General features: G+C 40.9%; 45 protein-coding genes, 1 tRNA gene and 1 pseudogene (2 of these 47 running past the window's edge). 25 read left to right on the plus strand and 22 right to left on the minus strand.

The features are described 5' to 3' along the window. Positions 1–4,555: the 3' end of a DUF2341 domain-containing protein gene (locus ABJF11_RS13400; protein WP_348120383.1), read on the plus strand. The gene continues 9,251 nt to the left of window position 1, outside the view; the window shows 4,555 of its 13,806 coding nt (coding positions 9,252–13,806); the start codon falls outside the window, past its left edge; it ends in the stop codon at positions 4,553–4,555. A 38-nt stretch (positions 4,556–4,593) separates the two neighbouring features. Here ABJF11_RS13400 and ABJF11_RS13405 read toward each other — a convergent pair whose 3' ends face one another. Further along, entirely contained in the window at positions 4,594–5,169 is a 576-nt protein-coding gene (locus ABJF11_RS13405; RefSeq protein WP_348120384.1) for a uracil-DNA glycosylase family protein, read from the minus strand. 305 nt (positions 5,170–5,474) lie between these two features. Between ABJF11_RS13405 and ABJF11_RS13410 the strand changes: the two genes are divergently transcribed. Beyond that, on the plus strand, positions 5,475–6,779 hold the full coding sequence (locus ABJF11_RS13410) for a PAS domain-containing protein (RefSeq protein ID WP_348120385.1): 1,305 nt from the start codon (positions 5,475–5,477) through the stop codon (positions 6,777–6,779). Here the strand turns inward: ABJF11_RS13410 and ABJF11_RS13415 are convergent. Next, on the minus strand, positions 6,776–7,681 hold the full coding sequence (locus ABJF11_RS13415) for a zinc-dependent peptidase (RefSeq protein WP_348120386.1): 906 nt from the start codon (positions 7,679–7,681) through the stop codon (positions 6,776–6,778). The two genes, ABJF11_RS13410 and ABJF11_RS13415, sit on opposite strands and share 4 nt — an antisense overlap. An 89-nt stretch (positions 7,682–7,770) precedes the next feature. On the opposite strand from ABJF11_RS13415, the gene ABJF11_RS13420 reads away from it, so the two are divergent. Genes ABJF11_RS13420 through ABJF11_RS13430 form a run of 3 tightly spaced genes read left to right on the plus strand, consistent with a single transcriptional unit; the run spans position 7,771 to position 10,502 of the window. After that, positions 7,771–8,700, plus strand: a complete 930-nt coding sequence (locus ABJF11_RS13420) for a hypothetical protein (protein ID WP_348120387.1) — start codon at positions 7,771–7,773, stop codon at positions 8,698–8,700. Continuing rightward, complete coding sequence (locus ABJF11_RS13425) at positions 8,697–9,455, plus strand: hypothetical protein (RefSeq protein ID WP_348120388.1); 759 nt, start codon at positions 8,697–8,699, stop codon at positions 9,453–9,455. The genes ABJF11_RS13420 and ABJF11_RS13425 overlap by 4 nt, the downstream gene beginning before the upstream one ends. Before the next feature lie 12 nt (positions 9,456–9,467). Next, positions 9,468–10,502 (plus strand): ChbG/HpnK family deacetylase, encoded by a 1,035-nt coding sequence (locus ABJF11_RS13430; protein WP_348120389.1) that lies wholly within the window; start codon positions 9,468–9,470, stop codon positions 10,500–10,502. Positions 10,503–10,507: 5 nt separating this feature from the next. On the opposite strand, the gene ABJF11_RS13435 is transcribed toward ABJF11_RS13430, so the two are convergent. Next, positions 10,508–10,891, minus strand: a complete 384-nt coding sequence (locus ABJF11_RS13435; RefSeq protein ID WP_348120390.1) for a hypothetical protein — start codon at positions 10,889–10,891, stop codon at positions 10,508–10,510. A 446-nt stretch (positions 10,892–11,337) separates the two neighbouring features. Here ABJF11_RS13435 and ABJF11_RS13440 point away from each other — a divergent pair, with 446 nt between their 5' ends. From ABJF11_RS13440 to ABJF11_RS13455, 4 genes are all read left to right on the plus strand, one after another. Beyond that, a complete protein-coding gene (locus ABJF11_RS13440; RefSeq protein ID WP_348120391.1) occupies positions 11,338–11,907 on the plus strand; it encodes a hypothetical protein in 570 nt (189 codons plus the stop codon). A gap of 399 nt (positions 11,908–12,306) precedes the next feature. Further along, positions 12,307–14,076 carry an arsenical pump-driving ATPase gene (gene arsA, locus ABJF11_RS13445; protein WP_348120392.1) on the plus strand — a complete coding sequence of 590 codons (1,770 nt, stop codon included), beginning with the start codon at positions 12,307–12,309 and terminating at the stop codon, positions 14,074–14,076. Positions 14,077–14,089: 13 nt separating this feature from the next. Next, positions 14,090–14,845 carry a class I SAM-dependent methyltransferase gene (locus tag ABJF11_RS13450; RefSeq protein ID WP_348120393.1) on the plus strand — a complete coding sequence of 252 codons (756 nt, stop codon included), beginning with the start codon at positions 14,090–14,092 and terminating at the stop codon, positions 14,843–14,845. Positions 14,846–15,072: 227 nt separating this feature from the next. Beyond that, the gene (locus ABJF11_RS13455; RefSeq protein WP_348120394.1) at positions 15,073–16,347 is read left to right on the plus strand and encodes a TonB family protein; all 1,275 of its coding nucleotides are present in this window, start codon (positions 15,073–15,075) and stop codon (positions 16,345–16,347) included. Between the two features lie 134 nt (positions 16,348–16,481). On the opposite strand, the gene ABJF11_RS13460 is transcribed toward ABJF11_RS13455, so the two are convergent. Then, positions 16,482–17,249, minus strand: a complete 768-nt coding sequence (locus ABJF11_RS13460) for a patatin-like phospholipase family protein (protein ID WP_348120395.1) — start codon at positions 17,247–17,249, stop codon at positions 16,482–16,484. Between the two features lie 633 nt (positions 17,250–17,882). Between ABJF11_RS13460 and ABJF11_RS13465 the strand changes: the two genes are divergently transcribed. From ABJF11_RS13465 to ABJF11_RS13515, 11 genes are all read left to right on the plus strand, one after another. Then, positions 17,883–18,290 carry a hypothetical protein gene (locus ABJF11_RS13465; RefSeq protein ID WP_348120396.1) on the plus strand — a complete coding sequence of 136 codons (408 nt, stop codon included), beginning with the start codon at positions 17,883–17,885 and terminating at the stop codon, positions 18,288–18,290. 156 nt (positions 18,291–18,446) lie between these two features. Continuing rightward, positions 18,447–19,220 (plus strand): hypothetical protein, encoded by a 774-nt coding sequence (locus tag ABJF11_RS13470; RefSeq protein WP_348120397.1) that lies wholly within the window; start codon positions 18,447–18,449, stop codon positions 19,218–19,220. 336 nt (positions 19,221–19,556) lie between these two features. Continuing rightward, positions 19,557–20,003 (plus strand): hypothetical protein, encoded by a 447-nt coding sequence (locus tag ABJF11_RS13475; RefSeq protein ID WP_348120398.1) that lies wholly within the window; start codon positions 19,557–19,559, stop codon positions 20,001–20,003. Between the two features lie 159 nt (positions 20,004–20,162). Then, on the plus strand, positions 20,163–20,795 hold the full coding sequence (locus tag ABJF11_RS13480) for a hypothetical protein (RefSeq protein WP_348120399.1): 633 nt from the start codon (positions 20,163–20,165) through the stop codon (positions 20,793–20,795). Positions 20,796–21,032: 237 nt separating this feature from the next. Then, the gene (locus tag ABJF11_RS13485) at positions 21,033–21,674 is read left to right on the plus strand and encodes a hypothetical protein (RefSeq protein WP_348120400.1); all 642 of its coding nucleotides are present in this window, start codon (positions 21,033–21,035) and stop codon (positions 21,672–21,674) included. A 189-nt stretch (positions 21,675–21,863) separates the two neighbouring features. Continuing rightward, positions 21,864–22,793: a DUF5694 domain-containing protein gene (locus ABJF11_RS13490; protein ID WP_348120401.1), complete on the plus strand. Its 930-nt coding sequence runs from the start codon at positions 21,864–21,866 to the stop codon at positions 22,791–22,793. A gap of 205 nt (positions 22,794–22,998) precedes the next feature. Next, a complete protein-coding gene (locus ABJF11_RS13495; protein WP_348120402.1) occupies positions 22,999–23,442 on the plus strand; it encodes a hypothetical protein in 444 nt (147 codons plus the stop codon). A 240-nt stretch (positions 23,443–23,682) separates the two neighbouring features. After that, a complete protein-coding gene (locus ABJF11_RS13500; protein WP_348120403.1) occupies positions 23,683–24,693 on the plus strand; it encodes an AraC family transcriptional regulator ligand-binding domain-containing protein in 1,011 nt (336 codons plus the stop codon). A 126-nt stretch (positions 24,694–24,819) separates the two neighbouring features. Further along, positions 24,820–25,377, plus strand: a complete 558-nt coding sequence (locus ABJF11_RS13505; RefSeq protein WP_348120404.1) for a hypothetical protein — start codon at positions 24,820–24,822, stop codon at positions 25,375–25,377. A 45-nt stretch (positions 25,378–25,422) separates the two neighbouring features. Beyond that, the gene (locus ABJF11_RS13510) at positions 25,423–25,779 is read left to right on the plus strand and encodes a hypothetical protein (protein ID WP_348120405.1); all 357 of its coding nucleotides are present in this window, start codon (positions 25,423–25,425) and stop codon (positions 25,777–25,779) included. Between the two features lie 351 nt (positions 25,780–26,130). Beyond that, positions 26,131–26,922, plus strand: a complete 792-nt coding sequence (locus tag ABJF11_RS13515; protein ID WP_348120406.1) for a GNAT family N-acetyltransferase — start codon at positions 26,131–26,133, stop codon at positions 26,920–26,922. Between the two features lie 182 nt (positions 26,923–27,104). On the opposite strand, the gene ABJF11_RS13520 is transcribed toward ABJF11_RS13515, so the two are convergent. The 8 genes from ABJF11_RS13520 to ABJF11_RS13555 form a co-directional block, all read right to left on the minus strand. Then, positions 27,105–27,560, minus strand: a complete 456-nt coding sequence (locus tag ABJF11_RS13520) for a hypothetical protein (protein WP_348120407.1) — start codon at positions 27,558–27,560, stop codon at positions 27,105–27,107. Between the two features lie 1,395 nt (positions 27,561–28,955). Then, positions 28,956–30,650: a DUF5597 domain-containing protein gene (locus ABJF11_RS13525; protein WP_348120408.1), complete on the minus strand. Its 1,695-nt coding sequence runs from the start codon at positions 30,648–30,650 to the stop codon at positions 28,956–28,958. A 1-nt stretch (position 30,651) separates the two neighbouring features. Further along, on the minus strand, positions 30,652–32,556 hold the full coding sequence (locus ABJF11_RS13530; RefSeq protein ID WP_348120409.1) for a hypothetical protein: 1,905 nt from the start codon (positions 32,554–32,556) through the stop codon (positions 30,652–30,654). Between the two features lie 27 nt (positions 32,557–32,583). After that, positions 32,584–34,296 carry a RagB/SusD family nutrient uptake outer membrane protein gene (locus ABJF11_RS13535; RefSeq protein ID WP_348120410.1) on the minus strand — a complete coding sequence of 571 codons (1,713 nt, stop codon included), beginning with the start codon at positions 34,294–34,296 and terminating at the stop codon, positions 32,584–32,586. Between the two features lie 10 nt (positions 34,297–34,306). After that, complete coding sequence (locus ABJF11_RS13540; RefSeq protein WP_348120411.1) at positions 34,307–37,675, minus strand: TonB-dependent receptor; 3,369 nt, start codon at positions 37,673–37,675, stop codon at positions 34,307–34,309. A 127-nt stretch (positions 37,676–37,802) separates the two neighbouring features. Beyond that, a complete protein-coding gene (locus ABJF11_RS13545) occupies positions 37,803–38,831 on the minus strand; it encodes a FecR domain-containing protein (protein ID WP_348120412.1) in 1,029 nt (342 codons plus the stop codon). Positions 38,832–38,884: 53 nt separating this feature from the next. Continuing rightward, positions 38,885–39,871 (minus strand): PKD domain-containing protein, encoded by a 987-nt coding sequence (locus tag ABJF11_RS13550; RefSeq protein WP_348120413.1) that lies wholly within the window; start codon positions 39,869–39,871, stop codon positions 38,885–38,887. Between the two features lie 212 nt (positions 39,872–40,083). Next, a complete protein-coding gene (locus ABJF11_RS13555) occupies positions 40,084–40,674 on the minus strand; it encodes a sigma-70 family RNA polymerase sigma factor (protein WP_348120414.1) in 591 nt (196 codons plus the stop codon). A gap of 381 nt (positions 40,675–41,055) precedes the next feature. Between ABJF11_RS13555 and ABJF11_RS13560 the strand changes: the two genes are divergently transcribed. Next, positions 41,056–41,196 carry a hypothetical protein gene (locus tag ABJF11_RS13560; protein ID WP_348120415.1) on the plus strand — a complete coding sequence of 47 codons (141 nt, stop codon included), beginning with the start codon at positions 41,056–41,058 and terminating at the stop codon, positions 41,194–41,196. A 199-nt stretch (positions 41,197–41,395) separates the two neighbouring features. On the opposite strand, the gene ABJF11_RS13565 is transcribed toward ABJF11_RS13560, so the two are convergent. After that, complete coding sequence (locus ABJF11_RS13565) at positions 41,396–43,639, minus strand: T9SS type A sorting domain-containing protein (RefSeq protein WP_348120416.1); 2,244 nt, start codon at positions 43,637–43,639, stop codon at positions 41,396–41,398. 685 nt (positions 43,640–44,324) lie between these two features. Here ABJF11_RS13565 and ABJF11_RS13570 point away from each other — a divergent pair. Next, positions 44,325–44,789, plus strand: coding sequence for a hypothetical protein (locus ABJF11_RS13570; protein ID WP_348120417.1), 465 nt, complete (start codon positions 44,325–44,327; stop codon positions 44,787–44,789). Positions 44,790–45,152: 363 nt separating this feature from the next. Here the strand turns inward: ABJF11_RS13570 and ABJF11_RS13575 are convergent. Beyond that, positions 45,153–45,226, minus strand: a tRNA-Ile gene (locus tag ABJF11_RS13575). Positions 45,227–45,316: 90 nt separating this feature from the next. Between ABJF11_RS13575 and ABJF11_RS13580 the strand changes: the two genes are divergently transcribed. Together ABJF11_RS13580 and ABJF11_RS13585 are read left to right on the plus strand one after the other, a co-directional pair. Beyond that, positions 45,317–45,934 carry an HAD family phosphatase gene (locus ABJF11_RS13580; protein WP_348120418.1) on the plus strand — a complete coding sequence of 206 codons (618 nt, stop codon included), beginning with the start codon at positions 45,317–45,319 and terminating at the stop codon, positions 45,932–45,934. 85 nt (positions 45,935–46,019) lie between these two features. Further along, positions 46,020–46,790 (plus strand): annotated as a pseudogene (locus tag ABJF11_RS13585) (site-2 protease family protein); the annotation flags it as partial. 395 nt (positions 46,791–47,185) lie between these two features. Here ABJF11_RS13585 and bshB1 read toward each other — a convergent pair. The 6 genes from bshB1 to ABJF11_RS13615 all read right to left on the minus strand — a co-directional run bounded on the left by bshB1 (position 47,186) and on the right by ABJF11_RS13615 (position 54,578). Continuing rightward, positions 47,186–47,902 carry a bacillithiol biosynthesis deacetylase BshB1 gene (bshB1, locus tag ABJF11_RS13590; RefSeq protein ID WP_348120419.1) on the minus strand — a complete coding sequence of 239 codons (717 nt, stop codon included), beginning with the start codon at positions 47,900–47,902 and terminating at the stop codon, positions 47,186–47,188. Between the two features lie 87 nt (positions 47,903–47,989). After that, entirely contained in the window at positions 47,990–49,015 is a 1,026-nt protein-coding gene (locus ABJF11_RS13595) for a M23 family metallopeptidase (RefSeq protein WP_348120420.1), read from the minus strand. Positions 49,016–49,020: 5 nt separating this feature from the next. Continuing rightward, the gene (gene trxB, locus ABJF11_RS13600) at positions 49,021–49,971 is read right to left on the minus strand and encodes a thioredoxin-disulfide reductase (protein ID WP_348120421.1); all 951 of its coding nucleotides are present in this window, start codon (positions 49,969–49,971) and stop codon (positions 49,021–49,023) included. A gap of 227 nt (positions 49,972–50,198) precedes the next feature. Next, the gene (gene pnp, locus ABJF11_RS13605; RefSeq protein WP_348120422.1) at positions 50,199–52,346 is read right to left on the minus strand and encodes a polyribonucleotide nucleotidyltransferase; all 2,148 of its coding nucleotides are present in this window, start codon (positions 52,344–52,346) and stop codon (positions 50,199–50,201) included. Positions 52,347–52,464: 118 nt separating this feature from the next. Continuing rightward, entirely contained in the window at positions 52,465–52,740 is a 276-nt protein-coding gene (gene rpsO / locus ABJF11_RS13610; protein WP_348120423.1) for a 30S ribosomal protein S15, read from the minus strand. Between the two features lie 83 nt (positions 52,741–52,823). Further along, positions 52,824–54,578, minus strand: coding sequence for an LptF/LptG family permease (locus tag ABJF11_RS13615; protein WP_348120424.1), 1,755 nt, complete (start codon positions 54,576–54,578; stop codon positions 52,824–52,826). Between the two features lie 252 nt (positions 54,579–54,830). On the opposite strand from ABJF11_RS13615, the gene dinB reads away from it, so the two are divergent. After that, entirely contained in the window at positions 54,831–55,916 is a 1,086-nt protein-coding gene (gene dinB / locus ABJF11_RS13620) for a DNA polymerase IV (RefSeq protein ID WP_348120425.1), read from the plus strand. 1 nt (position 55,917) lies between these two features. Here dinB and ABJF11_RS13625 read toward each other — a convergent pair whose 3' ends face one another. Continuing rightward, positions 55,918–56,652 carry an NTP transferase domain-containing protein gene (locus ABJF11_RS13625; protein ID WP_348120426.1) on the minus strand — a complete coding sequence of 245 codons (735 nt, stop codon included), beginning with the start codon at positions 56,650–56,652 and terminating at the stop codon, positions 55,918–55,920. Between the two features lie 78 nt (positions 56,653–56,730). Then, a protein-coding gene (locus tag ABJF11_RS13630; protein WP_348120427.1) for a CDP-alcohol phosphatidyltransferase family protein crosses the window boundary here: on the minus strand, positions 56,731–57,671 show its 3' portion. Its footprint extends 13 nt past the window's final position; only the last 941 of its 954 coding nucleotides appear in the window; the start codon falls outside the window, past its right edge; it ends in the stop codon at positions 56,731–56,733.

A 57,671-nucleotide genomic window follows, 5' to 3' on the forward strand; every position in this document is an offset into this window, starting at 1 on the left:
TACAGCGCTGACCAGTGACAACAACTATTCGGTGATGTCTCTGAACAACAACTTCAGTATTGCAAGTCGATACACTGGGGAGTCCGTCAGCGATTTCGAAGGAAACCTATCTGAATTTGTCATTTACAAAAAACCACTAAACACGGCTCAACAACTCATCGTGGAAAACTACCTTTCGTCTAAGTTTGGAATAGCAGTATCAAACGATCTATATGCTTACGACGGTACTTATGGCTATGATGTAGTAGGAATAGGCCAAGAGGCTGATGGGCATCATTTGCAATCTATGTCGGATAGTCTACTGATGATCAGTGGAGCCAGCGATTTGCAGGACGGCGAGTACGTTTTTGCTGGTCATGACAACAGCTCCAAGTCTGCATGGACCACCAATGAGGCTCCCAACAGTGGATCCAATGTGCGAAGAATTGCAAGAGAATGGAGGACAGATCTTACTGGCGCTCCTGGCACCATCATCATCAAAGTGGACACCACTCAGCTCCCCGCTCCTCCCAATGGCTATGATAGATATGTAGTATGGACTGACGCTGATGGAGATTTCAGAACCGGCTCTACTGCCTATCAATTGGAATACTCGCCTGTGTTTGGCTTTCACGTGACTGACCCGATCGGTATATCTGATGGAACCTTCATCGCATTGGGTGTCGGGCAAACGGTAATTCAATTCGCTTTGGCTGCTTCTGACGGGGACGAAGCCACAGCCAATCCGACTATTGATGTTGGCTTGAATTTCTCTATGGGTGCAGACGTAACGGTCAACTATGCGGCCACCGGCGGATCCGCCACAGGGGGCAATGTAGATTATCTTTTGACATCAGGCACCCTGACCATTGCCGAAGGGCAAACCAGTGCAACTATCATCCCGGGCATCATCAACGATGTATTGGCAGAGACCGATGAGACCATAGTGATAACACTCACTACCCCATCTTCTAACGTATCGCTGGGAAGTATATCAGAGCACACTTATACTATCCATGACAATGACAATACACGAAACATTCAGTTTACTGATAATCCCGCCACCGATTCACAATCTGAAGCCACCACACCCAAGACTATTCAGGTCGAGGTAGATGTCGTAGATACGATGAACCCAACGACCATTGACCTGAATATTGTAAGTGTGGGGAATGCGGCCACACCCATCGACGACTTTACGCTATCTACGACCACAGTGACGATTCCGGCAAATATGTCCTCGGCCACTTTCGATATCAATGTAGTGAATGACACCTTCTATGAAGACACAGAAATTATCACTATCGATCTGACCAATCCAAGTATCGGTGCACAATTGGGTACAAGAGATCGATATTCCTACAGTATCACCAATGATGGAGATATCCAAGGGGTCGTAGCCTTTGCCGAAACAGCCTCGTTCTCCAGTGAGAGCAGTGGAACCGCCACCCTTGGGGTCACACTGGACGCCACAGCACTAACCGATGTAACAGTGGACTATGCAGTGACCGCAAGCAGTGCAACTGACGGTGATGATTACACCCTGGCAGATGGTACATTGACGATATCTGCAGGCGACATGAGTGACAATATCCTGGTGACAGTAGTTGACGATATCTTAGCTGAAGCTGCCGAAACAATCACCGTGACCATCTCTAGTCCTACAAATGCTACTTTAGGTACAAATACTATACACACACTCACCATCACGGATAATGATGCTAGCGGTGGAACCGGGCCTGGAGGTGTAGGGGATTCAAATAGTAACCTGATTTGGCTACGCGGAGATAACTTCTCAACAGGTGTCTGGTTTGATATGTCAGGAAATGGCTATCACCTAAATGGTGGTGTCACTCCATCCTCTACGGCAAGTAATGCCAGCTTTAATAATCAAGCTACGGTTGGATTCAATGGCAGCCAATATCTCAATGGCGCTGCAGTCAGTAACTCGGTAAACGACTATGACATTTTCTTTGTATTGCTATCTGATGGCACTACCACTGATCAGGTGCTCTATCATTCTGATGGAGTAGATGATATCATCGCAGGTTTTGAAAACAGCAATGGTGCATTCTTGGATCAAAATGGCTGGGCAGGAAGTGAAATCACTGCCGCTGGCACGTCCATCATTCAGTTTAACCTGGAAAGTGGCTCAAGTCAGGCCAGCGTGGCGGTAAATGATGGCACTCCTGCCGCTGCAACATACACCCCTACCAGCATAGGCAGTCCCGGTACACTGGGAGCATTGTCGAATGGAACTGCAGGATTTGCGGGTGATATGGCTGAAATTCTGGTATACAACTATTCTCTCAACGATGCTCAAAGAAATATTGTACTCAACTACAACTCTACCAGATACAGTGTAGGTATCGGTGCTTTGGATTTATACCTTTATGATGACGGTACCGCCGGGCGTACTTTCTATTACAATCTGATCGGGATAGGCCGCGAGGATGGTAGCAATATTCATGTACTGGCTACAGCAGAAGACTACCTCACAATAAAAAATCCAAATGATCTCGGAGACGGTGATTATCTACTGTTGGCTAACGATGGAGGCAATGATACCAACTGGGTATCCAGTGAGGCTCCTAATGGTAGCACAACAAGAATTGCTAGAGAATGGAGAGTAGACGAAACCAATGACGTGGGAACTATCACATTTGAAATAGATACCACAGCACTGTCTTCTCCGCCAGAAGATGGATTGACCTGGTCTTTATTAGTTGATTCGGACGGTGATTTCTCTACCACAGATGCTACCTACCCCCTCACCTCGGTAAGCGGAGATATAGTAGGAGTCGATGGACTCGACCTGAATGATGGAGACTATTTCACTATTGCTTTGGTGAAATTTGAAACTTCTGGAGCCAGCAATGATTTTAATAATCCTATCGCCTGGACTACAAACGTGGTACCCTCAGCCGGAACGGACGCAATCATCAATGATGGCCACAGCATGAGTATGTCTGATGATGCGGTGGTAGGGTCGTTGACCCTGGAAGGAACTGGATCGCTTGATTTAAATGGCATGACACTGGAGTTTACCGGTGATTGTATCACACTAAATGGGTCAGGTGCAGTAGACGTATCCACTGCGGGTAGCACCATAGGATATGTAAACCCAAATGTGATCGAGCAGTGTGTAACCGGGATGACCTACAACAATCTGTACACTTACGGCATCTCAGGATCTACCAAATATCTGACAGGTGATCTGGTGGTCAACGGTGAAATGAACCTCACCAGTCCAGCAGGAACTGATGCATTTTTTGATGTTCAGGAATTAGGTACCTCCAATGATTTTGATATCGCTGTGGCTGGTGATTGGATTTCACAAATCACATTTATTGCCAGATCAGGGACAGTAACTTTTGATGGCACCAGCGATCAGGCGATCAGCACTAGTGGTGGAGAGACGTTCAACAATCTTACTATCAATAATTCGGGTGGCAACGTCAACTTAGGTTCTGAACTGACGACTACAGGCGCGCTCACACTGACTCAAGGCAATATCGATCTCGATATCAACGATCTAAACATCACCTCGACAGCCTCTATCGTCGGTGGAGACATAAACGCATACATCATCGCTGACGGTGTAGGTGTACTTCGACATGCCATCACTGCACTGAGCACGACGTACACTTTCCCGATCGGGGATGTAGATGACTACGCTCCGTTCTCGTTTACCCTAAATCAAGGTACGCTCAGCTCATCGAACGTCACTATCAATCTGCGTGACACAAAGCATACGAACATAGTGGAAGACGACTATATCACCCGCTACTGGTCACTAAACAATGAAGGAATCACTGGTTCGCTCAACTATGATGTGGCCTACAACTATCAGCAAGTGGATGTAGTAGGTACCGAATCGTTGCTGAAGGCAAGAAAATTCTCAGCGTCTGGAGATGCACGAGGAGGCAGCGTGGTGGTAGCATCCAATATGCTTTCCTACTTAGGACACAGTTCGTTTTCAGATCATACAGGTGAATCAGAGCCTGCACCGCTACCAGTAGAGCTGGTAAGCTTTGATGGGATGATCGATGAATCAGGCATCACGCTGAGCTGGTCCACCGCTTCGGAGCTCAACAATGACTACTTCGAGCTAGAAAGATCTGCCGACGGAATATCCTTCGAGGTGATCGCTAGAATAGAGGGCAATGGCACGACAAGCGAGCATCATGACTACGAATATCTGGACACTGAGCCTTACTTCGGTGTGTCATACTACAGAATAGTGCAGGTGGACTACGACGGAGACTACTCCATCTACAACCCTATTTCACTAAATAATGAGCAGTATAGAACTGGCCTTGAACTCATCCTCTACCCCAACCCTACAGAAGAATACAATATCAATGTAAGGATAAGCAGTGGGGACGAAAACTCACCCATAGCCTTGACCGTCTACGATACCATGGGTCAGCTAGTACACTCAGAAAGGCTAGAAGCGAATCTGGGTAATACAAGTCATCACATTCGTGCAAACGGTAGACTCGATAAGGGTGTCTATCATGTAATCATCCAGCAGGGCAACAACCAAGAAACACAAAGACTTATTGTCAAGTAAACTCGAAAGTATGTAGAGGCAGTCGGCTTCTACATACTTTATTTTTTTAGAATTGACGAAACTCTGGCGCTGAGTGCTGGCAAGACCTCCTGATCAAACCAAGGATTTTTGGCCCTCCAGATATTGTTTCTAGGCGATGGATGTGGCAGCACAAAAAAGTCTGGTAAGTACGAATCAAAATTTCTAACTGTATCGGTGAGAGTCTTCTGAGCTCTATCTCCCAAATAATATTGCTGCGCATACTGCCCTATGAGTAGCGTAAGCCTGACTTCTGATAGTTCTTGCAAAAGTCTTGTATGCCACTGTGGAGCACACTCAGGACGAGGCGGCAAGTCTCCGGATTTCCCTTTACCAGGATAACAAAAACCCATCGGAATCAATGCCAGGAGAGCTGGATCATAAAACTCCTGATTGCTTACTTGCAACCACGTGCGTAAATTTTCTCCGCTTTTGTCGTCCCAAGGTACCCCTGTGCGATGTACAACTGATCCTGGTGCCTGCCCGATCACTACAATTTTGCTCTGTGGTGCGGCGGCAAAAATCGGTCGTGGACCGAATTCCAAATGCTCTGCACAGGTGGTACAGGCGCTGATCTCTTGGAATAGGTTTTTCATGAATGGAAAACAGACATAATCATAGAATAGTTTATAGGACATAAATTAATCATAATATGATGAAAGTGAAATGCGATGCAGGATTGCGTCAGGGACAGAACGGCCTGTTTGAGCTCCTGCATGCCATGCAGAGCGAGTAGTGAAGGCCCGACCGAACTGACCGGGTAACGGGCAGGATCGGTGACGCCCAAATGAAGCTAACAATAAAAGTAGGTTGGCCGACGAAAACCATGATTTTACTTCATTTTCCGAACCTTAGATTAAGAATATCTGTTAAATTGAGTTGATACCGGCTAACTCCAATTATGGAAATTTTTCAAAGAAAGAAAAAGAAAACAGTAACAACTGAAAAACGGCTCTATCGGCTGGCTGTAGCCACGGTCATAGGATTGATATTCTTCAATCAGCTACTCATCCAGTATATTATGAATCAGCAATGGAATGACGCCAAGACGATCAGTATGGCAGGAAGGCAGCGGCTGCTATGCCACCAGATCGTAAATATAATGGTGGAAGAACCAGAGGCGACAACCAGCAATCAGGAGCTACAAAAGCTGACAGCGGAGTGGAATATAGCTCACCATGCGCTGCAAAAAGGTGATAAAGAGCTAGGGATAGACAAACTGGATGGCAAGGAAGTAATAGATTTATTTGAGTTGGCCAATCCCTACCAGTTTAAAATCTACGACCAAGCCACCGGTAAATATGAGGTGGGGGATGTAAAGGAGCTAGAGGCGAGTGCAGAAATATTCAGCAACGCCATGGAGCAAATCGTAAATAAATGTGAGGCACATTCACAAAGTAAAATAACAGCCGTCGTGATTGCCGAAGTGATCCTGGCACTGGTCACGCTGATGGTGTTGCTCTTCGAAATTCGATATATTTTCATGCCCACTTTCACTCGCCTCAACAAGCAGCAGCTGATGCTCAAACGGGAGAATAAAAATCTGAAAAAAACACAGGATTTGCTGCAAGCAATCCAGGACAGCAGCTCGCTGGCGATCCTGGTGGTGGATACAGAGTTCAGAATCATCTCTTTGAACAAAAAGGCGATCCGCAATTTTCGGTTTGTACAAAACGAGAGCATACGAGTAGGTATGCCGGTGATCCACTACATCCCGATGCATATCAGGCCGGATTTTATCAGCCATCTGGAGCAAGTACTCTCAGGTAAAAGCACGGTAGCTGAATACTGCATTGTAAATGCCAAGCAAAAGACACGGTGGTATGAAATAGAATTTCACCCGATGAAAGAGGACGGGAAGCACATCAACGGTGTGGCATTCTCGGTAAAAGATATCACTAGAAATAAGGAATACGAGATCGACCTGGAGCAGCAGAACGAAAGATTGAAAAAAATAGCATTTGTGCAGGCTCATGAGCTACGGGGGCCAGTGACTTCGATGCTCGGCCTTCTAGATTTGATCACTCAAACGCAGGAATCAAATAACGGCAAGGGTGAGCCGATAGATGAAACCTATGTCGCACACTTCAAAAAACTATCGGGCAAGGTGGATAAGATCATCCGGGACATCGTAATGGAAAGTCAGATCGACTATGAAGAAAAAAAGCAATCAACCATAAATGGCCACGCAAAAAACAAGGCTTAGATCCGGACGTTGGGGTCGATAGGATTCTGACGTAGCAGTCTGGTGGTGACGGCAAACAGATCCGGATGATAGTCCAAAAGCAGCTTAGGTTGCTCGAAGAACACTTCGATAAGCACAGCGAAAAACTCCTGATAGTGAACAGCAGCATATGGCCTAAAAATGGTCTCTGTCCCCGCTATGATCTTATTGGACTCCTCGACAGTGTAGTCGTTGAACAGCTGAATATCGTCCCAATCAAAATATCCATACTCTTCGTTTTTGATCATATTTTCTAGTCTGAGGGCGTGGGCCATCTCATGCAGACCTACATTGCGCCCGTTGTCCGTGTGGACGTACCCCTCCACAAAATCCCTCCAGCTGAGCATAATCAGTCCAGACTTGTGTACCTCTCCAGCGTTGAACTGCTTCATGCCTTCAGAATAGTAATAATCAGGATGTACATGGATGTCTTCAAAGTGCTTGAAGTAGACACCAGGCAATCCAAAAGTGAGCTGCACGGCGGAAGCCGAAATGAGCGTTTTCATCTGTGGGGTGACTTCTTTGAGCTCACCTGCAGCGATAAAAGTCTTGGAATCCATAAACTTCTGCACACGTTTTTCAAAGAGCCTTTTGTTTTTGGAGTTCAGCGTGTGATAGTAGTAAAAAGTGCCATCCAGGATCTGCTTGTAGTCTGGTTTGAGATTGCGAATAATCAGATAGCGATTGATATGGTGGCGAAATAGATAGTTGAGTACAATTTTGGTGCTCAGGTAGGTAGAGTACAAAAACCCACTTATGATGTATAACAAAGCCAACACAAGTCCCACCACAATAACAAATGCCACAATTCCCATCGTGCGAAGATAATCTGCCAGAATCAATTGCCCCAAAAATACCAGAGAATAGATAATCAGTGTTGGCATGTATCTAACACCAGCTAGTATACTTCTGTGAAGAATTCTTAAATCAGTAAAAAATTATCTAAATTAACACCACCACCAACTTAATAACCTTGACTCGACCTGTAAAAACGCTACTCTACGTAGTCACTCTCCTAATTGTGATGCAGGTGGCCTACGGCCAACCTTCCGAACATACCCTGTTTGATCGTGACGAACTCCAATGGGGCATGGGGCTCAAGCTACAGGCCAATTTTGCACCTAAGTATGACAAAAGATCAGATTTTAGACTGAGTCTCTCCTTCGGACTGTCTAGAAAAATCGGCGACTATCTGATGCCCTCCTACCAGCTATCTGCTACTGTATACAAGGGCGGACTGGGTAATTCCATCTCATGGTTTGAAAGAAATAAGCTGCAATTAGACATAGTCAATAACTTCACCCTGACGGGTGGATACAAGCATGATGGTAGATATAAAGAGCTGATCACCTTCAATACGCTGACGGCCAATCCCCTACTCAACCCTTTCAGATACTCGCTATCTATGGGCACCAACCTGATTTTTAACCCTAGCCGAAAAGACAAATTTCAATACATTGGCTTTCTGGCCGGATCGGTCTATGAGTATCAGCTGCTGTACTACAACGACGGTCCGATATTTAACACCATCGGCCTGGGCGACGGATACGATCGCTACTGGACAGGTGGCGCCTACTTCAGCTATGGCTATGTGACCTCTGAGGTACGCATCAATCTGGGTTTTGACAAGTTTACCGGCTACTCACGTGATGCCTATGAACTATCCACCCTGCTGGGGCTGGACTATGTGAGCTACAAAGACGAAATGCAAAACACCTTCAACACGGGAGCCTGGCGACTGGAAGTATTGGAAAAGGGTGGCTTTGGGTTCTCTGTTACCTACAAGGATCAGTACGACATCCAGCACATGATCCACAAGAAGGGCAACTATGCCTATCACCCATCGATGCTCAAACCGCATTTTCTGTATGGCATACTCTACTCTAACCGACACACGTTTTGAAAAGAATCCTAATCCTTTGGCTGATTGCACTTGTCGGTACCTCATGTACCTATGAGCTCTATGACAAGGCCGAGTACACCGAACTCAACTTCCCGGAGCGGCCCTCTCTCGGTCCTCTCCCGAATCTCGGCGAAGTCTATTTGATGACCACTTTTCGTTCCAGCAAAGTGCTGAGCCGTGTGATCGACGAAGACACGGTATATGATGACATCAGCATCCCGATCTACACAACGGCACCCAGCAAAGACACGATTCAATCGGCCTACCTGATCTTCAACAAGCAAACAGAGAAAGTGTGCTATAAGGTGACCGTGGGCAACGAACCACCAGGCCACCTACTCTACTATCAGCGAGAGCACAGTGGCTGTGACCTATTCGGTAAATATTCTATCCTGGAGGATCGTACACTTGGATTGAACCTGATGAATGATGAATCCATGGCGTTTCATATCTCCTGCAAAATGACCTCCTCCTTGTCGGAAATCACGCAGGTATCGTTTGATGTCATCGATTACAAAAATGGTCTATCAGAGACGCAAGGGTCTACCGCCCCTCCTATCTCGTTTGATCAGGTATTTCATACCCAGATGGATTTTGTACGTACCGATCTCAGCTATGTCTACCTGACAGAAAGTGACGAAACCATAAAACGCAGCAGCATAGAGCTACAACCCAGCGATCGACTCACGGTACAGACCAAAAAGGGTAAAATTCGCCGGGTAATAGTCAAAGGATATGCCTTTTATTTGAAATAAAAACCCAATAAAATGTCTAAAAATCTAATCATCACTGCAGACGACTACACCGCACATCCGGTGATCGATGAGGGCACAGAGCAAGCCATAGACCTCGGCCTCGTCAATACAGTCGCGACCTTCACCAACATGCCAGATAGCCCAGCTAAGATCAAGTCTCTCTGGGACAAATACAAAAGCAAGGGTCTCCGCATCGGCGTGCATCTGAGCGTAACCGCCGGTGCTGCCATCACGGGCAACAAAGCTCGGGCGATCACTGATCCCGACAGCCCACCGGGCAAATTTCTTTTTTGTGGACCTGGTGAAGTGCCACTGGATCGGTTTTTCACCAATCTAAATGTACTGGAAGACGAGCTCTACGCTCAAATGAAAGTGCTCAAAGATCTGGGCATCACGATCGACCATATCTCTTGTCATCATGGCATCCTATTTCTTTATCGTGACCTGTTCAAAATCGTGACAGATCTGGCCTGTGATCCTACGCTGATGACCGATGGTCGGCCGATCCCTCTCCGTTCGCTGATGCTCACCTCTAAGCTGGAACTACCAGGCTATGAAGAGAGCTCGATGGAGTCTACAGGTGAAATGACGGCACTGAAGCTACTGTCCAACAATGGCCTCACCGCGATGAAAGGCACGCTAACGAGCAGTAAGAAAATCTGTGATAAGATCCTACAACTACGTGAGAGTGATATTCATGCCCCTGACTTGATGATAGATACTTATTACAAAAGGGCCCATAAGTACAATTTGAAGAGGATAATCAAAAAATTGCCCAAGGTGAAATTTGATCCCAACCGTCGTCACTACATAGAAAATCATCCTTTCAAAAAGGATGGCCTATTCAAAATCTATGAGCTGGTGGTACATCTGGCCTCGCGGGGCATCGAAAACAGCGATCCACCAGCGCCCAATGGCGTGGACAGCGGCTACTTCAAAGGACGTAGCAAGGAGCTAGACATACTACGAGATGGCCTCCTGCGACATATGGACAGGTTTGATGTATCATTTGGCTACTACGAAGACTGTGGCAAGGATGTGGGGTGATTGCTTTAGACCACCAATTCGTAACTTTCTTCGAGCTGGTTATGAGACCGTACCACTTTAGAATCGAACGAAAATAACTTGAGCATCAGGCGTGCGGCTCCTCTAATCACCGGATTGTGTGAGATGACAACGACCGTTGAGATGTGATTGGAATTCAGCTTGAGCGATTTCGACCATTGATTTTTGGCGGCAATCTCAAACCCTTCCATTTCGATACAATCCCAGATGAGCGTGTGTTTGACTGGATTTTGTTCCATCAACTCATTCCAGTGCTGGCAGGCTTCTATGGAAGCGGCCTCAGTAAATCGTCCTTTAAATTTGAATTGCAAACAATGGCCATCACCTCTTCTGACGGATTCGATGTCCACATGATTGGTACTAAATGACATAATTAATTTCTCTTTTAGGTAAAATGCTGGTTACTAAGATAAATAGACCGATCTACTCAAGACCGAAAATTAGATGAACCAATCAGTTTAGCCGTTCAAAGGAAATATTCACTCGATTAGACGTATCGCCTTATTGGCAAATCGAAGGCCGCACTTATAGTGAAAATCATTTAGCATCATATTCTGAATGAATTAATATAAATTCGAATTGTATAGACACATACAATAGACACTGCACTAACAGAATTTGTTTTTGAAAGCTCTGGCAATTAAATCGCAAACAAGATCAACAGCGTAACAAAACCGATGCATGAAAATAATATCATCGGTAACTCAACAGTATCGACGCTTGCAAAGTCAGTTACTATTAATAAATTTAAGCCTCGGCTTGGCTTTTTGCGATAGAATCCTTACTCAATATAGCCAGCTCTAATCGACAAGACCCTATGAAGAATTTAATCATGATATTTATCTGCGTGGCACTTTCTGGCAGCGCTATCGGCCAAACCTTGACCGTGGAATACATTGACAATTGGATAAAGCTTTGCGAACCCGAACTCGATCTGTCTAAAAAGGAGATGTTATATTTAATTGAAGGTGTGCCCTATGACAAGCCTAAGGAAGAATTAAGCGAGTTCGACACCAGCAATAAATATTTCAGCCTTGATTATCTTAATTCAGATAGTGCAGCCTCTGTATGCCTTAAACCAAATCACATTGTCGTATTTATTCAAAATGCCCAGACAGAAAACTTGAAGCAAAGAAAAAAGGATCTTGAAAATGCGCAAAACAGGTTCAAAGATCAATATACTTTTCATTCACATCACGTAATGACTGAGGCTAAAGACCCGGCTTTATTTATAAATGATATCAGGGTTCATCATGCAGAAGCAAAAAAGAAATTAAGTGAGTTAAAGGCTAAAGAAGTTCAGCATCTTGTATCGGTCAAACATGCCCCCGCTATTTACTATGGCCAAAATGCTGAGAATGGATTGGTCAAAATATGGACAAAGTAAAGCCCACAACATTACCCTTGAATGGATGAGGCTCAATTGGCCAGACAATTAAAGCGTAGATTGGAAACTGCCATTTCCGATAGTCATCGAGATGGTAAGTTAAAATGAGCGAGACTAAGAGATGGAGGAATATAAGAAGTAGCAGAGATCAACAATAGTTTACTGACAGCGATTTCTATATAGTTTCAGGAGTTTGAATATTTCGATAAAAATGACACCAGTAGGCCTGATCCATGCGCCATACAGTTGTGCTTTATTAGAAGCAAACATTCAAATCAGATAATTTATCAAAATATCAGAAAGTATAAAAAACAAATAACTAGCTCCTTAATAATTATAAACTCATAAGCTACTTGCAAAGAGCTATTGAATCAAATACTTTTAAATACAATTAACCCCATGGCTGATTCAACATCATATTTGTTCTTTACTGGAAAGGGTGGCGTCGGGAAGACCTCTCTGGCTTGTGCTACAGCTGTTGAATTGGCAGACTCTGGCCAATCGGTTCTACTCGTCAGTACAGACCCTGCATCCAACCTAAAAGATGTATTAGAAAGTCCTATTGATGAAAATATAAATCAGGTAAATGGGATTGAGAACCTTTTTGCCGTCAACATCAACCCCGAGAATTCAGCGGAAGCGTATCGAAACAGGGTGACCCAACCGCTAGAAGGCGTTGCTTCGAAAGACGAAATAAAGAAAATCAGAGAAGACCTATCGGGAGCCTGTACCACTGAGATCGCGTCGTTTGATGAGTTCTCTCGATTTGTATCGAGCGAATCGGATGGACAAAAATTTGATGTCATCATTTTTGACACTGCTCCTACCGGCCATACCTTAAGGCTGCTCGAGCTGCCTGCTGCCTGGTCTAGTTTCACAGAAGAATCTCCTGACGGAGCGTCCTGCCTCGGCCCCACTTCTTCGCTGAAAAGCGGTAAGGAAAGGTATCATTTAGTGGTAGACAGATTGCGGAATGCCGCGCTCACCACATTTTACATTGTAGCCAGGGCGGAGAGCGTCTCGCTCAAGGAAGCATCCAGGACAAGCCACGAATTGAACGAACTCGGAATGGCCAATCAGCGGCTATACATCAATGGCGTGTTCAAGGCAATAGAAAAACATGATCCATTGGCTATCAAAATGGAAGCGATGGCCAATGAACAGCTTAACTCCATTCCAGACAATTTAAGGAGCCTTCCATTGAGCACCTTCCCACTTTTACCCTATAATGTCTTAGGAATTTCTAAGCTGCGTTCACTTTTTAGTGATGAACTTCAAAAATCCATTTCCGCAGAGACCATTTCAGCGCTAGACACCTCCACCCAGGTATTGCAAGGCATCAGTCAGCTAACGGATGAGCTTTGCACGAATCAGCAACACGGGCTTATCATGACCATGGGCAAAGGAGGTGTTGGGAAAACTATCGCAGCCTCAGCCATTGCAGTATTGCTTGCCAGAAAAGGGAACGAGGTGCTATTGACTACTACAGATCCTGCCGCGCACATTCAAGATTTTATTGAGCAGTTGGGTGTAGTACCTACCACACTTACGGTCGAACGGATAGATCCAAAGGTGGAAACTGAACGCTACACCGAAAAGATATTGGAACACAAGGGCCAAGGGCAGTCAGAAGAAGCCAAAAGATTGATTTTGGAAGATTTAAAGTCACCCTGCACTGAAGAAGTAGCCGTTTTTCACGCTTTTTCAAAAGCCATCAGGCTAGCAAAAAGAAAATTCGTGATCATGGACACCGCTCCTACCGGACATACGCTGCTACTGTTAGACACTGCTGGAAGCTACCATCGCGAGATCATGAAAAACAATCTCAACGCGAGCCGGATGAGGACTCCCTATATGTCGCTACAGGACTCCGAATTGTCTAAAATCATCCTGGTCTCATTACCAGAAACTACGCCGATGCGTGAAGCAGCTGCTTTGCAGGATGATCTTCAAAGAGCTGGCATAAAACCATATGCCTGGCTCATAAACCAGAGCCTCTCAATGCTTTCGAATCTGTCTGACCCTCTGTTAAAAAGTCGGGCCGCGTCTGAAATAGAAGTCATCAGCAAGATTGAATCGACTTACTCAGAAAGAACTTTTGGAATTCCGTTTATTGCAGAAAAGAAATTACTCCCCGCACTATTGGATGCTACCTTGCATGCGACGTAAAAATGACTATCAGATGGACATAGTAAAACATAACAAATCCGCTTGGGACCAATACGTTGACAAAAAGGATCGATGGACCATTCCGGTAACGGACGAAGAATTAGAAAACGCTAGAAAAGGAAATTGGAGCGTGGTATTGACGCCGAACAGGCCTATTCCTAAAGATTGGTTTCCACCCATGGAGGGTTTGAAAATATTGGGGCTCGCCTCTGGTGGTGGACAGCAGGGACCAATTTTTGCGAGCTTGGGTGCTGAAGTCACTATTTTCGACAACTCAGATCGACAATTAGAGCAGGACCAAAAGATAAGCGAAAAGCACAATCTTGGCATCAAAACCGTCCAAGGCGACATGAGAGATCTTTCTGTACTGGCCAACGAATCGTTTGACCTCATATTTAATCCTTGCTCTATCGTCTTTGTAGACAATGTATTGCCAGTATGGGCCGAATGCTTCCGAGTGCTCAAACCAGGCGGTGTGCTAATGACAGGATTGATAAATCCACTTTCATTTCAAATAGACGAGGACAGCTTTAAGCTAATTTATAAGCAGCCCTTTTCTGACCTTCATTCTTTGCCGAAAGAAAAATTAGAAGAGCTAAAAAAGAATAACGAACCGCTGGTGTTTGGCCACAGTTTGACCGATCAGATTGGTGGACAGCTAGACGCAGGTTTGGTAGTAACAGCCATGTTTGAAGACACATGGGACGTGGACAACAAAATGGATGACTATTTACCTTCATTTATAGCGACCCGAGCGATCAAATCATAAGGCCTTTGGATTGGTCAAAGAGGGTTGTGGCTGACTTTTGCCTGACAAGATTGAGTAGTTTCAAAGCATTCCAAATTGTACTCAATGGCGGTTTTGACAAGACCTTAGATGTATAGAATATTCTGGTGAAAATATTCCATCTTGGTATATCGACCGTTTATATTTCCAATTTGAGCTAAATAATTGTACAATTGTATGCACACCTGAGCATCAATGAACAAAGTATAATGAAATACCTTTTATTACTTATTAGTCTTTTAGCTATCACAAAATTAGGTCAGGCTCAGGATCTCTTATTGGGTCGAGTACTAGACTCTGAAAACAAAAAACCAATTGCAGATGTCTTGGTTAGAGTTCTTGAAAGCGGTGATACAATTGTATCAAATTCTCTAGGTTATTTTCAATTCAAAGCAGACTCTGGAAATCATCTTGTCTTTAGTAAGGAAGAATATTTCGAATCCAACCTATTGATGATTGAGCAAAAGAATATTTTGCTAACCCTACAAAAATCAACGCAAGAAGTGCCTATCTACTATTCAGGAATGACACAATTCTATAAGCACTTAGCAAAAAGTATTAGGTATCCTAATCAAGCTCGAAGGATGGGCATTGAAGGGAAATGTTTAGTGTCTTTCGATATTGATACCCTTGGCCAGGTTGGCAATATTCAAATTCTGGAGAGTATATTAAATGAAGTTGATGTTGAGCTGATTCGAGTATTAAATGAATTGCCAGAGCTCTGGATTCCATCCAGCACCAACTATAATCTAGTCTTGCCTGTGACTTTTAGACTTGGTGATAATAATCAGAAATTTGAATCAAGTTATGACTTAAGCGGCCGAAATATGCTGACAGAAATTGTTATTACAGCTTTTGGCGTTAGTAAGGGAAGCTCGTCATCTCAAAATTTTAGCATGGTTAACAGTCTATCTAATGTAAATACACCTAAAGATGTTTCTTACTCCATTCATGGCGCTATAGATAATAAGGATAAGACTAAATTGGTATTATCAAATCAGTATCTAAGGAAATTGCCAAAATCGATTGGGGAGCTAGAACATATATCCTACCTGGATCTCGAAAACAACAAAATTTCATCAATTCCAATAGAAATTAAATTGCTACTGAACCTTGAAGAAGTTTATGCTACGTCTAATAAAATTGCCGATCTTCCCTTTGAATTTTCTTCTCTAAAAAAGTTGAAAATATTGGGGCTTGCCTACAACAAGTTGGAGTTCATTCCTGAACCCATCTATTACTTAGAAAATTTAGAAATGTTGGATTTAGGAGATAATAAGATTTCTATTGTATCTAAAGATATAGGTGAATTGAAGAATCTTAAAGTACTTGTTTTATCAAACAACAAGATTGCAACACTTCCTGAGTCAATAAATCAATTGTCCAGGCTTGAAAAATTAGATTTAAGAGGAAATAATATTTCACTCCGTGAAATCGAGCAACTAAAAAAATCTTTGAGAGATACTGAGATTATTTACAAATGATGTGCAGATACATTTAGAGATCATAGCCAATATTTCACGCATATCTGTTTCAACAAATGAGCAGACCCTCTCCCAACTCTAAAAAAACATCCCGAAGTTGAACCAAGTTATTGGCTGGCACGGGTGTAAAAAAACTAAACCTCCTCCTTGAGTACGTCCAATGCGGTTTTGTATCCAACATCAATCAGCTGAGGTGCCTGGTCAATATCCACCCGATTGAACGACGACAAATTCGGTTGGATTAGGATATCTGCCTCTCTATTCTGCATTTTGGCTGAAGTCAGCATGGTAAAGTCAAAACTGTTCAACAAAACTTCAATGATATTTTCTGGTCTTTTATGAGTATGCTGTCCGTTCAAATCAATTCCAATAATGAGATCAGCACCCATTTTTCTAAGTGGAGAAATTGGAACATTTTCTACAATCCCACCATCCACAAGCAATTGATCCTCAATTTCGATGGGAATAAAAACCCCAGGAATACATGTGCTGGCCATTACTCCTGCAGCCACATCATTTTTCTCAATAATTACCTTCTCCCCAGTAGTAATATTTGTGGCAATCATAGCCAATGGAATGTTTGAGTCCTCAAAGCGAACAGATCCAATGCAATCATTGATCAGATCGCCTAGCTTATCATTGGATAGCAACCCGTATCGAGAAAGTGACAGTCCAGAAACATCTAACCATTTGAGATCTGTTACTACGTCTTCGATTTCATTCGAGGTTTTACCAAAAGCATGCAAGGAGGCTATAAGTGCTCCAATACTGGTTCCCGTAATATAGGCTACTTCTATATCTAGTTCTTCCAAAGCTTTCAAAACACCGATATGTACGGCGCCAAGTGCGGCCCCTCCCCCTAGAGCTAACCCAATTTTTTTTCCTTTCTCCAATCCTTTCATTTGTCAATATTGGTAAAATTGTCTGACTTGCTGCAACAAAAGATAAACAAATCTAATCACCAAAACCTGGAGTACTCATCCGTTTTTGATCTTAAAATACCAACATATTACAGGTTTGCACTATTACCTATTCTAAATCTATGGTACAGTTGTGAGTGTATTTCAAGATACTAGACTTTGATATAGGAGAGCCATCCAAATAGTACGGTAAGAACCATTACATACGTGATTAGCACATAAACCCACCTTCCGCCAAATTTTGGTGTTGAAATCGAGGACAGATTAAATGCCGAAAGAACCATCAGGATACCGTAAATAAGAATTGAAAAAGTAACATGTTCAAAGTAGCTTTCGAATAAAAAGGCCAAAATTGTCTCTCGCGATCTTCATGGCATGTTTTGCTGATGGTCTACCCTAGTCTCAACTATGCGACCACTTCCTGAATATGAATCTTTTGTGGTTTGGCGATTCAAAGAGATCTAGAATGTTATTAAAAAAGAGAGTTGATGATTTAACTAACTAGTACACCATAATCCTCTAAGTTACTTATCTGATAAAACACTGAGTTCATCGAATGAATTCACGTTCAGAAAAGAATACTAATAATTTAGAGCCAGCATTAAAAAGAGAAAAATGAACTACGCAAAAAATATATCATACAAAGGCCTATCAATACTCTATACAGATTTGTCCAATCTCGATGAGGAAAGCGCGAAGACAACAGTACAAAGTACAGTAGGCATTGTCAACAAAATGCCTTTGAAGTCGGTCTACTCACTGATCGACCTGGAAGGGCTCACCTTGTCACGTGCCCTCATTGCTGAAATTAGAGCTGTGGGAACGGTAAACGCACCATTCGTAAAAGCAACTGCCATTTGCGGATTAAATCCTATGGCCAGATTTTTGGCCAATTCGGTAATTAAAGCCACCAAAAGAAATGCAAAGCTTTTTAGCAATCCAGAAGACGGTAAGGCCTGGCTCTATGAAGAGAGTTTAAAGCCAAATACTAACGAATCCCAAGTTAATATCAAATCTGCTTGATCATATATCTCATATAGAGCATAAGACGAGCCCACTGTTGGTGCGTCACTATTGATCTGTGTCGTCGCATTACACTTATTTCCTATTTTAGGCAAATAAGTGTACAATTGTACACTTACCTAGATGTATCCTCAATTTCCTGCCTAGCAATTATTTATGAAGGACAAGAAACAACGTGGCAAAATAGTATCACTTGATTTTGATAGAGACACTGAAATATCCAACATAAACATTGATTCTGATAACAACATTATATTCTCTGATGAACAAGGTAATAGGTTAACTCCTAAAGCAGTTACAACTGGCGATGCGTACCTCAGAAAAAAGAAGCCTAAAGTTCTTAGAAGTGCGAGCCAAGACGTTAATAAAATCCAACTCAACTTAAAGAAATCACTTAAGAAGTACGATCAATTATTCTTTATTGATACCAACTTTAAGAAGTACGAATCTCATTATTTCTGTATTTCATCTTCATTTCTCGGTTTATGGAATAATCCTGAAGAACGAAGGATGATAAACATACATCCTCAACCAAGTTTAGTTTTTCTGTCTCCGATTGATTCGAAACCTGAAAGATTTGGATGGTGGGATCTGATTCAAAGAATAAAATCCAGTGAGGTTTATCAATCAAACTCTTCGGTTGGGGTCGTAGTGGATAGTGACTTAGGTGAGTTGTCATCCATTAATGCTGGAGAGACACCAGTTTGGGGGAACAATGAAATATTTCGAGGATTTGAATTTATATATTCAAGTGCTGATGTTGGTATGGGTTTTTGGACAAACCGAATTATCAAAGATTGTGACAAAAGATCTTCAACAATTCACAAGTTACTTGAACAACAAATTCCGGAGTTAATCAGACAACATCCTGATCTTGAGAACCCAGTTCCACTCAATTACCTGAATATAAAAGAGGATAACAAACACTAATCGGCATATGTCTCTGGGCTCTTTGAAACAGATGAGCAACTGGCCCACTTCCCAGCACCTTCTTTGAGACTATCCTCCCCTAGCCGCCTTTGGTGGTTCTGGCCTTTATCTTTCACAACGCAGTAAATCCTAGCAAGCTTTTGAGGGTTGGTGCAGGTGCGTTACTTTTAGTGTGATCTAGCGATTGTCGGACATACGCCGCTTAGTTGGACGTTAGCAGCAATTAGAGCAGTTGTATTAGAATTTCCTTCACACTTATGCACTAGCTTTTAGTTACTTTCAATTACCTTTTAAGCCTATTCAAATTTTGTATATTATTTAGTTAAAACTCAAAAGATGGCAATAAGAAAAATTATTGGAACAGTATTCGCGGTTGTAGCACTTATTACTCTTGGTATTTTTATTACTAGAACTGAATTTAGTGTTCAACTCCAAGTGTGGATGAGCTTCAATTATTACATTCAGTTTTCTCCATATGTTATTAGCATTATGCTCTTTTATAGTGGAGTGTATCTATTTAGAAGAAATCAGAAATCGAATTTCGCGATGGCGATTTTTGGGTATACCATTTTCGAAATAGTGGCTTTGGAATTGATGGGAATATTATCCAATAATCTAAGCACTTACACAACCATACTGTTTGTATGTTGCGCTATTGTGGCCCTATGGGTTGCTCATGCGAATCCATTTACTTTAAGGAAATTGTCTTTGAAGGAAATCCTAATAAGCGTTTTTATCGGAGCATTGGAGAGCCTACTTCTATATTATCTACAGTTTAATTAGTAGGTATGGAGGAAAGCTGCTAACAAACGCTAAATATCCATAGTCATTCTGCACTATTTGTGAAAAGTGCCTGATTCGGATAGCTTTATACGAAATTGCAACGGTCAGCCTACGGATTTTAGTTGTGCGTTATCGACAAGGACTTTAGAAATCTTCAGATTGAAAACTATAACTTTCATACTTCTCTTTTTATCGATCAATTGCGTCATTGCACAAGTGAATTCAACAGATCAAATTATTGAAGCCGCTAGATTAAATTTATCCAAAACTGTAGGGCAATCAGCCGCCAAATATTTCCAAATTGATGAAGCGGTATCATACAAGTACCAAACGAGCAAAGGGAAGTTTAAATGGAAGCCATTAACACCTTCTACCGCGATCAAAGGTGAATTCGTAATATGCAATGTCCGTTTTGTTATAGATCATCCCGATTACCAGTATTTATGGGTTAACAAATTCGTGCATATTGAACTAGATCAAGACTTAAACCATATTAACGATACAGCCATAAATCATATACCAGAATTTATTCGAAAAGGAAAACCTAGTAACTGGCTACCCTATTCATATATCGAGCAAATAATAGACAATCAGGAACTGAAAAAACCAGTCAAGCCGAATATTACTCGATTAGAGTATGATATTAAGGGTGAACGTCACTATTGGAAAGTATTTAATACGATAGGCGAAGAGAGATGTGCTTCAGATGTTGAAATTTTAGAAATAGACCCAATTTCTGGGCTGATCTTGAAACATTATGAAGAACATGAAATTGTTATGCATTGCTTTTGAAAATCCCCATAACATTACCTACCCCTCCGTGGTGATTACTGCTAGAGTTGACAACAGCAGTTTCTATCAGCACCCGGAAATCTTCGTTTTCCCTCCGGGACGCGCAGTCACATGGTTAAAAAAAGGTTGTGATGAAAATCGAAGATTTTCCTAAATTGTAACCGAAATAAAATACACGTCAAGCACCACGGAGGATTGCTGGGCGTATTAGTGCATGATGCCCCGTCCTAAAAGAATATGAATGAACTAAAAGAAACTGGAGGTGCAAGAATTGGAATGGCAAAAGCAACCTGGCCATTTGCAACCCTTACAGTCAACCAAAACAGACTGAGTCTAAACGCATCAGTTATTGGCAACCTGACTTTCAAGTCATCTGACATAATTTCAGTTGAAACATACAAGGCAGTACCTTTGCTTGGACAAGGTATTAGAATTCACCATAGAGTGAAGAACTACAAGGAAAAAGTGATTTTTTGGACGTTTAAAAGTCCTCAAGAACTTATCAAAAAGATCGAACAAACTGGATTTCTTAACAACACAGCTCCAATATCAACGGAAGAAGAACAAGAAATAGCAAAACAACAATCAGTTGGAGGTTTCCCTATTAAGACATGGTTCGCTATTGCCGTGGTGCTTGTTTGGAACTTGTTATTCTTGTACGACTTTCAGAACAGAGGTGAAGGAGACATGCCAATCGGAAATGGTTCCAAGTACGCTCTTGCATTTGTATTTGGGACAGGATTGCTTTTATTGATATCCGAACCCTTCAGACGGTTGGTTTTGAAAGATGGAAGGACTCTCAATGATATCAAGAAATTCGTATTATTTCTCATGTTTATTACTGGAATTATGCTCCTCCAATCCTTATTAATGTTCTAGACATGCCATAACATATACTATGAATGAATGGGGTTTCATCGGTCAGGAAATTTCTTGGAATTGGAAAGTCCGCCACAAGTTTTAAATTTGAAATGAAGCGTGGCTATGTGCGAGTCTAGAGGTTGGTGATTTCTAATCCACACTCATCATAGCTGGTCGTTGCCATGCACACGATAAAATCTATTGGAAATGAATATCAAACGATCAATTTTAGGCCTGTTCGCAGTACTACTCTTGTTTGGCTGTCAGCAAGGAGCTGAAAGACGAACTGAGTCAGACGCTTCAAGTGAAAGCTCAATCATGCTGCTTGGAGTTTACCATTTTAACAACCCTGGTCGGGACACCTATAATGTAGAAATTGACAATTATTTTTCTGATAAAAGGCAGCAGGAATTAGAAGAACTTGTAAGTCTTTTAGAAGAATATAATCCAACCAAAATTTTTGTAGAATTCACTCCTGATCGTCAATCACAAATAGATAGCTTATACCAACTATACCTGGACGATAAAATTAAACTAGATGAAATTCAAAATGGAGTAAATGAGGTCTATCAAATTGGATTTAGACTTGGAAAAAAATCTGGTGGAATTCAAATAAAAGCGATAGACCATTCGGGTCCTTGGCTGGGAGCGTATGTGGATTTCATAGCGGACACCTTAGCACTTGACTACTATCAAAAGAAACTAGACGAAGAGCAGACCCGCACTAAGGAAAAGCAGCGAAGATTCTCATCGAATACGGTAAGAGAAAATCTCTTGTATCTCAATGAAGAGGAGCAAATCATAGAAAATCATGACTATTATAATAATGTAGCCATCAATGTGAAGGATACTGCGAAGATTATGTTTACTTACCAAGAAACTGAACAAGAAATAGACGGTCTCCCCTACCAGATGCGGTCATACGATTTCAATAATATAGGTGTTGAAATGGTTGCTGAGTGGTATAAGCGAAACCTATTTATTTACAGAAACATCATTGAAGATATGGAGTCGAATGACCGAGTAATTGTAATCATTGGTAGTGGTCATGTTTTCTACCTAAACCAACTGCTAAGCAACAATCCCAAATTCGAACTTATAAACCCAAATGAGATTCTGACGAAAACAAATAAATGAAGTTTAACTCAATAATACTGACATTCCTTTTATTCATTTTTTTTAATGTAGGGACAGCCTTTGGTCAAAGTTTAGTACCTGTTTTGATTACAAAAAATGATGGAACAATAATTTCTTTTACAACAGCATAAGGTCATATAAAGGAAAAAATGTATTCCCTGATGATACCAAGGATTACATAAAGGGTAAGATCGAAGGTAAGAAGGTGAAACTGGATAAATCTGAGATCAATAAAATTCAATTACAGGATGGGTCTGAATATGTGTTAGAAAAAGTTGGATGGAAATATTATATTGGTAAGTATATAACTAAGGGGGAAATTAACATATTCAAATGCTACACTTACGAAAATATTGCTAATTTTAGTTCTCCAGCACCATTCATGCCACGTGAAGGAGTGACAGATATATCCAAAGGAAAGGATAATTATTCTACCAAAGCTTACAACACAATTAACAAGACCGCTTCTGTCAATTACTACAATGTAAGCAGAGGTTCTTTCTATATTATCACTGGTAAGAGAGACTTTAAACAACTGGCTGCAAACTCTGCAACTTTCGAAGAATATATTGAAGAAAACGGAATTCCAAATAACAATCTTGAGTACGAAAAAGCATTCATTTTTTATAATGAGGAATGTAAAATATAAGTACTAACATCACCTATCTCTTTATGGTGACTACTGCCAGAGTCGAGTGCGACAGTATCTATTAGTACCGGAAAATCTTCGCTTTCCCTCTGGGACACGTAGTCATCTGGTTTAAAAAAGTAGTGATGATAATCAAAGATTTTCCTACTTTGTAGCTGAATCAAAATACATGTCAAGCACCTCGGAGGGTAGCTGGACGATGTGCATAATAAAGTCACATCTGTATGTAGAACTAAGTAAATGAGAAGATCTAAAGATATTCCAGTCTCCTTAATCAATTTGCGAATTGCCGTGGGAGAGACATTTGGTGCGAGAAGAGCAACTGTAATTGAAGACGCAAATCTTACTGAAAAAGTCCTCTCATCTCCTACCAGCAGAGTATCCGTTGATACAACTATGGCCGTTTGGGAATCTTTAGTTTGCCAAACCAATTCAGAGGACATCGGACTTATTAGTGGATCAAAAATTAGGTTACAATTGGCTGGAGTTCTGGGTTATGTAATGATGAATTCTTCATCGTTGTTAGTAGCACTTGAAAAATTGTGTGTATACCAGCGGCTTGTAGCATCCATCATATTTTGTGAAGTGATTCCGAAAGGTAAGGTAACCCGAATTGAATATACCATGCAAGAAGAATGGAAAGACAACTTTAGATATACGGTAGATTTTACACTTTCTGCCCTCGTTTTTATGATTAGAAATTGCACGGTAGCTGCAGTGTCTCCGCTAAAAGTAGGATTTCACTTCCCAAAACCTGCAAACTATAAAACGTATTTGGAGCTATTTGAATTGACCGAAGTTGAATTTGGATGCGACCATTCATACATCACCTATTCGAGTATCGATTTGGAAAATAAAGTATCGGGATCAGATGGAGATATGTACAAACATTTTGATGCCATGCTATCTTCTGCTGGAAGAGAGCACGATCGGTTGAATCAATATACAAGGTTGGTAAGGAAGTCCATTGAAAAAAGTATTGCAGCAGAAGCTCCAAAAGTCGAAGACATTGCTCAAGAGCTAGGACTTAGTGTAAGAGGTTTGCAGGTCAACTTAAAAAATGAGGGAACCACTTTTCAATCTATTCTAAAAACCGTTCGAAAGGAGCTATCCATTGTTCAATTAAAAAATAGAGAATTAAACATAACAGATGTCGCTTTTCTTGCAGGTTTTTCAGATATCTCGGTTTTCTCTAGAAACTTCAAAAAATGGACAGGACTTACTCCTTCCGAGTTTAAAGCGGAGCACTAATACTCAACATCACTTCTTGTTTCTTTACGCAATGCGTCAAACTTTTTGCGTGGATAGTCAAATGACACTTTATTGATCAAAATACATTTGTACTATCAAAATTAAATATCTTAAAAACAAGAAGTTATGAAAATAATTATTCTATCTGCAGTTATTTTAATCGGAAGTATAACGAATGTATTTGCACAGGAAAACAACCATTTTGAATTAGAATTAGATCCACTAGCATATGCTTTTGGAGGAATATCGGGTCATATTGCATATACCTTTAAGAATCAACGAATCCAATTGGGTTATGCGCAGATCACAGTTCCTGACGCTTATCAAAGTAACGAGAAAATTACTGAAAGTTTCAAAGGATTCCCTTTAGTTAAGTGGGATATTTTCTTCGGCAAAGATGATGTTAGTCACGGTTTCTTTGCCGGTCCTACGATGAACTATGTATTTACCAAGTATGAAACCGAAACAGACGAAGCCAAAGCTGAAGGATTAAATGTAGGTATAAGAGGTGGGTATAGATTCGACATTTTTAAGAAAAGTAATACCCTAAATGGCTTGTACCTCACGCCATGGGTCGGTTTCTCATATGATTTAAAATCAAATGATATTGAACTGGATAATCAAGTGCATTCAATAAAACCTTGGGGTATCTTTCCAACATTTCATCTGGGCTGGGCATTTTAACATTTTAAAAAAGATGGTCTTGATGAAGAATTATAAAAAACACCTATGGACACTCCTACATTAAGCATTTATATTTGGGGAATTTATGTAGTGCTAATTGGCGTACTTCTGCTTTTTATTCCTAACAAAACAATGATTCTTTTTGGACATGAGAAACCGAAAGATCATTGGATTAGAGTTGTCGGAATAATGGCTCTCTCTCTTGGATATTTTTACTTGAATTCCGCTCAAAATGAAGTTTATAGTTTTTATTGGGCTTCAATTTATGCAAGGACTTTTGGATTAATAGGATTTTCGGGATTGGTGGCTTTTAAATTAGCTAAACCTAAAATTATCCTTTTCGGGCTTATTGACGCCATGGGAGCAGCTTGGACTTTATTAGCTTTGGTAGAGTTGAGATAATTAAACTTATTACAACTACAGTCAACAAGGTATAAAGGCAACAATTTAAACTTATGGAACAACAAAGACTTTAGTTAATACTAGCAATTTAGGATTTATAGCTCCAATCGAAGGGAAGTTTGCAAATCGAATTTCGACAATCTTAATGATTGACCTTCTTTTCACTGTAGAAATATTCTTTTGTTTGGACTATTATGATGGTCAAAAGAATATGGTAAAGAAAATTGGATTGGTATGGCTTCTAACAATGCTATTTGGACTTGCTGGTGGTATTCCATTTTACTTATACCTAAAAAAACTATTCCCTTTAAAACAAATTAGGGCACAGATAATAATAAAAAACGCATAGCGATGAATTTTATAAAAACAGAAAATACAGAAACGATTAATACCTTAAGGGCACAGTTATACCTTTCATTAACCGCTCCAATTGACGCAATGTGGGAACAGCTTTACATTAGCTCTTCTCAGCATTATCTTATTGAAAACGATATAAGCAATTTGGGATATTGCTGTATTAACGAAACAGGATATTTGACTCAGATATTCCTTAATAAAGACCATCTATCACTTATGGATAAGGTAGTTAAGGAGTTAATTGCAACAAAATTGGTTAACTCTGCTAGTTTAAGTTCAAATGAGCCAAAGGCATTTAACGCCTGTTTGTTACACTCAAAATCAGTAAAGGCCAATACCTTTTGTTTTGAGCACCCGAATAAAAAAGTTGAAGTCGATACAAACTTAAATATTGAGTTGGTCGCAACAGTTGATATTCCTTCAGTAAAAGAATTCCTTAAAGAACAGGTTGGAATGGACGACACATTTGGTTATACCGAAAACCTTGTTGCACGAAAAGAAATTTTTATGATCAAGGAATCAAATATAATCATAGCAACGAGTGAGTGTAGAATGAGTGATTCCCAGCCTGAAATTGCAGACTTAGGTATTATAGTAAACCGTGATTTTCAAGGTAAAGGACTTGCTACACAAATCATGAAAACACAAGTAAACAGAGTGTTAGAAGCTGGTAGAGAACCAATTTGTTCCACGACATTAGATAATATTGCTTCAAGAAAAGTGATTGAAAAATCAGGATTTTATTGTTCAAATATTATTTTTGACATTACCCTTCAAGATTATTAAATAAGTAGTAAGCACAACAATGTGTATATGACTTAAGGGTTTCAGAGGTTCGCGAGCGTTTATAGTCGCATCAAACGTGGGTAGTATATTGAGAGACTGGCTGACAGTACCATTCAAACATGACTGAGTCGAGCGAACAACCTATTTTAAGAATAAGAAGACAAAGCCTGGAATGTGGTACTTTACTTAATTCTTTCAATTCTCAACATATCATCGGTCAATTCTATAATTTTCATTTTCGAAACAGTAGCATTCAATGAATCTATTATTATGATTAATTCAGAATCTCTTAAACTCCATTTTCCTTCTGAAAAATAATGTGCGTCAAAGGGGTCTGGTACAAGGTATGCACATGTAAAGTCGGAACTAAGAACGTATTCTGCTCTAAACCCCCTTATCGCTGGGAATTCCTTAAAATCAGCCGGACGATATATAGGTTTTTCAAATGTATCCTCTTCTTCTTCCTCAGAATGCTTCCACCAGTTACATAACAAATTAACTATCTCATCATCAGTGGGTTCACATAGGAGCGGAGGTTCATATGGTATATAGTAAGTTGGTTCTTCGGTTTTGTTTTCTTCACAACTAGTTGCTAGAAGAATGAAAAGGATGAAAAATGTGCGTTTTATCGATTTCATAAGTTCAAGGTTAGAATCATATTAATCATAAGTGCGGTTCAATGCAGGCAACAGGCATTATCCTCTGCTCTCCTAAAAGTTGAAATCTAACAAACGCTTATTATTCACATTTATGTGTGTCAGGTTTTTGAGGTAAATGTCAATTTCGGACAGTATGGCTAATTTTAGTTCTCCAGTACCATTCATACCACGTGAAGTAGTGACAGATATATCAAAAAGAAAGGATAATTATTCTACCAAAGCTTACAACACAATTAACAAGACCGCTTCTGTCAATTACTACAATGTAAGCAGAGGTTCTTTCTATATTAGAATAAGAGAGGCTTTAAACAAATGGCTGCAGATTCTGCAACTTTCGAAGATTATATTGAAGAAAATGGAATTCCAATTAACAATCTTGAGCACGAAAAAGCATTCATTTTTTATATTGAGGAATGTAAAATATAAGTACTAACATCACCTATCTCTTTATGGTGACTACTGCCAGAGTCGAGTGCGACAGTATCTATTAGTACCGGAAAATCTTCGCTTTCCCTCTGGCACACGCAGTCATCTGGTTGAAAAATGGTAGTGACGATTATCGGAGATTTTTCCTGCTTTGTAGCTGAATCAAAATACACGTTAAGCGCCACTCTTGATACAGTGGCGTTGTAGCACATAATTGATTAACTATTTATTAATATTGAAGTATCAATTCATTTAGAATTTAACCAAACAGCTAGAATATGTGGGGATTTATTGGATGGTTTGGTTGTGGAAATTTTGCATTGAGTTTTGTAACTCTTATAGTAACATTCAGACTAATGAGTTCGAATAACTTCAAAATAAGTAGAACAGGATGGAATAATACTTGGCTTTATTCTGCAAAAGAGCTTAGTCAACTTTATGACCAATCTGTATCAGTGGAAACAAATACTAAAATCAGGAGAACAATTTTATTGACCAGGGTGACAATGTGGTGTTGGGGAATATACCTATTCATATTTTTATTGCCTTTTCTGTTAATGCTAATCCTATAAAATGACTACCACATTCGATCTGAGATGCATGGCGTTTTAGCGGAAAAGGAAGCGCTGGAAGTTATTACAAGCCCCGCCGATTCTGCGCAGTGCCTCATGAGAAATCAAAAAGCTGTGAGTGAACGTTGCCCGGCCGATTCACAGATTCGGCTATATTAGTATCCGAAACAATCAAAACATAAAACGCCACGACACTATATCTGAACGTTAGCCCCAGTCTAGAACTATGGCATCAAGACTGATCATAGCAATATTATCTTTCTCTACATTGACTTCTTTCGTAATCCCTTTATTAGCCTTTGCCTGTTGATTTTCTATCAATTCCCATCCTCTCAAACACTATATTTATAAATGTATTCAATTCAGCAAAAATTATCTAAAGCACTCTTTTATAAAGCTTCACTTTATAAACTCCTGGAACAAAAATGCTATTCACGTTGCCCGGTGAATAAACGAATTGATCCCCACCGGATACCTCAAGAATGGTTTCTTGAAATTCAAAGTCAGCATCTAATTTCACTTCTCTTCCAAAGATTCTCACTAACTCGTTATGATACGTTTCATCTCCATTTAACCATCTTCCGTCAATCCATTTTCCATCAATAAACTTTCCTTCAATAACCTGGTCTACATAAACGATTTCCTTTCTCTTGGCCTGAGATATTGTGGCCTTGTAATTCATCCCAACAAACAACAATTCCATCTCGTCCGTCTGAATGACCAATCCAAAAGCAGGCTCATCCGGATTTTGTATTTTTAGTGCTACATCAAGTCCTCCAAGTTTAATATTGGCATCTTGCTCCTCTTTAGTCAAATGAACCCCTCTCATTTTTCCTGTACCCTGGTACTTGGTGATCAGAGGCATCAGTTCGTTCAATACTTCATAGGATTGACTGTAAAGCAAATCACCGACAGCGTCTTCAATACCGAATGGAGAAAAACAAATGGCATCATGCTCAGCGAATGCATAGAATGCTCTGGCTGGATCAAGTGAGGATTCTGGGACCAAAAGCGGATTATCCTCTCTATCATACATCGCGTAGATCTCTTTATAATTTGACAAGTAGATATCCGGACATATGACATCGATAGAGGGTGCAGCGGCTTTGTAAATATCCATTACCCTGGAAACTGGTCCACCATTGGGGTATACACCTGGCAGATCTTCTGGCTTTTGTACGATCCAGGCATTAACGAACATAGGCAAATCCAACACTTTTCGGCCCTCCTCTGCCACATAATTCATATAGCTGGCATAATGCCAGGCCATGAAAAATTCTTTAGACTGGGGATTATCACCAAATACTTGTTTCCACGTCCCTGAAGTTTTACTTCCTGCATTTTCCCAAACAGACCTGACTTCATTCTTCAAATTCTTCTCGTTCTTCTTTAGGTAAGTCAATAATGCTTCCGGCACGTTTTGCTTGTTGTATTTGTCTAAGACTAATTTATTGTAATCGATATTCTGGAAAATGCCTACTTCATTTTCCGGTTGCATCATGATCACGGTTTGATCTTTATCAACCTGCTTGATACGCTTCATCATGGCTGCAAATGCTCTGGCATCTGCCCTCATAGACTCCTGACTGAAAACAGAAAGTGTTTCAGTCAGTTGACCTTCCTTATTTTTAACTCTCGGAAAACGTTTGGTATCCTTTTTTACCCAAGTAGGAATGTAGCTTGATTGACCATTTTTCCAGGAGGCAAACCAAATAATCACTAGCTTCAGGTTATTTTCCCTGGCATTGGCTATTAAATAATCTATCATCTCATAATCGAATCGCCCTTCCTTAGGCTCAAATTGATCCCATGAAACAGATGCAAGAACAGTGTTCAGATTGAGGCTATTTAGCTTTGGCCAAATTTCATTCATATATGCGACTGAGGATGCGGAAGAATTATGAAGTTCACCTGCGACCATTAGGAAAGGATTATCATTGACCATGAGCTGGGTGGCACTACCATTTTTTTTCAGGTAGGGCAGACTTTCCTGACTATAACATGCTTCAACAGCAACTATTGAAATTAGGAAATATACCAAAATGATTGTTATTTCTTTTAGATTGTTCATACTAAAAATTAAAAGAGTTTGAAAGTTGATCGAGTGCTGTGCTTATTTCAGGGTCGCTTAAGTAGTATTTGCTGATGTTATTGGACTGGATTTGTTCTATGGCCATGGCAATAGGTCCAATATTGATATCATATTGATCCCAGTTTGCAACCGGATCAATATTGCCAGGAAGATTTTTGAGCCTTACATTATCAGGCAGTCCAATAAATTCATGGTAGAAACCTAGTCGTACATATTCCTTTAATGCCGTAATCGCTTCATTGTAGGCAAAAGGAAGTCCTAGCGCAGCTCCATAGGGAGCAGGTGATATCCTTAAGATAGAAGTCGTACCAGAAGCCCCGTGAATATCAGCTCCCTGATTACTTATGTAATTATTCCAATTGACAAAACCATTCGCTTCTATGTCTGATAGGGTGGCACAAGCGGTCAAGCCCATCAACGGTTTACCAAAAACCCGGCTACATGTACTAGCATCACTTTGATAGGCCATTTGACTATTGGTGGCATAAGGTTCCAATTTACCGGTCCACAGTTGTAGCCAATTGTAAGTAAATCCTGCACCAAACCAGCTGGGATAAAATCCATTCTTTTTTTCTCGTACAATGGCTTCAAATATTGAATTGTTTAGTTTTCCTGAGGCAACAGCTTCCAGGTAGATCAGTTCTGTTTCTTCTGAAAATCCAAGCGCCCATCGATAATCGTTTTTATCTCCGGTGATGCCATCAAATCCCATGACAATTTTGTCATCTTCAGCTAAGGCTTCGCCCCACTCAGGTCGTGAAAGCAATTCTTCAGCTATTGATTTAATTTCCGGATCATCCAGATACCGCTGTCTGGCAACTCTGATTCCTGCCGCACACATGACCCAATCAATCGTGCTTACATCAGGCCAGTCGTAGGTGCCATCCGGTTTGAAATAGTGATGAGGGAAACCATGCCAGCCACCTGAGCCATCAAACCAGTTCTGTGCCTGCTGCCATTTGAGCATAGCCAGGGTCTTAGATTTGGCCTCATTAGCTGAAATGATCCCGTCTTGTTCGGCCATAATAAAAATAGCATAGCCGTAACCAATACCTGATAATGATATTTTATCAAAATTGGTACTTGTTTCGGGCACATACCCTTGCCCTCCAGATATTTCTGTATAATACCATAGAAAATGACGCATACTGGCTTTTCTTAACCAAGACAATAACTCTGCCTCATTTTCGGAAGGATAATAGGGCTGGTCTGTTCCATCCATCAGATAAATATCATCCAAAGCGAGAATACCCTCGAATGTTGTTGAACTTTCGGACTGATCCGCTTTTTGCACTTTAAATTCTATCCATTTAAAATCCTGTGGTTCAAATTTGAACTGGTACACAGACATGGTATCCTGCTTCAATACAAGTTGTTCTGAAGCAATGACCTCTTTATGCGTATCCCATGCTTCAACTGAAATGGTCACCGGACTACAGATACCTCCTGCTCTGAAACTAACTCCTTCCAGACCGGCTTTTAGCTCATCTGGGAGTGAAATTCCGTCAAAAATCTTTCGGAATGCTGACACCCGAAGCAGTGCCACATCATCCTCTTCGAACAAATTTTCAAAACTAAATCTTAAGTAGGAATTCTGGTCGAATCTTTTTAACTCAACATCAGTTGAAACCGAAGAACCATTCTTGCTGGTGCTGTATTGGGTGTTCATCTCTGTCCACCCATTTCTGGCCTGGCTACCGGTAAACAAAGGTATACCTACATTGGATACTTCCTCAGTAAAATAAAGTACTTCTTCACACTCCGTATCCCCATCTTTCGGTTCTTCCGTATCATCAGGTTCTTCCATATCTTCAATGATACTATCCTCGCTACAACTGAAAAGTGCACAAAAAGCCCATAGACCTATCAAAATATATCTCTCCATAATTTTAAAATTGCTTCGTTTTTTTACCTAGTAACCAGGGTTTTGAATTAGCCCACTTTTTGTTCTTTCTTCCAATGGAATTGGAAATAGGTAGTGGCTTTCCGGGAAGGCTCGTTTCTGTTGAACAAAATATTCATAAGATTTTACACCAGTCATTTCGTTACGGATCACTCTTGCTCCTATCGCTGGTGCCGAAAAATCAACTTCTGCATCACGCCACCTTCTGGCATCATACCATCTATTGCTTTCGAAGGCCAGTTCTATGTTCCGTTCGTGCTTGATTTTATCTAGCAAACTGCTGCTTGATTGAGACGACTCTATGGATGGCATGTTTACACCGGTTCGACTTCTCACTCTGTTGACATACTCAATAGCCAATCCCATATTTCCCAAGTGATACTGGGCTTCGGCATAGGTCAGGTAGATTTCGGCTAATCTCATATATATCCAAGGGGTTGAGCTGTTTTCGTTTTCTCCAGGCTCCCAACCGGCATTAACAGATTTTCTGATGCTATAGTCAAGCAGGCTACCATTCCACCACCCTTCGATATTATCGCAACGACTGTCTGTTCCACATTCCCAGAATTCAATCTCCCGGCCCTGGAAATTTGCTCCGTCATGGATAATTGAGTAATATAATCTCGGGTCCCGGTTAGCGTATGGATTGAGCGGATCATAGCTAATAGCGGCAGGATTTAATAAGGGCTTCAGATCATCACTGGCTCCGCTATATCCAAGCACAGGGATTTCTCCATCGATGGTTTCATACTTATCGACCAGGTTTTGTAAAGGGTTTTCTCCTACCCAACCATCTGATCCATTGGGCATTCTCCATTCATCGATATTATGCCCTCCTTTATAGTAATAGTATGAATCGCCGTCACGACTATCCTGCTCCCAACCAAATTCAGAGATAAATTGTCTGAAAAAGATCACTTCGGGATCACTTACATTAAAGAATATACCTTCATAATCTGATGACAGTGCATACAAGTTGAGCGCGAATAGCTCCTCGCAGGCATCCGCTACCAGTTGCCATTTTTCTGTATCTTCAGCACTAAAAAGTGGGCTTGCTCCGTAGAGTAGCGCTCGCGCCTTTAAGGCTATGGCTGCACCTTTGGTAGCCCGACCAAAATCAGCTCCTGTAAATGTGGTTGGTAAATCTGCCGACGCCAGATCAAGTTCATCAGCTACAAAGCTCACAATTTCTGCGACCGGAGTCCTATCCATAGAAAAGTCATCTTCCAGTCCAAAAGTGGACGTCACTAGTGGAATATCACCGTATCTAGAAAATAGCTCTATATAAAAGAATGCTCTCAAGAATCTTATTTCCGCGGTTAATTGCGCTATTCTCGCTGGATCCCCTATGTCATCTCTGATATTTTCAAGAAAAATATTGGTGCTTCTAATAGTCTCATAAGCCTGGCGCCAAAAGCCACCGAAAAGGTGCATATTTGATTCTGTGACTTCTCCTTGTGTATACTTACAAACTAGTCTACACTGATGCATATGATAAGACTCGTCTGTCAATGAAGTTAAACGCAAACCTCCCGCCCACAGAGGAAAACCATGGGGAAGCTGTGTGTAGGCCCCACTAACAAATAGCTCAATCAATTGTGGATCATTCCACACTACAGCCTCTGAAATTGCTCCCTGTGGTTGTAGGTCCAAAATATCATTGTTACAAGACTGGCTTATGAAAACAAGCATCCCTAAGCATATATATTTAATTTTTCTCATTTTTAAGCTTTTAAAATGTCACATTCAATCCTGCGCTCACCACGCGCTGCTGGGGATAATTCCATCCCGTTTCTGATGTACTTTCCGGGTCGAAAGTACCTACCTTGTCATATATAAAACCTAGATTATATCCACTCAAATAAACCCGAAGGTTAGATAGTCCCGCCTTTGTGATTAATGAATGGGGGAAAGTATAGGACAATTCTACGTTTTTAACTCTGAGAAAATCATTATCTCTTACCCAAATGGTTGAAGTATTTTGTATCGTACTGCTTCCCATATCCCATGCAGCAGGGGTTGTAGCATTGGGTGTTTCTTCTTCAGATATCCAACGGTTCTCAAAGTAGTAAGCATCCTGATTGATGTCCCAAGGTCGATAAATGGTGCTAGCCTGAGCCTGGCCTTGTATAAAAACATTCATACCTATGCCCTTCCATACTGCCCCCAGAGATAGTCCGTAAACTAACCTTGGCGTCGGACCTTTAGGAAGGATAATCCTATCGTCGCCATCAATGTCACCATCTCTGTCAATATCCACGAATTTGACATCTCCCGGTTTTGCATCAGGAAAATGCGCTGATGCCTTGATCTCTTCAATATTTTGATAAATACCGTCGGCTTGATAAACCAGTAATCTATCGATTGGACTTCCTTCTACTTTTTGCCAATCCGGGACAAGCTCAGATTCATCCAGGAATACAATTTCATTTTTGGTGTATGTCATTTGACCATTGACTGTATAAGTCAGTCCATCCGAAAGATTACCTCTGTGCAATACATTAAGTTCAATCCCCTGGTTTTTGGTTTTTCCAATGTTTTCATCAGGAAGAACAAGACCTGCGAATAAGGGGACCGAAGCATTTCTGGGTGCCAGGATGTCGGATCTTTCTTCATAAAAAGCATCAAGTGTAAAGTCCAATTTGCCTTTGTAAAACTCCAGATCAACGCCAACATTAAACTTTTCTGACGACTCCCAGGTGATGTTCGGATTAGCTGTCGTATTTGGATAAAGTCCAGTGCCTCTGTTTAGTGATTCTCCAAATACATTTCCCGGTTCAATATTATATACTTGTAAGTATTGAAAGTTATCCACTCGATCATTTCCAAGGATACCCCATGAACCTCTTATTTTAATGGTTTGAATGAGATTACTGTGATAGAACAATTCCTCGGACAACCTCCAGCCTACAGACATACTCGGAAAAGTGCCAAATCTATTGGCTGATGCAAAATTTTGCGAACCATCATGTCTAAGTGTAAACTCAACCAGGTACTTCTCCTTAAAGCTATAATTGAATCTGCCGAAGTAGTTCTGTCTGGCGGATTGCCAACCCCGGCCGTCATTGTTTCTATTTACTTCAGAGCCCGTGAATAAGAAAGGAAGGTTTGCCGAGATCAGATCTTGCCTTTGAGCACTGATATACTGTCCATTGACCTGATTTTGCTCGTAAGCCACAAAAAATTCAAAATCATGATTTCCGAAAGTCCGACCGTATCCTAGTCTAATGTGGTAAGTTTTGCTTAACTCCTCATCAAACTGTTGAAATAAATTTACCGTTCCTGTTTGGCTTCTTAAATTATCATATGTTTCTGTTTCGGAATTGAAGAAATATATATCATAGGGTTTCGACAAATCCTTTCGGTCTCGATTGATAAAATCAAACGCTGCAAATCCAAATAATGAAAGTCCCTGAGTAATCCAGGGCAAGTCAAGTTTTGCGGATATTTTAGAATTCAAAATCTGGCTCTTTGATTCTCTATTTCCATTGGCACCATTCAACCCGGGAACAACATTTCCTTTGGACGTTTGTCTTAACAAGCCATTAGAATAATAGGGAGATTCAAACGGAGACATGACATAAATATTCCTAATTAGTCCTTCGACATCATCACCAGATGCGCCCGCACTATTTCTGTCCTCAATTCTGCCAGCCAAGTCTACACCTAATTCCAGATTATCAGTTGGCATAATGTCAATATTAGACCTTATGTTGTACTGGTTAAACCCATAGGCATCACCTTTATAAATTGCATCTTGGTAGAGGTATTGACCAGACACATAATACTTCACTCCTTCATTACCTCCACTAAAACTTAAATTATGTTGCCATTGCGGTGTCCATGTATCCATGGTTTCTTCCCACCAATCTGTATCCGCCCACACCTCCGGATCGCTGGTACCATTCTGATAACCTGTAATCACCGATTGATACAATTGAGGCCTACCATTGCGTTGGTTTTGCTCATCTACCCAGGTTAGATATTGTTCGGCATTCATTAGGCGTTGACGTTTTGCAGGTTGTGTGAAAGAGAAAGTATTGCTGTAGCTTAGCTTCGGCTTTCCTTCACCCCCTCGCTTGGTGGTAATGAGAATGACACCATTGGCTGCCTGAGCGCCATAAATAGCCGCGGAAGCGTCTTTTAGCACCGATATACTCTCAATATCCTCCGGATTTAACCTTTCAAAACTACCTCTGTTTGCTACCCCATCAATAACGTAAAGTGGTTGTGTATTGCCTATGGTACCTTTCCCTCGAATCAGAATATCTGCCTGGTCTCTACCGGGATCCCCACCTCTCATATTAATTACAAGTCCTGGCACCTTACCAACCAAACCATTGGCTAAGTTCGCCGTCCTTGTCTGAAGCATTACATCTCCATCAATGGCTCCAACAGAGCCCGTGATTGATGCCTTTTTCTTGGTGCCATAACCTACCACCACGACTTCATCGAGTGTTTCCAGATCAACTTTCATATTTACATTTATTTCTGATCTATCATTGATTTCTTCTTCCACCGACAAGTATCCTATATAACTAAAAGTCAATATGTTGCTATTATCAGGAACCTCTAGAGAATAGTTACCATCCAAATCGGTAACGGCACCAATACCTGTGTCTTTCACCAAAATGGTTACGCCTGGCAGCCCAACACCAAATTCATCCAGTACTCTACCGGTAACTTGGTCATTCGACACATATTCGACGATGCTTTCGAGCGTATGATTCTTCCTTTTTTCAGAAACAATAATGTTGTTGTTGATACGTCTAAACTCAACTGATTTGTCTCTTGAGATACGGAGTAAAACTGCTTCTAAATTTTTTTCGTTCGAATCGAACAAAATTTCAGAATCAAGTATCTTGCGCATGATTATCTCATCAAATGAGAAACGCAAATCGGTATTTCGCTCTATAAGTTCAAATACTTGAGAAACTACCTTGGTTTCTGATAGAGAAAATTCAATCTGATTTAATGGTTCGTATGTTTGGCCGCTGCTTCCTGCAGCGCACACCAAACTGGCAAAAACGGTTTGTATAATTACGATATATACGAAATATCTTGAAATCATATATATATAATATCTCCATTTAGACTTCATAAGTTTATTTGATTTTATATTAAAAAACACTCACTCTATCGATACCCACAGAATTGAAGCATGGTTCAACTTTTCTATCGCACATGACAAACGTCTTAGGCCAATCCAAATCAAGTTAGTTAGATGGCTAAAAAGTAAGTGTAACTCTCTTGCCGTTGATCTTGTAGCTAAATTTTTGAGTCTCGCTAATTACCTTAAGCACGTGTTCTATGCCTGGATTATTTTTAAAGCTGGAAGAATACGACCAATCACCTATTCTGTCTTTATTTATTACCTCAAATTTGATATCATACCATCTACTCAATGTTTTTATCACTTCATCGAATGAGGCCTTCTTAAATACCAATGCATTATTGGTCCAGGCCAAGGCGTCTTCTATTTGAAACGTTCCCTTGGATAGTTGGCCTGCACCTAAATCTGAAATTGTCATTTCACCAGGGTTAAGGAATACGACATTATCAAGCATATCGGTAACAAGTGTTACTTTCACCTCTCCTTCAGTTAAATAAACCTTTACTTTTTGAGAGTCAAAACCATCGATATCAAAAGCTGTCCCTAAGGCTCTAACAGACAACTCATTGACCTTGACCACAAACGGGTGATTTGGATTCTTGGCAACTTCAAAATAGGCTTCTCCTTCAAGTTTAACAGCTCTTATTGAATCGTTAAAACCTTCAGTGTAAGAAATAGAACTTAGCGCATTGAGCGATACCATAGTTCCATCAGGTAATCTAATTTTAGACTTGGTGCCTGATGGGTTGGACTTAGTAATGATCACGCGCTCGATTATCTCACCATTTTGGTTCCGGATATTATAAAAATACAAACCCAAAGTAAGTGTAAGGAGAATCATCGCTGCCACTCGACCCAATCGACCGGCATAGTTCCAAAGACTTATAACTCTGGTTTTCGAACTTGTACCATTTTCTAATATATTGTTCAAAATTCGCTGCTCTTTTTCGCTATTTACATCAGGAGTTTGAAATTTAAACCCTTTAATAATCTGTTGTGCTTTGACAAAATTCGCACTACAATTTTCATTTTTATTGATCCAATTGGTCCAGTAGTGAGTACTTTCTGGCGTTGGGTTGATTACCCAACGCTTGAACTTTTCATCAGCCAGAAAATCCTCGATATGATTAAATGCGTGTTTCAATTATAATTTTAGCTATGTCACTCTACCTTAACAAGAACAGATGTTGCTGCGATTTAAATCTCCTTTTCTTTCAATGAGATTTCATCAATCCAGACATTCAGTTCGCTCCCTGAAGAGGACGCAAAATGCTTAAAGAATGGACCTGCATTATCTGCGGTTCCATCGGCATAACCCTCATCAGCAAATGTTACAAGGTCTGCAGTAGTAAATTCATAAGAAAATTTCTTCCAATCAGTAGTAATATTTATCGCACCATAAGCTGGATCACCACTCCAGAATGGTGTATACCAGCCTTCTTTTGGATCTTCATTTTTCACGTTCAAAACGCTTGCTTCGAATAATGTAAACGCTTCACTTCCCTTCATATAAAAGCTGTATACATAAGTAGTGTTCGACTCCAGAGAAGCCAGAAATTCCGGTCCATTTTCGTGAGGGCGTAGCTGAAATTCACCATATCCGGATGATGCTGTTAACTTCATGGATTGCTCTGTGTCATTGGCGCCATCTGAAGCATCAAGCGCAATAGATACCGTACCATCATTAGGAGTCCAATAAAACCATTTACTGACCACATCCGTACCGGAAATCTGATTCTCTAGTCCAAATACTGACCTATCTAAGGCTTCCACCGGACCTATCTGAAAGTCCAACTCTGCCGTTTGCATCCCTCCATCTGCCGATCTTGTGACTTCAAGGAGAATTTTGACCTGACCGACTTCGTCTGCCCAGGTAACGCTCGGGTTCTGATCTGTGGAGGTTTCCGGAGTGCCCCCAGGGAACGTCCATAACCAGCTATCAGGATCACCTTCACTGGCCCCCATAAAAGTCACCGCCTGTCCGGCCTTAATTCTTTGCCCGCCTGCAGCTCTAAGGTCTGTTTTAAAAGTGATGGAGCTCACGTCAATGGATACAACCAAGTCATCCAGGTCAGGGGCCGGCTCATTATCACCGCAGGATGTCGTAAGCAAAATACCAAATAGAGATAATGGTAAAATTAATGCTCTCTGGATTGTTTGTTTTAGTAGAAGTTTTGTCACCATATCTTTCGTATTAAAATTGACTTGTTTATTACGATAGGAAGTGACTTGTCAAAATGACATCTGATTTTTTTCAGAAAGTATAATTATCTTCAATAATAATTTTTTAGTTATACAAAATCATTAAATAATTATATTAAAGAAAACCATTTCGCGCTCAGATCGATAAGATCTTTAAATTCTTTATGATGAGCAGAAATCTGTTTTTTGTAGAACTAACCCGATCTTGGCGCGGCTGTAGATAGAATTTGAAGCAAGGTTGCGAACGATATTGAAGGAAATCCGGCTCTGAGTAAATCTAAAATTTTGTACATCAGATTTCTTACTGATCTTGTATGATTATATCCAATGATTGACTTTATTTCTTCATAGCTAAAGTCTTTATAAAAATAATAGTAGATGATCTCTCTTTGCTGTTCAGATAAATTGTCAATTGTTATTTTCAATTGAGCATTGAGTTCTTCTTTTGCCTCTGCTTCTATTATTGAATCTTCAATCGAAAAATCTAATTCAAATGTTGTTACAGGCAATTCATTAAATACCTTTTTTTCACGATCTCTCAAGCGAATGATCTTTCTTCTGTAAGCCCTAAATAGGTAAGGTTGAATGGCATTAGTATTGGACAAATGAGACTTTCGTTCTCTCAATTCTATAAACAAATCCTGTATACCATCTTCGATTAGAGTTTCACTACGTGTAAACTGGAAGCCATAGTTGTGGAGACTCTTAAAATACTTTTTATAAATAAAAATAAATGCTTGTTCATTGCCTTTCTTGAATGCTTTCCATATTTCGGATTCATCCATGGTATCAAATTTTGACAAATCCGAATTTGCCTCAACGTCTATATCTTTCAGCAATTTATTATATCTTTTAATCTCTTCTAAATCTGCAATTCCTCGCAGTATCAGGCAAGAAAATTGTTCAATGTTAAACAGAATAAACTAATAAATGAAATCGAATATAATCCCTTATCAACGAACTGGTAAGGCAAATTAGAAATTGATTTCCTCACGAAAAACTCTACGGTTTAGAGCTAGGGAACCGGCAATAATGAATAACCTATAAATACGAATAATTGCTATGAATAATTCGAAGTTCGCCGAAGCACGGATCTCCCTTGCATCAAATAATCAGTGATTGTGGTTAGGGTATGAGAGGTTTGTCGGAAAATGGGTATCAGCGATATGACTTTAACAATCGTATGGTGGGCCGTGAAAGATGAAGTATGGGGGAATGGAGTGCCCGAGCTGCGAGAGCGACGCCAGCACAAGGAAGAGAATGCTCAGTTGATGAATTGGGCAGCAGATCTGAGTTTGGATAAATAAATGCTTCAGGATTTGACCACAAAAAAAACAGCAATAGCCGTCAGCTTGCAGCTTGTTGATTCTAAGAGCTGATATATAGTTTGATGGGTGATTCTCAATATCGCACACCTTTATTTTCCAATAAGGCACACAATTACACCGTTTCAATAAGAAACGATGTAATATTCAAAGGCCTTCAAAAATAAAAACCATACTAATCCTATCTTTCGACAAGAAACTTTGTTGTTGTAGTAAAATTATGTCTAGAGAAAATCAATAAATAAATACCCTCTCTAAAATTATTGAGTTTAATACGCTTCATATTTCCTTTCATTTCCTCAGACAGCATTTTTGCTCCTTCTAAGCTATATACCTCGATTAATGTCTTATCTTCAATTGATGTCGGCACCCTTATAGTCATCCAATCTGATGTTGGGTTAGGAAATATCTTGAATTCTTCAATTACGGAATTTTCAATGCTCGTTATAACCGGATCGCTAACATTGAATGAAGTGGATGACTCTGCAGCTGCGTTGTAGTTAGCATCACCAGCTTGATTTACCATAACCGACACTACACCACTTGTTCCATCAAGCGTAATCATGTTTCCGTCAATTGCGGCAGGTCCACTTATAGAATAAGTTAATTCCAACCCACTATCTGTAGATGCATTTATGATGATCGGGGAAGTCTCACTTGTTAGTCTGTCTGTGATCGTCTCAATAGTTATGGTCTGATCGGCCTTTTGTATTGCAAAGGTTTGTGTTTCCTGGCTTGCGGCATTATACCCACCATTTCCAGCCTGGTCAGCAGCTATAGTAGCTTCACCAGCACCGGTAATCGTAACCGCTGAGCCAGTGATCATAATAGGGCCGCTCACAACCGAATAACTCACATCCAGGCCTGAAGATGCTGTAGCATTCAATGTAAAAGCCGCCTCACCAAAGGCCTTTTCAGTAATAGCTTCAAAAGTTATTTCTTGGTTTGTTTTAGCAGGATCACTAACATTGAATGAAGTGGATGACTCAGTAGCTGCGTTATAGTTGGCATCACCTGCTTGGTTTACCATTACAGATACGGTACCGCTCGTTCCATCAAGCGTAAGCGTGTTTCCATCTATTGTAGCAGGTCCACTTATTGAATAAGTTAATTCCAACCCACTATCAGTAGTTGCATTTATGATGATCGGGGAAGTCTCACTTGTTAGTCTGTCTGTGATCGCCTCAATAGTTATGGTCTGATCGGCCTTTAGTATTGTAAAGGTTTGTGTTTCCTGGCTTGCGGCATTATACTCACCATTTCCAGCCTGGTCAGCAGCTATAGTAGCTTCACCAGCACCTGTAATAGTCACCTCTGAGCCAGTGATCATAATAGGACCACTCACGACAGAATAGCTCAGACCTAGTCCAGAAGATGCAGTAGCACTCAATGTAAAAGCTGCATCACCAAAGGTTTTTTCAATAATAGTTTGAAATTCAACCCTCTGGTAGGGAGCATTCACTGTAAACTCAAGCAATGACTGATCATTGATGTAGATTTCGTCATAATAAACGGACTTCGACTCTGCAGCAGAAGGGTAAATGGTTACCTTAGTTAAATCCTCACCAACATATGTCGCTAAATCAACTTCAACTTCATTCCAACCTGAAGAGGCTCTAACAGCATGTGATGACTCTCCAATCCATGTCGCAGCTCCGGAAGTACTTAAATCCATTTTCAGCTGCCAATTGTCTGCTTCATTTGGATTATAAAAAGAAATATAAAATTTATCACCAGACTGAATAGTATAGGTATTTGGAAAAATTTGAGTCTCCTCCCATGCGGCACTTCCATTATTTAGCATACTTTTCGAAGTATGATTAATAGCATCAAGTGTTGGGTTGGCAGGCTCTGAGCCCGCGCTATGCCAAATGGTCCCTGTTGAAACTAGGTCTCTGTACAAATATGTAAAATTCAACAATGACTGATCATTGACGTAAGTTTCATCATAATAAACAGCCTTTGACTCCCCAGCAGATGGGTAGATGGCAATTTTAGTCAAATCTTCGCCAGCATAGGCCGATAAATCGACTGCAACTTCGTTCCAACCTGAAGATGCATGAGCTACATGAGACGGCTCGCCGATCCATGTACCAGCTCCGGTAGTGCTCAAATCCATTTTCAGTTGCCAATTGGATGCTCCATTTGGATTATAAAATGAAATATAAAATTTATCTCCTGACTGTATGGTATATGTACTCGGAAAAATCTGAGTCTCCTCCCACGAGGCACTTCCATTATTTAGAATACTTTTCGAAGTATAATTTGTAGCATCCAGCGTTGGATTCGTTGGTTCTGAGCCTGCGCTATGCCAAATGTTTCCCGTTGAAACCGCATCTTCGTAAAACATGGTTTGGGAAAATGAACCGAACGGTGCAATTAAAATAATCAATCCTAGTAGTACATATTTTGCTTCTATTTTCATACCTATACTTGTTTTTACATATATAGGACGTGAGGTCTCTAATTGACATCATTTTTTTTCGAAAACACAAAAAGTCTTAACCTATCAATGCATAAAGCTGTTATTGATCAAGTGCTGGCAAGGCTTGTATATTTTAAAGTAAAAAGAGTAATTCTAAATTAGATGTCTCTTCCTAATTGTTAGACTTCTATCAGAAAAGGTTAACCAGAATTGTGAGATAAGCTTGAATCTATAAAACATCTATTCAACTAACAAACAACTAATTAGGGTTAAATATTTGAGTTCCCGAGCGGATTTGAATAACTATTATGCACACTGAGAATAAGAAAACTTATCAGATAAATAGAGTATACCATTTCGGTGCACTAAAAAACAAAAAAACCCTCATTTGTAATAATGAGTAATTTGGTGGGCCCACCTGGGCTCGAACCAGGGGCTTTCTAACTATGAGTCAGATTATTTTCATCATAACCATTTAATTATCAGTTTTTATATTTTAATGGTCTAAAATAAGTCTAGAAATGATTATCTGATAGCTACGTATTACGTTTTCCAACAACACGGTAATATATCGAGATTACGGCTGTAGTAAACTCATAAAATAACAAGGTATAATTACACATATTTTCAATATTAGGAAAATATGTGTACACTTACCTAATTGTTAGCAACAAAAATTGATACTATGAAAAAGACTATTTTAATTTCAATTATTTCGTTATTTATCTTTTCTTGTGAAGACGACGAAAACACTGGGGCAAATGACCAAGGTGATTCCGACTTAAAATTGAATACTGCATATTATAATATTGATGGAACTACATATGATGTTTCCGAAATTAATTGGGATGAATTCACCTCAGGTTCATATACTATTACTGGAACGGGTGACAACAGCGCAAGTTTAACTATGTATTTTCCTTCCATCCAAGTTGGTGAATATACATTTAACGATCCAAAAACTGGCGGAGATGATATTGGTGTTGATATCGCTACAACTTCTTCGGTTTTCTCAGCAGTTCATACAGAAGGAATTATTAATATAACAGAATCAACCCAAACCTTTATTAAAGGAGAATTCAGTGGAGACTTCACTAATAAAACAACAACACTAAATGGCTCGGGTGAATTCTATATTGAAATCAAATAAAGTTGCTAACATGGTCTGATAACCCATGACCGTTCTTAGATAGTTTTGGCTTCTCTGCTTTCTATAAGTACCGGAAAAATTGGAGATTTTAAATTACACCAACACTACAGGAATTGCAGTTCATCAGCATGCAAGGATAATCCATTGTTTGAACCCAACACTGGAGGGTGAATTGAAGATCTATTGAAGTATTTTACATATCACAACCCTTCATACATGCAGCATAAAAGGTCTAGATTGATTCCCAACCAGCCTTGATCCTGCGACGGACCGCCAGGGACTTTCTGATTATAAGTCAGATATGATATTTTAGTTTTGGACACAAAAAAACCCCCAACACTTACGTACTGGAGGTTTAGCTTGTGGGCCCACCTGGGCTCGAACCAGGGACTTTCTGATTATGAGTCAGATACTCTAACCAACTGAGTTATAGGCCCAATTTCCCGGTACTCAAAATAGACTTTCAGACCACCTTGAATTTGGGAGTGCAATGTTACATATTTGCCCAAAATTACACAAACAAACAGGTGAATATCAAAACAATAATTTTTGATCTCGGCGGAGTAATTATCGATCTGGACTTTATGCAGACTCCTAAGGCATTTAGTCAGCTCACCGGATGGACCGCAGAAGATATCCTCAAGCGATATTTTGAGCCTGGGCTGTTTCAGGACTATGAGAAGGGTTTGATCTCGGATCAGGCCCTCAGGGCTGGCATCAATGAGCTGTTTGGCACCGATCTGACTGATGAGCAAATCGACTCCGCATGGTGTGCCATGCTGGGTGATGTCCCAAGAGCGCGCCTCGACTTTATGAACCAGCTCCGTGAAGACTACAAGGTGGCTGTACTCAGCAATACCAATGCAATCCATGTAGCAGCATTCAATCAAACAATCAGGCAGACTTCAGGCGAAAGCTCCCTGGAAGCGTTTGCCGATGAGGTCTATTTCTCTCATGAAATAAAGATGAGAAAACCTGATCTCGAAATCTATCATGCCGTATTAGAAAGCACAGGTACTCCTGCCGAACAATGTCTATTTTTGGATGATACGAAAGCCAATCTTGAAGCTGCAGCGCAAGTTGGAATCCAGACGTTGCACATTGCTGAGCCAAATCAAATATTTAATCTGAGAGCGCATGTTTAAGGACAAAGAAGAGAAAATCAAAGTCATACAGATCGGATTATTCCTGTTGACACTCATTGTGACTACGATCGCTGGTGCGGAATGGATGACCGGACGCTCTCTTTTTTATGGCGACCAGACGATCACGGGCTCCGAACTCCTCAACGGCCTCCAATACTCCATCCCGTTTCTCTTTATACTGACGGTACACGAATTTGGCCATTATTTCATGGCCCAATACCACAAGGTGAAGGTGACACTCCCCTTTTATTTGCCCTTGTGGTTGGGGTTTCTTCCTCTCTTCCCTTCTATCGGATCTATGGGCGCGTTTATCCGAATCATCGATCTGGTGGACAGTAGAAAAAAACACTTCGACATCGGTGTAGCAGGCCCATTGGCCGGATTTGCGGTCGCCATAGTGCTGCTGGTCTATGCCTTTACCCATTTGCCGGAGCGGGAGTCTATATATGAGATTCATCCGGATTATGAGGTCTATGGACTCGACTACGCTGATCATGTCTATACGTATGACTACAATGTCAGCCGGCATCGCGAGTTTTATCTAACGGATCGTGCGCAAGACTCTGTGGCCTACCTGCAGGATAATGCCTCAGGAGAAGGCTGGAGCTATCGTGAATTTGAGCCGTGGCCTACTTACACTAGCACTTACCTTGGCGACAACTTATTGTTTAGCCTGCTGGAGCACCTGCTGGTATCTGATCCTGATCGGGTTCCAAATCAATATGAAATGGCACATTACCCATGGTTATTTGCAGGTTTTCTGGCCCTGTTTTTTACCTCGCTTAATCTACTACCGATTGGACAGCTAGATGGTGGTCATATCGTTTTTGGTTTGATTGGACAAAAACGACATAAATGGGTCTCGAGAATTGTCTTTATAGGCTTTCTATTTTACTCTGGTCTAGGCATACCCAATCCATATACCATCACAGAGTTTCCGCAGTTCAAGGTGATTTATTTTATCTTTCTCTATCTGTGTTTCACTAAATTCACCCCAAGCAGGCGAGATCGATTCACTTATGCGTTGAGCATATTCTCGGTTCAGATGATGGTGAATTTCTTTTTCCCGACTGTCGAAGGGTATCCTGGATGGCTGCTGTTCGGTTTTCTGTTGGGCAGAGTTTTCGGTATTTATCATCCTCCGGTCATGGTCAACCAACCGTTGGATATGAAAAGAAAACTAATCGGTGGAATTGCTTTAATCGTATTTATCTTGTCATTTAGCCCGAAGCCATTCAACGCTGTTGAGATTCAAAGTAGTGAGGTCAAATCAGATACTCCGGGCATTCTGTCTGCAATAAACCCTTCACCATATTTCACTCGAACCGACATGCCAAACTCTCGGCCTCTGGCTTCGATCAACTCCATAAATTCCGGTGTAGAGATGAGCGTATTAGTGGAGTCTCCGTTGGGGTCAAAAAACTGAGACTTGAATGCCCTGACGGCTTCCATTCTGGTATCCCAGAATTCGGATACGTCAACAACAAAGTCGGGCTTGTGAAAATCGGTCTGAATATAATGATATAGATTTTTGATATACCAGTTTTCCTGCTGCTTATCCCCTAGCAATGTCTTCACATTCTTTAAGCCAGCCAGAAAGGTTGCTCTTTTAACCAACTGTGCACCTTTTGGATGATCAGGATGTCGATCAGAAAGGGCATTGGCCATAATGATATCAGGTTGATACTGACGGATTTTTTTGACCACCTCGAGGACATGTTCGTCATCATTCTTGAAATACACGTCTTTAAATCTGAGGTTTTCACGGACGTGAAGTCCTAAAATCTTACCCGCCTCTGCAGCCTCCGAATCACGAATCTCAGGCGTGCCTCTGGTGCCCATTTCCCCTCTGGTGAAATCTACGATACCCACCTTTTTTCCTTTGGCAATCAGTGATAGAATGGTGCCTCCACACGACAATTCGGCATCATCAGGATGTGCAGCGAAAACAAGAACGTCTAATTTCATAAATATTCAATTTTGTGTTTCAATCGGCTTTAGAGTGAAATACAAAGCCTGATTTCTTCATGGTCTGGCCGCGATCGGCGCCTGGCACTAGGTGATTCGCAAGCGCTGACCGACCCTCAAGATAGAACTTCTTTTGATTCCATTCAAACGGCAAATTTTGCTAATAGATACACCATATCTGTAACTAATATGACCAAGTGTATCTCCACGGCGTACACGATGGTATCTGATTTTTCGCGCTTCGGTCAGATAGGAAAAGGTTTCGGGTGTCACGATCATCGTTGTAGTTCGGATGGTATGGTTTTTAAAGTCGAAAACTTCTCTTGGGTTAAAGGCGTTGCCCTGGTATCTCATCTCAAAGTGTAAATGAGGGCCACTGCTTCTCCCTGTATTGCCTCCGAGGCCAATCACGTCACCAGCCTTGACTACATCACCAGGTTTTAGCAGTCTCTTGCTCAGGTGGCCATAAAGAGTCTCTAATCCATTGTAGTGTCTTACGAGAATATAATGACCATATCCATAGCGGTCATATTGGGCCAATCTTACGATGCCGTCGAAGGCGGAGCGCACGGAGTCTCCTATGGTGAGTCTAAGGTCATCACCATAGTGCCAGCGCCAGCGGCGTAGGCCAAAGGGGGAGGTTACTACTGTTTTGGGAATGGGCATGGACCAGTCCAGTGACGGGTTGTCGAAAGTCAGCGCCAGGGCCAGGGTATCAGCAAATTTTTCGCCGTCAATTTTATAAGGGTTGACCTTGGTTGTACTCCATACGCTGTAATACTCGCGGAGGGTGACCCAGACCGAATCGATCATTAGTTGCTCTGTCACCTGCACCGGCACATCATAAGCGAGCACTACTTCTGCTGTATCCTCATGCATCAAGCTCAGCTCTCGCTCAAGTGACACCTCCTCTTGCATAGCCAGACTGTCCCAGTAGGCGTCTTCTATAGCAAAAAAATCATCCTCTATTTGGACAATGGTATCTTCAGGATTGAAGGCTACAATCTCTTTATTTTTAAATTTAAAAAAATCCTTCAGCTTTTTTTTCTGGCTGAAGGATTCGGTTGCCATGCCCATGGACACGACGCATATCATAAGAATTATTCTCGGCATTAAATCTATTGTTCTACGCTCTCAAACTCTTTAGCGGCTAAAAATCTCTCTGCATCCAGCGCACCCATACACCCGGTACCTGCAGCTGTTACTGCTTGTCGATACACGCGATCTGCGGCATCGCCGGTTACAAACACTCCTTCAACTTTAGTTTTGGATGTACCGGGTTCTACGATCAGGTATCCAGCGTCATCCATCTCCAGGTAATCTTTGAAAATATCAGTGTTTGGCTTATGCCCAATGGCCACGAAGAATCCTTTGATTGGAATATCTCTTTTCTCGCCCGTCACGGTATCTACTACTCGCATGCCTTCCACTTCATCCTTGCCCAACACTTCGTCCGTAGAAGTATTCCATAGCACTTCGATGTTAGGCGTATTTAGCACACGCTGCTGCATGATCTTGGACGCTCTCATTTCATCTCTTCTTACCAGTAGGTAAACCTTAGGGCAAATATTAGCCAAATAGGTAGCTTCCTCGGCAGCAGTATCCCCACCTCCTACTACGGCTACTTCTTTGCCTCTGTAGAAAAATCCGTCGCAAACTGCGCAGGCAGAAACGCCTAAATTTAAAAGTCTTTTTTCTGAATCTAGACCAAGGTACTTGGCGCTGGCTCCAGTGGAGATTATAACAGCTTCAGCTGTAATCTCATGTTTTTCGTCAACGATGACCTTATGAGGGTAGCCGGAAAAATCAACAGAGGTGACCATACCGAATCGAACGTCCGTATCGAATCTTTCTGCTTGCTTTTGCAGGTCAGTCATCATCTGCGGGCCATTTACTCCATCAGGATATCCTGGGAAGTTTTCTACGTCATTGGTGGTAGTGAGCTGTCCTCCAGGCTCACCTCCTGTATACAATACAGGTTTCAATCCAGCTCTGGCTGCATATATAGCTGCGGTATATCCTGCTGGTCCCGAACCCACTATCAGTACTTTTACGTTTTCTTGAGTCATTATTTCAATACTTCTATTTAAAAATGATTTTGCAATTTAGCATGAAGCTAATCGACTATAAAACATTTGATAGCAAAAAAAGTTTACGCTGAACGGATAACATTTATCTATGACCCGATAGGCAGTTGCACTTCTGTACTGGCTATGAGCAAACCTTCAGTTCAGCTTATTTTAAACAAAAAACCACGCTCGGAAGCGTGGTTTCATTATTTTCAATCCGGCTTAACTCAGCCTTCTTTTTTCTCTGGTTTTGGCAGAAGCACTTTTCTCGATAGTCTGAATTTTCCAGTCTTCTTATCGATATCAATAAGCTTCACTTTTATCTCCTCGCCTACTTCCAATACACCATCCATGGTCTCTACTCTTTCCCATTTGATCTCTGAGATATGTAGCAAACCATCTTTACCTGGCATAAATTCAATAAACGCACCAAACGGCATGATAGACTTCACTTTGCCTTCGTAAGTCTCTCCGATATCAGGCATCGCCACGATATTGTTGATTCTTCTCATGGCATCATCCATGGCAGCACCGTCTACGGAGAATACATTCACGATTCCGTTTTTGTCATCTTCGCTTACAATCACTGTAGCGCCAGATTCCTTTTGGATTTCTTGAATGATTTTACCTCCTGGGCCAATTAATGGACCAATCATTTCTTTTTCAATTCTGATGGTCTTAGATCTAGGCGCATGAGGTTTCATGTCAGCTCTAGATTCTGTCATGGTCTTTCTCATTTCACCAAGGATATGAGCTCTACCTGCTTTGGCTTGCATCAATGCTTCGGTAAGCACTTCGTAAGACAGTCCATCTACTTTGATATCCATCTGACATGCAGTGATACCATTGTCGTTTCCAGTTACTTTGAAGTCCATATCACCCAAGTGATCTTCATCACCCAGGATATCAGAAAGAATGGCATATTTGCCAGTTTCCGAATCAGAAATCATACCCATGGCAATACCTGACACTGGTGATTTGATCGGCACACCCGCATCCATTAGCGCAAGAGATCCTGCACATACTGTAGCCATTGAAGATGATCCGTTTGATTCCAAAATATCAGATACTACTCTGATTGTATATGGGTTTTCGTCGTCCGCTGGAAGCATTGGCTTGATAGCTCTCATAGCTAGGTTACCATGTCCTACCTCTCTTCGTCCTGGTCCTCTATTAGGTCTTGCTTCTCCTGTAGAAAATGCAGGGAAGTTGTAGTGCAAGAAGAATTTGTTGTATCCTGAGTGAACGGCTCCGTCTACCATTTGCTCATCAAGCTTGGTGCCTAAAGTTACACTGGTAAGTGACTGAGTCTCTCCTCTTGTGAATACTGCAGATCCGTGCGCAGAAGGCAGGTAATCTACTTCGGACCAAATCGGTCTAATCTCATCCAGCTTACGTCCATCGAGTCTCAATCGAGTATCCAATACACACTGTCTGATTGCTTCTTTTTCTACATCATGGTAGTACTTTCCAATCAGTCCTTCATTGTAAGATTCGCCTTCCGGCAATTCTGGGAGTGCTGCTTTGTACTCCTCAATAATAGCACTGAATTTTTCTTTTCTTAGCGCCTTGTCTGCCAGACCTTCTTTGGCCACGGCATAGACTTGATCGAAAGTTTTAGCTTTGATATCAGCTCTCAATTCTTCATCGGGAGCCTCTTCATGATCATATTCTCTTTTCTCAGTTTTGCCAACTGCTTCAGTCAGTTCGATCTGAGCATTACACTGATCGATGATAGCTTCATGACCTGCTTTGATAGCTTCGATCATAGTCTCTTCCGAAACCTCCAGCAATTCACCTTCTACCATCATGATATCATCCTTGGTACCGGCGATTATCATATCTAGAGCGGCTCCTTCCAACTGAGTCTTTGTAGGGTTGATGATAAACTCACCATCCTTTTGAGTTACTCTTACTTCTGATATCGGTCCTCCAAAAGGAATGTCTGATACGGCTATCGCAGAAGAAGCGGCCAATGCAGCTAATGCATCTGGTAAATCGTCTTCACCTAAAGAAATCAAAGAAATAGCGACTTGCGTCTCAGCATGATAGTCACTAGGAAACAAGGGTCTCAAAGCTCTGTCTACCAATCTACAAACCAATACTTCGTTGTCAGATAGTCTACCTTCTCTTTTCAAGAATCCACCAGGAATCTTACCTGCTGAAGCAAATTTCTCTTGATAATCAACTGACATCGGAAGGAAATCTACTCCTTCTCTGGCTTCTTTGTTGGACACCACTGTGGCCAATAGCATGGTTTTACCCATGGTTACTACTACAGAACCATCAGCCTGCTTGGCCAATTTCCCGGTTTCTATAGTAATCTCTCTTCCGTCCTTTAATTTAACGGTCTTAGTTACTACGTTTAATGACATAAGTAATTTTTTAAATTTTGACTAAAAATTGAGTGTGAGTAAGTGTCAAAATTTGAAATTAACGAGTGAGAAAGAACAAAAAAGGAAGCCTGTGATTGACTTCCTCTTGCGCATATTTTTATTTTCTTAATCCTAATTCAGCGATTATCGCTCTATATCTTTCGATATCAGATTTGTAGAGATAATCGAGAAGGCTTCTTCTTTTACCTACTAATTTCAATAGGCCCAATCTTGTAGAATGGTCTTTCTTGTGAGATTTCAAATGATCTGTCAAGTGATTGATTCGGTAAGTAAAGAGAGCGATTTGAGATTCCGCAGAACCTGTATCCTTCTTAGACTTCAACCGACCATGATTCTCGAACAATTCTTCTTTCTTGTCTGTTGCTAAATACATGCTTAGTAAAAAGTTTAAATAATTATTTTTTTAACGAACGGCAAAATTAGGTATTCAATATCATAAAACAAAGGATTGGCGATTTATGATTTTTTATTCGTGATTGACTTCCACCAGTTTCTTATGTTTTCTATCCAGACACTATAGAAATCTGCATCAAAAATCTTAGCATCCTTCCTGGCCTGCTTGAGGAAAAATATGCCGACCGGGAATAATATCGCATTGGCCATCCACGCAGCATACAGTCCATCCAATACGCCGCTTTTAGCCCATTTGTCTCCTACACTTGTCAGCACATAGAAAATAATAAAGAAGAAGATGGAAATAATAACTGGAAAACCCAATCCTCCACGTTTGATAATCGCTCCCAATGGTGCGCCAATCAAAAACATGGCAATACAGGAGAAAGCTTGAGCATACTTCTTGTACTTCTCTACTACATGAGAATCAAGTGAGGCTTTTAGGCCTTTCATTCGAAGCATGGTACTGCTCAGTGTGGATTTTATGTTTCTGGCATTGCCAACCGCTTTGCTCAGCACCTGATCTCTAATGCCTAGTCGCTTATAAATACTATCGATCTGATACTTGACTCTTGCTACCAGAGAATCATTGTGGATAAAGAGGGTATCATATCTCGCTTTCTTTTTCTTTTTCCGTTCCAGCTGAGCCAAAAGATTCCGGCCCTTCTTTTTACTGATAGATGGTTTTACTTTTTGATCATCAATATTGAGCTGAACACGAGCTTGCACGGGCATCGAGTCGTTTCTCACCTGGGTTCTGGTATTTTTTGGTTCTGGTGTCTTAAAAAATGTCGGCTCATTACTTTCATCACGAAGAGAATCCGGCAGATCCAGTTCTTTCAACGCTCTTAGCGAGTCTGCCAATTGTTTTTCTCGCGACAAGGAGGGTGGTGGCTCCATGTATCCACCAAAATGAAGTGCGTAAGAATTGGCCACACTCGAGTACACCTTCACCTTGGAATCTATAAGTGTATGACGCATCGAGTCGATACTTCTATTCAAGGCTTTTATGCCTTTCATATAGCGGTTATCCGCAAATAGGCTTTCGTTGGTATCATTTAGATCAAACGAAGACAGGCTAAACACTAAGTCCATATTTGCAAAACGGGTGCGAACAAATTGACTAATTTCTCCCTTACCTGCTCGACCAGATTTTTTCTTTTCTTCTTCTATATAGTGATTACCGTTATATAGGTCCATTTTGAGATACCGGTCACCCATAAAGGAATACATACGACACGAATCCGCAATAATCACTCTTTTATTGCCATTGCCCACTGTATGGTCATAGATGATTATCCCTTTTATCGAGATCCCGTCAGGATACTTTTTGTTTATTTTGATACTGTATTTAGGTATACCGTTGTAGAACTGACCTTCGCGTAGATCCAACGAGGGTTTGGTCTGTTTGATATCATAGAGCAAACTAAAGGCCTTCAGGTTGGCTGTAGGAACCACTCGATCACTCAAGAGAAAAGCTCCAATGGCGAGCATCACACAAAATACAAATGTGGGTAGTATAATACGCAATAGGGAAATGCCTGCTCCTTTGATCGCAGTCAGTTCGAAGTGTTCGCCCAATTTGCCATAGGTCATCAGGGAAGAAATAAGCACTGCCAGCGGCAAGGCCATAGGCATTTGATTGATACTAAAGTAGCCCATCAGTTCTGCCAGCACTGCAAAACCTAGATTCTTCCCAATGAAATCATCGAAGTATTTCATCATATATACCAGGAGCAATATGAAGACAGCCACTAGAAAGGTGACTATGAACGGCCCGATAAAAGATTTTAGGATTAGTTTATCGAGCTTTTTCATTTGGACAAATGGAGAGGTGTAGATGTGACATTCAAAGTACCTGAATAATATTAATCATATTTGTGGAGCCACGGAATTTAGTGTTTTTTGCAAAATCGTAAACGATCCATAACAGAAGCATCAAAAACAAAAATGCTGCCACAAAAAAAATCTTTTTTGACTTATTCATTGATCAATAAATTCGTATAACAAGTTGCTCGAATTAGAGCAAATTTCATATTATTTAATGATAATATAAAGATTAATCCAAGATTGTCGGACAATTTACCCATACGGAAAATTATACACATCGATATGGATGCTTTTTATGCATCCGTGGAGCAGCGTGATCAGCCTGAGTTGAAGGGCAAGCCAGTAGCTGTAGGTGGCAGTAGATCCCGAGGAGTGGTTGCTGCTGCTTCTTACGAAGCTCGAAAATATGGTGTTCGGTCAGCGATGCCTTCCGTGACTGCCTACAGAAGATGTCCGGATATCATCTTCGTGAAACCACGATTTGAGGTTTATAAAGAAGTATCTGATATAATCCGGGGAATATTCCAGGAATACACCGATCTGGTAGAACCACTCTCTCTTGATGAGGCTTATCTGGATGTGACCAACAACAAGAAAGGTTTGCCTTCTGCTACGCTAATCGCCGAAGAGATTAGAAAAAGAATTTTCGAATCTACGCAGCTCACTTGTTCGGCTGGTATATCTATCAATAAATTTCTAGCTAAAACGGCGTCTGATATCAACAAACCTAATGGCATGAAACTAATCAAACCACAAGAGGCTGTTGGTTTTATTGAAACGCTGAAGGTGAAGGATTTTTTCGGCGTCGGCAAGGTGACTGCAGATAAAATGCGTCGAATGGGAATTCATACAGGCGCTGACCTCAAGAGTAAGTCATTAGGTTTTTTGACCAAAAATTTTGGAAAAAGTGGGGCCTACTATTTTGACATCTCACGAGGCATAGACCATAGGGTAGTCAATCCTAATAGAATCAGAAAATCAGTGAGTATTGAAAACACTTATGACAATGACCTTACAGATCTAGAAGACGTAGAATTCGCTCTACAGGAATTGTCAGTAAATCTTGAAAAACGATTGGCGAAAAGCCACGTACTTGGCAAGACGGTGAATATTAAGATCAAATATGCAGACTTTGAGCAGCTAACACGGAGTAAAACAGCATCTGTCTGGATGGGCAAAAGCTCAGATTATGATCCGCTGTGGAAAGACCTAATGCAGGATCCTCAGCTTTTGGACCGCCCCATACGACTGCTCGGTCTGGGCCTTTCTAACTTGAATACGGAAGAAAACGATGATTTAGGGCTTCAGCTGACGCTGGAATTTTGAATTATTTGGAGGCTCGCTGAGCCAGGTGAGCTTGAGAGCTTTCGAAGTCTTCTGGAGTATCGATATCATTCCAATAGTATCCGACGACTTCTATGACACGTGCCTTTTTCTCTGCAGAGAGATGGGTGACCAGGTTAGAAATTGAAAGCTTTTGATTGGTAGCGATTAAGTCCAACACATCAAATACGTCTTTCTTGACGTAGAACAAACCTGTATCATAATAGTTGTATCCCTCGATCTCCTTGCCAATTCTATTGATATAATCCTCAGCGTCCACTTTGGTCACATCATCCAAATCGATGTGCTTGTTGTGCTCACCGGGTACATCGACAGCCAATTTCAGAAATGCTCCTTTGTCGAATATCAATTTGGTTTTTAGATCTGAAAGGAAATCTTCTTCGTAGTAATGATCTGCCATGGTAAAGAAAAATTCATCTTCACCTTTTTCTAGCACCCACTCCTTAGCGGCATACAATGAATAGCCGTTTTCCAATTCAAATTTTTCGTTGTAGATCGTAGTGATGTTGGCGTCGTACTTCTTGCCTATCTCTTCACAGATTTCTTCCAGAGCTGGTCTGTGAAAACCAGTAATCACTGCAAAGTCAGTGACTCCTATCTTTTGAAACTGATCGATGTGGCGCTCCATCAGGCTCTGACCTCCCACTGTGAGGGCAGATTTAGGTTGTCCATAATTTAAACGTAAATTTTTGCCAGCAGCGAGTATTACACAGACCATATAGTGATTGTAATCAGTTGATAGGGATGCGCAATGTTAGCAAATTATCAACGATTAATTATGGTATTTCTAATGAAATTAGGCTGATTCTTGAGTGGCAAATTGGAATTCCAGTTGCTTCACAAAATCTTCGTCCATGAATTTTTGTGCCAGCATAACGATCGCTATAGGAACTAATTTGATCACACATACGATCAAGTACAAATCAAAGCGACCCATGATGCTAAAAAGCATGATCAGCGTACGATGAGTATTAGTACCTCCTACGAGTGCCCACCAAAACATGATTGGGTTGAAGGTGGCTCTATATTTTTCTGCGAATTTTTCTTTTGTACTGTCATTGAAAGCTACATCTTCGAAGATGTCTCTCATTGCTTCGGTGCGTGTGACCAGCATCCATTGTCTTTTGGTATAATCAATCTCAAGGCTTCTGAAAAATTTGTTCCAAAATCCAGTTTCGCTTGCAACGGTTGGTAGCTCGCTTATCTTTTTGACCTTAGAGCTTTTAGATCCGGCTACATAGTATAGAAATTCACTCTTATAGAAATCATATACTTGTGAAGTGAAAATGTGAGATACGATTCCGGCAGGAATTGCTAGTAGGAAAATCGACCAGCCCATTTCTCCTTGAACGTAGTAGGCACAGGCCGCTAAGTAACAAGTAACAAAGATGGCGCTATCGATAAATCCGTCGATAAATCTTCCCAGCTCTGTAGACTGTCCAGTCATTCTGGCCAATTGTCCATCTGCACTATCCAATACGCCAGCCAGGGTGATAAGCACTGATGCCCAAATCGTGATTACCCAACTGTCTTGATAAAATAACAGATAGCCACCTACTATTCCGAAGATAAGGCTTATGATAGAAACTTGCGTAGGCGTCATGTTAAGGTATTTGCCAAGCTTGGCAAAGTAAAGACCAAAGAAACGACTAAAAGCCAAATCAAATCTTTCTTCAATATCGATAAGTTTGATGGTGGAGTGCACCTCTGCGTTGTGAGCGTTGAAGTGGTTTCTTA

The organism is Reichenbachiella sp. (assembly GCF_039941815.1).
Classification (GTDB): Bacteria; Bacteroidota; Bacteroidia; order Cytophagales; family Cyclobacteriaceae; genus Reichenbachiella.

Excerpts from the sequence above, each read along its gene's own strand:
- ABJF11_RS13405 (WP_348120384.1), bottom strand. The coding sequence starts at position 5,169 with ATGAAAAACCTATTCCAAGAGATCAGCGCCTGTACCACCTGTGCAGAG.
- ABJF11_RS13410 (WP_348120385.1), top strand. The coding sequence starts at position 5,475 with ATGGAAATTTTTCAAAGAAAGAAAAAGAAAACAGTAACAACTGAAAAA.
- ABJF11_RS13415 (WP_348120386.1), bottom strand. The coding sequence starts at position 7,681 with ATGCCAACACTGATTATCTATTCTCTGGTATTTTTGGGGCAATTGATT.
- ABJF11_RS13430 (WP_348120389.1), top strand. The coding sequence starts at position 9,468 with ATGTCTAAAAATCTAATCATCACTGCAGACGACTACACCGCACATCCG.
- ABJF11_RS13435 (WP_348120390.1), bottom strand. The coding sequence starts at position 10,891 with ATGTCATTTAGTACCAATCATGTGGACATCGAATCCGTCAGAAGAGGT.
- ABJF11_RS13440 (WP_348120391.1), top strand. The coding sequence starts at position 11,338 with ATGAAGAATTTAATCATGATATTTATCTGCGTGGCACTTTCTGGCAGC.
- arsA (WP_348120392.1), top strand. The coding sequence starts at position 12,307 with ATGGCTGATTCAACATCATATTTGTTCTTTACTGGAAAGGGTGGCGTC.
- ABJF11_RS13450 (WP_348120393.1), top strand. The coding sequence starts at position 14,090 with ATGGACATAGTAAAACATAACAAATCCGCTTGGGACCAATACGTTGAC.
- ABJF11_RS13455 (WP_348120394.1), top strand. The coding sequence starts at position 15,073 with ATGAAATACCTTTTATTACTTATTAGTCTTTTAGCTATCACAAAATTA.
- ABJF11_RS13460 (WP_348120395.1), bottom strand. The coding sequence starts at position 17,249 with ATGAAAGGATTGGAGAAAGGAAAAAAAATTGGGTTAGCTCTAGGGGGA.
- ABJF11_RS13465 (WP_348120396.1), top strand. The coding sequence starts at position 17,883 with ATGAACTACGCAAAAAATATATCATACAAAGGCCTATCAATACTCTAT.
- ABJF11_RS13470 (WP_348120397.1), top strand. The coding sequence starts at position 18,447 with ATGAAGGACAAGAAACAACGTGGCAAAATAGTATCACTTGATTTTGAT.
- ABJF11_RS13475 (WP_348120398.1), top strand. The coding sequence starts at position 19,557 with ATGGCAATAAGAAAAATTATTGGAACAGTATTCGCGGTTGTAGCACTT.
- ABJF11_RS13485 (WP_348120400.1), top strand. The coding sequence starts at position 21,033 with ATGAATGAACTAAAAGAAACTGGAGGTGCAAGAATTGGAATGGCAAAA.
- ABJF11_RS13490 (WP_348120401.1), top strand. The coding sequence starts at position 21,864 with ATGAATATCAAACGATCAATTTTAGGCCTGTTCGCAGTACTACTCTTG.
- ABJF11_RS13500 (WP_348120403.1), top strand. The coding sequence starts at position 23,683 with ATGAGAAGATCTAAAGATATTCCAGTCTCCTTAATCAATTTGCGAATT.
- ABJF11_RS13505 (WP_348120404.1), top strand. The coding sequence starts at position 24,820 with ATGAAAATAATTATTCTATCTGCAGTTATTTTAATCGGAAGTATAACG.
- ABJF11_RS13510 (WP_348120405.1), top strand. The coding sequence starts at position 25,423 with ATGGACACTCCTACATTAAGCATTTATATTTGGGGAATTTATGTAGTG.
- ABJF11_RS13515 (WP_348120406.1), top strand. The coding sequence starts at position 26,131 with ATGAATTTTATAAAAACAGAAAATACAGAAACGATTAATACCTTAAGG.
- ABJF11_RS13520 (WP_348120407.1), bottom strand. The coding sequence starts at position 27,560 with ATGAAATCGATAAAACGCACATTTTTCATCCTTTTCATTCTTCTAGCA.
- ABJF11_RS13525 (WP_348120408.1), bottom strand. The coding sequence starts at position 30,650 with ATGAACAATCTAAAAGAAATAACAATCATTTTGGTATATTTCCTAATT.
- ABJF11_RS13530 (WP_348120409.1), bottom strand. The coding sequence starts at position 32,556 with ATGGAGAGATATATTTTGATAGGTCTATGGGCTTTTTGTGCACTTTTC.
- ABJF11_RS13535 (WP_348120410.1), bottom strand. The coding sequence starts at position 34,296 with ATGAGAAAAATTAAATATATATGCTTAGGGATGCTTGTTTTCATAAGC.
- ABJF11_RS13540 (WP_348120411.1), bottom strand. The coding sequence starts at position 37,675 with ATGAAGTCTAAATGGAGATATTATATATATATGATTTCAAGATATTTC.
- ABJF11_RS13550 (WP_348120413.1), bottom strand. The coding sequence starts at position 39,871 with ATGGTGACAAAACTTCTACTAAAACAAACAATCCAGAGAGCATTAATT.
- ABJF11_RS13555 (WP_348120414.1), bottom strand. The coding sequence starts at position 40,674 with ATGGATGAATCCGAAATATGGAAAGCATTCAAGAAAGGCAATGAACAA.
- ABJF11_RS13560 (WP_348120415.1), top strand. The coding sequence starts at position 41,056 with ATGACTTTAACAATCGTATGGTGGGCCGTGAAAGATGAAGTATGGGGG.
- ABJF11_RS13565 (WP_348120416.1), bottom strand. The coding sequence starts at position 43,639 with ATGAAAATAGAAGCAAAATATGTACTACTAGGATTGATTATTTTAATT.
- ABJF11_RS13570 (WP_348120417.1), top strand. The coding sequence starts at position 44,325 with ATGAAAAAGACTATTTTAATTTCAATTATTTCGTTATTTATCTTTTCT.
- bshB1 (WP_348120419.1), bottom strand. The coding sequence starts at position 47,902 with ATGAAATTAGACGTTCTTGTTTTCGCTGCACATCCTGATGATGCCGAA.
- ABJF11_RS13595 (WP_348120420.1), bottom strand. The coding sequence starts at position 49,015 with ATGCCGAGAATAATTCTTATGATATGCGTCGTGTCCATGGGCATGGCA.
- trxB (WP_348120421.1), bottom strand. The coding sequence starts at position 49,971 with ATGACTCAAGAAAACGTAAAAGTACTGATAGTGGGTTCGGGACCAGCA.
- pnp (WP_348120422.1), bottom strand. The coding sequence starts at position 52,346 with ATGTCATTAAACGTAGTAACTAAGACCGTTAAATTAAAGGACGGAAGA.
- rpsO (WP_348120423.1), bottom strand. The coding sequence starts at position 52,740 with ATGTATTTAGCAACAGACAAGAAAGAAGAATTGTTCGAGAATCATGGT.
- ABJF11_RS13615 (WP_348120424.1), bottom strand. The coding sequence starts at position 54,578 with ATGAAAAAGCTCGATAAACTAATCCTAAAATCTTTTATCGGGCCGTTC.
- ABJF11_RS13625 (WP_348120426.1), bottom strand. The coding sequence starts at position 56,652 with ATGGTCTGTGTAATACTCGCTGCTGGCAAAAATTTACGTTTAAATTAT.